Source organism: Rahnella sp. 1L-D-7-B-C2, assembly GCF_057290995.1.
In genome coordinates, this window is the sequence record NZ_JBXAVQ010000003.1 from 345,054 (window position 1) to 402,724 (window position 57,671).

The 57,671-nt window shown below is 48.7% G+C and carries 46 protein-coding genes and 1 pseudogene (2 of these 47 cut by a window edge); 28 read left to right on the forward strand and 19 right to left on the reverse strand.

What is annotated here, in order from left to right:
* Positions 1-460, reverse strand: the 5' portion of a protein-coding gene (locus AC0Z7K_RS07805; RefSeq protein WP_485613735.1) for a LysR substrate-binding domain-containing protein. 467 nt of this gene lie to the left of the window's left edge; only the first 460 of its 927 coding nucleotides appear in the window; its start codon is at positions 458-460; its stop codon lies beyond the left edge, outside the window.
* A gap of 412 nt (positions 461-872) precedes the next feature.
* On the opposite strand from AC0Z7K_RS07805, the gene AC0Z7K_RS07810 reads away from it, so the two are divergent.
* From AC0Z7K_RS07810 to AC0Z7K_RS07880, 15 genes are all read left to right on the forward strand, one after another.
* Entirely contained in the window at positions 873-1,397 is a 525-nt protein-coding gene (locus AC0Z7K_RS07810; RefSeq protein ID WP_485613736.1) for a fimbrial protein, read from the forward strand.
* A gap of 51 nt (positions 1,398-1,448) precedes the next feature.
* The gene (locus AC0Z7K_RS07815; RefSeq protein WP_485613738.1) at positions 1,449-2,141 is read left to right on the forward strand and encodes a fimbrial biogenesis chaperone; all 693 of its coding nucleotides are present in this window, start codon (positions 1,449-1,451) and stop codon (positions 2,139-2,141) included.
* A gap of 36 nt (positions 2,142-2,177) precedes the next feature.
* Complete coding sequence (locus AC0Z7K_RS07820) at positions 2,178-4,826, forward strand: fimbria/pilus outer membrane usher protein (RefSeq protein ID WP_485613740.1); 2,649 nt, start codon at positions 2,178-2,180, stop codon at positions 4,824-4,826.
* A gap of 76 nt (positions 4,827-4,902) precedes the next feature.
* A complete protein-coding gene (locus AC0Z7K_RS07825; RefSeq protein WP_485613741.1) occupies positions 4,903-5,427 on the forward strand; it encodes a fimbrial protein in 525 nt (174 codons plus the stop codon).
* A 23-nt stretch (positions 5,428-5,450) separates the two neighbouring features.
* Positions 5,451-5,978 (forward strand): fimbrial protein, encoded by a 528-nt coding sequence (locus AC0Z7K_RS07830; RefSeq protein ID WP_485613742.1) that lies wholly within the window; start codon positions 5,451-5,453, stop codon positions 5,976-5,978.
* Between the two features lie 249 nt (positions 5,979-6,227).
* Entirely contained in the window at positions 6,228-6,908 is a 681-nt protein-coding gene (locus tag AC0Z7K_RS07835; protein ID WP_485613743.1) for a fimbrial biogenesis chaperone, read from the forward strand.
* On the forward strand, positions 6,865-7,950 hold the full coding sequence (locus AC0Z7K_RS07840; RefSeq protein WP_485613744.1) for a fimbrial protein: 1,086 nt from the start codon (positions 6,865-6,867) through the stop codon (positions 7,948-7,950). Before AC0Z7K_RS07835 ends, AC0Z7K_RS07840 begins: the two co-directional genes overlap by 44 nt.
* A gap of 378 nt (positions 7,951-8,328) precedes the next feature.
* Complete coding sequence (locus AC0Z7K_RS07845; RefSeq protein WP_485613745.1) at positions 8,329-9,273, forward strand: LysR family transcriptional regulator; 945 nt, start codon at positions 8,329-8,331, stop codon at positions 9,271-9,273.
* A gap of 193 nt (positions 9,274-9,466) precedes the next feature.
* Positions 9,467-9,982, forward strand: coding sequence for a fimbrial protein (locus AC0Z7K_RS07850; RefSeq protein ID WP_485613746.1), 516 nt, complete (start codon positions 9,467-9,469; stop codon positions 9,980-9,982).
* 896 nt (positions 9,983-10,878) lie between these two features.
* Positions 10,879-11,406 carry a fimbrial protein gene (locus AC0Z7K_RS07855; protein WP_485613747.1) on the forward strand — a complete coding sequence of 176 codons (528 nt, stop codon included), beginning with the start codon at positions 10,879-10,881 and terminating at the stop codon, positions 11,404-11,406.
* Positions 11,407-11,794: 388 nt separating this feature from the next.
* Positions 11,795-12,733 carry a LysR family transcriptional regulator gene (locus AC0Z7K_RS07860; protein ID WP_485613749.1) on the forward strand — a complete coding sequence of 313 codons (939 nt, stop codon included), beginning with the start codon at positions 11,795-11,797 and terminating at the stop codon, positions 12,731-12,733.
* Positions 12,734-13,073: 340 nt separating this feature from the next.
* Positions 13,074-13,637 (forward strand): fimbrial protein, encoded by a 564-nt coding sequence (locus tag AC0Z7K_RS07865; RefSeq protein ID WP_485613751.1) that lies wholly within the window; start codon positions 13,074-13,076, stop codon positions 13,635-13,637.
* A gap of 63 nt (positions 13,638-13,700) precedes the next feature.
* On the forward strand, positions 13,701-16,253 hold the full coding sequence (locus tag AC0Z7K_RS07870; RefSeq protein WP_485613752.1) for a fimbria/pilus outer membrane usher protein: 2,553 nt from the start codon (positions 13,701-13,703) through the stop codon (positions 16,251-16,253).
* An 11-nt stretch (positions 16,254-16,264) separates the two neighbouring features.
* Positions 16,265-16,987 (forward strand): fimbrial biogenesis chaperone, encoded by a 723-nt coding sequence (locus AC0Z7K_RS07875; protein ID WP_485613754.1) that lies wholly within the window; start codon positions 16,265-16,267, stop codon positions 16,985-16,987.
* Between the two features lie 12 nt (positions 16,988-16,999).
* Positions 17,000-18,169, forward strand: coding sequence for a fimbrial protein (locus AC0Z7K_RS07880; RefSeq protein WP_485613755.1), 1,170 nt, complete (start codon positions 17,000-17,002; stop codon positions 18,167-18,169).
* A gap of 93 nt (positions 18,170-18,262) precedes the next feature.
* Here the strand turns inward: AC0Z7K_RS07880 and AC0Z7K_RS07885 are convergent, their stop codons facing one another.
* Entirely contained in the window at positions 18,263-21,343 is a 3,081-nt protein-coding gene (locus AC0Z7K_RS07885) for an autotransporter family protein (protein WP_485613756.1), read from the reverse strand.
* Positions 21,344-22,090: 747 nt separating this feature from the next.
* Between AC0Z7K_RS07885 and AC0Z7K_RS07890 the strand changes: the two genes are divergently transcribed.
* Positions 22,091-22,735, forward strand: coding sequence for a hypothetical protein (locus AC0Z7K_RS07890; protein WP_485613757.1), 645 nt, complete (start codon positions 22,091-22,093; stop codon positions 22,733-22,735).
* Positions 22,736-22,798: 63 nt separating this feature from the next.
* A complete protein-coding gene (locus tag AC0Z7K_RS07895; protein ID WP_485613758.1) occupies positions 22,799-23,440 on the forward strand; it encodes a hypothetical protein in 642 nt (213 codons plus the stop codon).
* A gap of 145 nt (positions 23,441-23,585) precedes the next feature.
* On the opposite strand, the gene AC0Z7K_RS07900 is transcribed toward AC0Z7K_RS07895, so the two are convergent.
* The gene (locus AC0Z7K_RS07900) at positions 23,586-26,003 is read right to left on the reverse strand and encodes a TonB-dependent receptor domain-containing protein (RefSeq protein ID WP_485613759.1); all 2,418 of its coding nucleotides are present in this window, start codon (positions 26,001-26,003) and stop codon (positions 23,586-23,588) included.
* A gap of 363 nt (positions 26,004-26,366) precedes the next feature.
* Here AC0Z7K_RS07900 and AC0Z7K_RS07905 point away from each other — a divergent pair, with 363 nt between their 5' ends.
* The 3 genes from AC0Z7K_RS07905 (at position 26,367) to AC0Z7K_RS07915 (ending at position 28,320) form a co-directional block, all read left to right on the forward strand.
* Positions 26,367-26,978 carry a TetR/AcrR family transcriptional regulator gene (locus tag AC0Z7K_RS07905; protein WP_485613760.1) on the forward strand — a complete coding sequence of 204 codons (612 nt, stop codon included), beginning with the start codon at positions 26,367-26,369 and terminating at the stop codon, positions 26,976-26,978.
* Positions 26,979-27,046: 68 nt separating this feature from the next.
* Positions 27,047-27,835 (forward strand): siderophore-interacting protein, encoded by a 789-nt coding sequence (locus tag AC0Z7K_RS07910; protein WP_485613761.1) that lies wholly within the window; start codon positions 27,047-27,049, stop codon positions 27,833-27,835.
* Positions 27,836-27,840: 5 nt separating this feature from the next.
* Positions 27,841-28,320 carry a PadR family transcriptional regulator gene (locus tag AC0Z7K_RS07915; protein ID WP_485613763.1) on the forward strand — a complete coding sequence of 160 codons (480 nt, stop codon included), beginning with the start codon at positions 27,841-27,843 and terminating at the stop codon, positions 28,318-28,320.
* Positions 28,321-28,389: 69 nt separating this feature from the next.
* On the opposite strand, the gene map is transcribed toward AC0Z7K_RS07915, so the two are convergent.
* The 5 genes from map to AC0Z7K_RS07940 all read right to left on the reverse strand — a co-directional run bounded on the left by map (position 28,390) and on the right by AC0Z7K_RS07940 (position 31,348).
* Positions 28,390-29,190 carry a type I methionyl aminopeptidase gene (map, locus tag AC0Z7K_RS07920; protein WP_413530741.1) on the reverse strand — a complete coding sequence of 267 codons (801 nt, stop codon included), beginning with the start codon at positions 29,188-29,190 and terminating at the stop codon, positions 28,390-28,392.
* Complete coding sequence (locus tag AC0Z7K_RS07925) at positions 29,183-29,437, reverse strand: ParD-like family protein (RefSeq protein WP_056779560.1); 255 nt, start codon at positions 29,435-29,437, stop codon at positions 29,183-29,185. Before AC0Z7K_RS07925 ends, map begins: the two co-directional genes overlap by 8 nt.
* 145 nt (positions 29,438-29,582) lie before the next feature.
* The gene (locus tag AC0Z7K_RS07930) at positions 29,583-29,855 is read right to left on the reverse strand and encodes a pentapeptide MXKDX repeat protein (RefSeq protein WP_485613765.1); all 273 of its coding nucleotides are present in this window, start codon (positions 29,853-29,855) and stop codon (positions 29,583-29,585) included.
* A gap of 53 nt (positions 29,856-29,908) precedes the next feature.
* Positions 29,909-30,712, reverse strand: coding sequence for a molybdopterin-dependent oxidoreductase (locus AC0Z7K_RS07935; protein WP_413530739.1), 804 nt, complete (start codon positions 30,710-30,712; stop codon positions 29,909-29,911).
* Positions 30,713-30,721: 9 nt separating this feature from the next.
* Positions 30,722-31,348 carry a cytochrome b/b6 domain-containing protein gene (locus AC0Z7K_RS07940; protein WP_485613767.1) on the reverse strand — a complete coding sequence of 209 codons (627 nt, stop codon included), beginning with the start codon at positions 31,346-31,348 and terminating at the stop codon, positions 30,722-30,724.
* 153 nt (positions 31,349-31,501) lie between these two features.
* On the opposite strand from AC0Z7K_RS07940, the gene AC0Z7K_RS07945 reads away from it, so the two are divergent.
* The 3 genes from AC0Z7K_RS07945 to AC0Z7K_RS07955 all read left to right on the forward strand — a co-directional run bounded on the left by AC0Z7K_RS07945 (position 31,502) and on the right by AC0Z7K_RS07955 (position 34,113).
* Positions 31,502-32,224 (forward strand): response regulator transcription factor, encoded by a 723-nt coding sequence (locus AC0Z7K_RS07945; RefSeq protein ID WP_413530737.1) that lies wholly within the window; start codon positions 31,502-31,504, stop codon positions 32,222-32,224.
* A 3-nt stretch (positions 32,225-32,227) separates the two neighbouring features.
* Positions 32,228-33,694: a HAMP domain-containing sensor histidine kinase gene (locus AC0Z7K_RS07950; RefSeq protein WP_485613769.1), complete on the forward strand. Its 1,467-nt coding sequence runs from the start codon at positions 32,228-32,230 to the stop codon at positions 33,692-33,694.
* A gap of 98 nt (positions 33,695-33,792) precedes the next feature.
* A complete protein-coding gene (locus tag AC0Z7K_RS07955) occupies positions 33,793-34,113 on the forward strand; it encodes a DMT family transporter (RefSeq protein ID WP_485613771.1) in 321 nt (106 codons plus the stop codon).
* A gap of 57 nt (positions 34,114-34,170) precedes the next feature.
* Here AC0Z7K_RS07955 and AC0Z7K_RS07960 read toward each other — a convergent pair whose 3' ends face one another.
* From AC0Z7K_RS07960 to AC0Z7K_RS07970, 3 genes are all read right to left on the reverse strand, one after another.
* Positions 34,171-34,356 (reverse strand): helix-turn-helix domain-containing protein, encoded by a 186-nt coding sequence (locus AC0Z7K_RS07960; RefSeq protein WP_485613772.1) that lies wholly within the window; start codon positions 34,354-34,356, stop codon positions 34,171-34,173.
* 117 nt (positions 34,357-34,473) lie between these two features.
* Positions 34,474-34,632 carry a hypothetical protein gene (locus AC0Z7K_RS07965; protein ID WP_485613773.1) on the reverse strand — a complete coding sequence of 53 codons (159 nt, stop codon included), beginning with the start codon at positions 34,630-34,632 and terminating at the stop codon, positions 34,474-34,476.
* A gap of 101 nt (positions 34,633-34,733) precedes the next feature.
* Positions 34,734-43,268, reverse strand: coding sequence for a GH36-type glycosyl hydrolase domain-containing protein (locus tag AC0Z7K_RS07970; protein WP_485613775.1), 8,535 nt, complete (start codon positions 43,266-43,268; stop codon positions 34,734-34,736).
* Positions 43,269-43,524: 256 nt separating this feature from the next.
* On the opposite strand from AC0Z7K_RS07970, the gene lldD reads away from it, so the two are divergent.
* A complete protein-coding gene (lldD, locus tag AC0Z7K_RS07975; RefSeq protein ID WP_485613777.1) occupies positions 43,525-44,673 on the forward strand; it encodes an FMN-dependent L-lactate dehydrogenase LldD in 1,149 nt (382 codons plus the stop codon).
* 54 nt (positions 44,674-44,727) lie between these two features.
* Here the strand turns inward: lldD and AC0Z7K_RS07980 are convergent, their stop codons facing one another.
* The 7 genes and pseudogenes from AC0Z7K_RS07980 to mntP all read right to left on the reverse strand — a co-directional run bounded on the left by AC0Z7K_RS07980 (position 44,728) and on the right by mntP (position 52,429).
* Positions 44,728-45,012 carry a type VI secretion system PAAR protein gene (locus AC0Z7K_RS07980; protein ID WP_485613778.1) on the reverse strand — a complete coding sequence of 95 codons (285 nt, stop codon included), beginning with the start codon at positions 45,010-45,012 and terminating at the stop codon, positions 44,728-44,730.
* Between the two features lie 14 nt (positions 45,013-45,026).
* Positions 45,027-46,025, reverse strand: coding sequence for a hypothetical protein (locus AC0Z7K_RS07985; RefSeq protein ID WP_485613780.1), 999 nt, complete (start codon positions 46,023-46,025; stop codon positions 45,027-45,029).
* 28 nt (positions 46,026-46,053) lie between these two features.
* Positions 46,054-47,055 carry a hypothetical protein gene (locus AC0Z7K_RS07990; protein ID WP_485613782.1) on the reverse strand — a complete coding sequence of 334 codons (1,002 nt, stop codon included), beginning with the start codon at positions 47,053-47,055 and terminating at the stop codon, positions 46,054-46,056.
* Between the two features lie 20 nt (positions 47,056-47,075).
* Positions 47,076-48,677, reverse strand: coding sequence for a hypothetical protein (locus AC0Z7K_RS07995; RefSeq protein ID WP_485613784.1), 1,602 nt, complete (start codon positions 48,675-48,677; stop codon positions 47,076-47,078).
* Between the two features lie 13 nt (positions 48,678-48,690).
* Complete coding sequence (locus AC0Z7K_RS08000) at positions 48,691-49,518, reverse strand: DUF4123 domain-containing protein (RefSeq protein ID WP_485613786.1); 828 nt, start codon at positions 49,516-49,518, stop codon at positions 48,691-48,693.
* 1 nt (position 49,519) lies between these two features.
* Positions 49,520-51,475 (reverse strand): annotated as a pseudogene (gene tssI, locus AC0Z7K_RS08005) (type VI secretion system tip protein TssI/VgrG).
* 381 nt (positions 51,476-51,856) lie between these two features.
* Positions 51,857-52,429: a manganese efflux pump MntP gene (gene mntP / locus AC0Z7K_RS08010; protein ID WP_413530724.1), complete on the reverse strand. Its 573-nt coding sequence runs from the start codon at positions 52,427-52,429 to the stop codon at positions 51,857-51,859.
* Positions 52,430-52,791: 362 nt separating this feature from the next.
* Between mntP and kup the strand changes: the two genes are divergently transcribed.
* Positions 52,792-54,666 (forward strand): low affinity potassium transporter Kup, encoded by a 1,875-nt coding sequence (gene kup, locus AC0Z7K_RS08015; RefSeq protein ID WP_485613787.1) that lies wholly within the window; start codon positions 52,792-52,794, stop codon positions 54,664-54,666.
* 49 nt (positions 54,667-54,715) lie between these two features.
* Here kup and AC0Z7K_RS08020 read toward each other — a convergent pair whose 3' ends face one another.
* Entirely contained in the window at positions 54,716-55,438 is a 723-nt protein-coding gene (locus AC0Z7K_RS08020) for a hypothetical protein (protein WP_485613788.1), read from the reverse strand.
* A gap of 208 nt (positions 55,439-55,646) precedes the next feature.
* Here AC0Z7K_RS08020 and AC0Z7K_RS08025 point away from each other — a divergent pair, with 208 nt between their 5' ends.
* The 3 genes in view from AC0Z7K_RS08025 to AC0Z7K_RS08035 are tightly spaced (at most 43 nt apart) and all read left to right on the forward strand, a layout consistent with a single transcriptional unit that may run on beyond the window.
* Positions 55,647-56,414, forward strand: coding sequence for a basic amino acid ABC transporter substrate-binding protein (locus AC0Z7K_RS08025; RefSeq protein ID WP_485613789.1), 768 nt, complete (start codon positions 55,647-55,649; stop codon positions 56,412-56,414).
* Between the two features lie 43 nt (positions 56,415-56,457).
* The gene (locus AC0Z7K_RS08030) at positions 56,458-57,222 is read left to right on the forward strand and encodes an amino acid ABC transporter permease (RefSeq protein ID WP_485613791.1); all 765 of its coding nucleotides are present in this window, start codon (positions 56,458-56,460) and stop codon (positions 57,220-57,222) included.
* On the forward strand, positions 57,209-57,671 hold the 5' portion of the coding sequence (locus AC0Z7K_RS08035; protein ID WP_413530827.1) for an amino acid ABC transporter ATP-binding protein. It continues 260 nt past the right edge of the window; only the first 463 of its 723 coding nucleotides appear in the window; it begins with the start codon at positions 57,209-57,211; its stop codon lies off the right edge, out of view. The genes AC0Z7K_RS08030 and AC0Z7K_RS08035 overlap by 14 nt, the downstream gene beginning before the upstream one ends.

The window sequence follows — 57,671 nt, forward strand, 5'->3', positions numbered from 1 at the left end:
TGTCCGCTTTTGAGCTATCCAGAAGCAACGTAATAGACTCTATCGTGCTTGGTAGCACCACATGGCTGATCCCTATATCTGAAAGACTCTCATCCTCAGACTTTAACTGCATGATGAGCGGCACTACCTGACTGGTAATATACGGCGTTGAACCAATCGTTATCAAACGCTGCCCTGCCTGGCTAACATTAAGCCTTTCTAATGCCGACCCCACTAATGCCATCCCCGGAGCGACCTTCATGTAAAGTGAATCTGCGAAAGGGGTGGGTAAAAATAACTTGTTTCGTCTTATAAATAATACATCGTCAAAAAAAAACCTGAGTTTACGCAGATGGCTGGATACCATAGACGAGGAAAGCTCAAGTTGTTTGGCTGTCAGGACAATACTTTTATTTTGATATAGTAGGGTAAAGCATCTTAGGAGATTTAAGTCTATCTGCTTGTTGCTGTCCTTTTTCATATAACCTCAATTAAGAATCACTTAACTAATGTGTCGTTGTATTAAGCAAAGAAGAAAATACTGAAAATTAGGGGGGTTACATAATTGTAAGTTAACACGGCAAAGGAGAATTTGTACACGTTATTTAGAGGTTTTATGCAATGAAAATTTGTTTTTAATTATCTTAATTTAACATTAAGCAATACTTCATTAAAATAAATCATTTAAAAACAATAAATTACCACACGGCATTCATTCACCTTCACTTTTGATGTTTTTTTATAGGTGACTTATTTCATAAATCAATTAATATGCCACTCACGATGTAATGCGGCCTGATTTATTACTGTGTTTGATATATGAATGCTGTCGTTTTCATCAAAACAAATATCCAAGTGAATGGATGTTTCATCTATATATTAAGGAAAAAATCATGACTCTGAATAAATCTATCTTGTGTGTTGCTCTTTCTCTTGTGGCTTTCAGTCAGTCTTCTATGGCAAAAGATGGCACAATCAACTTCACGGGTGATATTGTTGAAACCCCTTGTGTTGTTGCAAGTGATAGTCAGTACCAGGATGTTAACTTGGGCCAGGTAAAATCATCTACCTTCGCTAAAGCTAAAGATACTTCAGCCTTTACTAACTTCAACATCAATCTGGAGGAGTGCAACATTTCCACTCTGAAATTTGCGACGGTCACCTTCCGTGGTACATCAGATACACTTGATACTGATTTGCTGGCGATTGGTGGCGAAGCGGGTGCAGCGACCGGCGTTGGTATTGAAATTTCCGATCAGGCTGGGAAAATTGTTTCGATGAACAAAGCCAGTGATGATACTACACTGACTGCGGGTCAAAATATTTTATACTTTAAAGCACGTTATAAAGCAACCGCCATCCCTGTTGTTTCTGGTCATGCTAATGCCCAGGCTGACTTCCAGTTGGCTTATAAATAAATTTATATCAACCGGCATCATTAATGATGCCGGTAACTCAGAGAGATTATTATGAAAAGCAATAAAATCGTAGCTGCTATTTTTCTAATGGCAGCTTCACATTCCGTATTTGCTGCTGGCGGGATTGTTTTAGGTGCCACACGGGTAATCTACAATGCAAGCAGTAAAGAAACTTCCATTAATGTGAATAACAGAAATACGGAGCAGTATTTTCTGGTGCAATCCTGGGTTGATGATAAAAATGGTAATAAGAAAGTGCCTTTCGCTATCACACCGCCGCTGTTTAGATTGAATGCTAAAAATGAAAATATGCTGCGTATCATTAAAACACCCGGTGAGGTGCCTGCCGATCGTGAGTCGGTTTATTGGGTGAATGTTAAGGCTATTCCGCCAGCACCAGCCGAAGGTACTTCCCAGAACGTTCTACAGTTGGCCATAAAGACCCGAATCAAAATGTTTTATCGTCCGGTTGGCTTACAAGGGAAAGTAGAAGACGCGCCTGCACTATTACAGTGGTCGCATCAGGGTAATCAGTTAATTGTTAAAAACCCGTCAGCTTATTCCGTCACCCTCGGTGATGTGAAAATTGCAGGTAAAGAGGTACCGGGAGTCGATTTGGTGTTACCGAAAGATGAAGCCCATTACACCCTGCCAGCAGGAAGTGAAGGTGCAAGTAATCTTACTTACACCACTATTACTGATTTCGGCGGTTTAACAGCCCCATCAACAGCAGCAATTCATTGATATGTGGTAGTTACTGCATAACTGATAGAGAGAAAAATGCAAGCCGTAAAAATATCTAAAAAGAGCGTGCCTGTATTGAAGCGCTCTTTATCAAAGGGACGGAATAGATATTTTAAACTGAGCGCCCTGACACTTATTATTTTATCAACGCATTGCTTTGCTGATTCAAGTTTTAACCCTGCTTTTTTGGAAAATACGGGGGATGGCAGCAATGTGGCTGATCTGTCGGCGTTCTCTTCCGCTTCGGGTGGGCAACTACCAGGAAAATACACTGTTGATATTTATATCAACGGCGAAGAAACCGATCACCGGGAAGTAGAATTTGTTGCAGATAAAAGTGGAGTAGGGGCGAAAACTAATGAACAGACAACGGGACTGATCCCTTGTCTGACATTAGAGGACTTAAAAGGTTATGGCTTGAAAACAGAGGCTATCGACGCGTTCATTAAAGGAACAGGAGATAAAACCACTGCCGTAGCCGAAGAGGCCTCAACAAAAAGTCCAGCAGTAACAGAGAAATGTAGCAATGTTTTACAGTCGATACCTTCAGCTAAAGCTGAATTCGACTTTAACAAGCAGAGGCTAAACCTGAGTATCCCGCAGGCGCTTATTTCTCGGTCGGCCAGAGGTTATGTTGATCCCAAATACTGGGATGAAGGTATTCCCGCCGGGCTGATAGATTATAACTTCACGGGTGCTAACGGAACGAATAAAGGTGGGGGGCAAAGTAGCAACGACGATAGCTATTATCTTAATTTGCGTACCGGATTAAACCTCGGCGCCTGGCGTTTACGCAATTATTCCACCTGGAACGATAATAATGGTGTCCGGGAATGGCAGAACGTTAACACCTATTTACAACGTAGCATTGTGCCGTTGAAATCGCAGTTAACATTAGGCGACAGCTATTCACCATCGGATATTTTTGACAGTTCGCAATTTCGTGGCGTGCAGTTGGCATCTGACGACGATATGTTACCTGATAGCCAGCAAGGTTTTGCGCCTATTATTCGTGGTATTGCTAAAACCAATGCGCAGGTCACTATCAGTCAAAATGGTTATACCATTTATCAGAGTTATGTTTCACCAGGTGCCTTTGAGATCAACGATCTCTATCCGAGTGGCGGGAGCGGTGACTTAACGGTAGTGATAAAAGAACAAGATGGTAGCCAGCAGACCTTTATACAACCGTATGCGTCGGTGCCAATGTTGCAACGTGAAGGGCGCACTAAATACAGTCTGACCGCAGGCCAGTATCGAAACGGCTATAGCGGTTCCACGCCTGAATTTGGCCAGTTTACGTTGATTCACGGTTTCAGCCACGGGGTGACGGCTTATGGCGGTATGCAGGGCAGCGAAAATTATACTGCTGCTGCACTCGGGCTTGGGCAAAACCTCGGTGATTTTGGCGCGGTATCAGTCGATATTACACAAGCCAAAACTAACCTGCCGGAAGGTGTGGTTTCTAAAGGTCAGTCATACCGATTTTTATATTCAAAATCATTTGCTGACAGCGGTACGGATTTTCGTTTACTGGGGTATCGCTATTCAACCAGCGGTTTCTATACTTTACAGGAGTCTGTCGACCTTAATGATGATGCCAATACTCTATCGTTATTTGATATTCGTACCCACAAACGCAGCCGGGTTGAAGGCTCTGTAAACCAGTCACTGCCAGAGAATTGGGGCTCATTCTATTTTTCTGCCAGCGTACAGGATTATTGGGGCGACGATACTAAAGAACAGACTTTGCAATGGGGCTATAGCAATAGCTGGAAGAGTATTTCTTATAACATCGCCGTTAGCGACAGTTATGTAACCGAAGAGGATCGAGATCGCCAGATTTCACTGAATGTCTCTATTCCGTTGGATAAATGGCTGAAGTCTGCGACCGTCAGTTATAACAGTACCCAAAGCAGTGATGGTCGGATTCAGCGCCAAACCAGCTTGAATGGCACGTTACTTGAAGACCATAACCTTAACTATAACGTCAGTGAAGGGTTCGGTAATCAGGGCCAGGGAAATTCCGGGAATACTTCGCTGAACTATCAGGGGAAATACGGTAATTCTAACGTCGGTTACAGCTATACCAGTGATTCTCGTCGGATTAACTATGGCTTGCAGGGCGGGGTCGTTGCCCACAGCGGCGGGGTGACACTTTCGCAGCCACTGGGTGAAACCGTAGCGTTAGTTGCCACGCCGGGCGCGGCGGATACCAAAATTTGGAACAATAATGGTGTCAAAACTGACAGCTCAGGTTTTGCCGTGCTGCCATATATCACGCCATTCCGGCACAACAACGTAGGTCTGGATACAACCAGTCTGGGTAAAAACGTCGAAATCGATGAAAGTGCCAGAGATGTTGTTCCAACCCGTGGGGCTGTGGTTCGCGCTACATTCACCACTCACGTGGGCTATCGCATGATGATGGTCATGATGCGCCCTTCAGGTAAGCCAGTACCCTTCGGTACCACGGTGGCCCTGATGGACGACAAGGCCAATACGAATGCCGGTATTGTAGGTGAACAAGGTGAAGCTTACCTGAGTGGTTTACCGGCCAAAGGCTCACTGAAAGCACAGTGGGGTAAAGAAGCGGATGAACACTGTATTGTGCACTATGAGGTCAATGAAAAGCAGGCTGAGGAAGTCCTGATGGCGTTAGAGGAAAAATGTATGCCAGATTAAGCCCTGGTAACCGGCTTATAAAATTTTGAACACCGTAATTAAAACGTTAATTGATCTCCACACAAGGAATGTACAGATGAAGAAGAAAATTATTATCACAATGACGGCGATTGCCTTGCAAATCTTGATGTCGCAAAGTGTGATGGCTGCAGATTCAAATCTTAATATTACTGGAAAGGTAGTGGCTTCAGCTTGCACTGTCGATACGGGTTCCGTAAACCTGGGTATTCCTCTTGGCGATGTTGACGCCTCGGTTTTAGCAGCGGCAGGTAAGTCTTCACCATGGAGTGCTTTGTATAACATTACCCTGATTAACTGTCCTTCGACAACGACAACAGTCAATGCAACTTTCTCCGGAACCGCAGATACTAATGACACTAATGGATATAAGAATGCTGGCGGTGGTTCTACTGCAGTCAGTGTTGAACTCGCTAAAACGGACGGAACAACCTTCCTGAAAAATGGGACATCATTTGGTGATGTGGCTGTAGCATCTGGAAAGATAACCATGCCGGTAAAAGCCCGTATGTACACTAAGGCCGGTTCAGTTACACCAGGAGCGGTCAGCGCTGCAATTTTGGTTGCTTTTACCTACAAATAAAGACCCTCACAGCAGGAACAGTTATGAACACGAAAAATGCCGTATTCTCTCTGCTCTACACTGCCATTTTATCTGTAGCGACTATTTCGCCGACTGCGTTAGCCAGCAGTGATAGCGCACTGGCTATCACCGGAAATGTGTTGGCATCTCCCTGTATTATTGCACCCGATACGGTCAAGGGAGATGTCGACCTCGGTGAGGTCTTTAGCAATCGCCTGCACAATGCCGGAGATAGTGCAGACTGGGCGGCTTTCTCGCTCAACCTGACAGATTGCCCGGCAACGACAACAAAAGTTGTGGTGCATTTTACCGGAACGCCGGATCCTGACTATCCTGTATTTTTTACCAATACAGGCTCCAGTGAGCATGTGGCGATTGAAGTTGCAGACGCTACTGGTGTTCGGGTAAGCAATAATTCCGTGCGTGATTTATCCGTGAATTCTCAGCATCAGGCAAAAATGGATCTGAAGGGCAGGATGACATCACCGCAGGGTGAAGCTACTTCTGGCACTGTGGCGGGGATACTGGAAGTGTCTTTTGACTTCCAATAGGTAAAGGGGGTATCGAAGGTATCTCCCTTATATCCAATATGATTAAATTTCTTTAGAAATTTAGCGCTGCTTAATTGCTAATGTATTTACGCTTATTTATGAAGTAATTATAGAGTTATCATCAGGATGCATGGGTGATGGAGTGTGACAAAACTAATATCTTCATTCCTGTTATTTTCATGGAATCATTCAGTGCTATAATGATTGAAACAATTATCTTACCACTGTGAATAAATTAAAGCTGGAATCATGAAAAAAATCATCCCTGCGATATTAATTGGTTTACTGTCTTTAGCATCCAGCTCTGTTATGGCGGGTGTAGAGATGGGGGCCACCAGAGTTATTTATAACTTTGATGCAAAAGAAGCTGCATTATCAATAAAAAACACAAGTGTAACGGACACATACTTAGTTCAGTCCTGGGTGGAATCTGATTCCGGCGTGAGGTCTCCGTTCACTGTCATTCCCCCTTTAACTCGTTTAGGCGGTAATGAAGAGCACGCATTGAGAATTATCAAGACGGGAGATAATTTACCCAAAGATCGAGAGTCTCAATTCTGGCTGGATGTTAAACCCATACCGGCTACTGATGACAAAAATACAAAAGACACCTTGCAGTTGATTGTGAAATCGCGATTAAAATTATTCTACCGACCTAAAGATTTAGTGGGCAACGTCGATGAGGCTTATAAAAATATTAAGTTCAATACAGAAGGTGGGAAACTTAAAGTAACAAATCCCACCGCTTACTATATAAGCTTTTACTCATTGCAGGTAGACGAAAGAGAAATTCCTGAAGCTAAAATGGTTCCGCCGAAAAGTTCTGTATTGTTTAACCTGCCTGCGGGAGGAACTACCCCACAAAGAGTGAAATGGCAGGTTATTGATGATTCTGGCAACCCAACAAAGACTGAACAAAAAACACTGTAAACAGGAAGTACACATTTTGAAACTAAAATATTTTATATCAACTGTAGTAATTTTGTTTACGACAATGCTATCCATAAATAATGCAAATGCAGAGGTTGTTTTTCCTGTGGAATGTACTTTTGCCCCTGGATACTCAGTCAGTACATCCACATTAAATCTTCCTGCTGTCGTTAATATACGTGCCGGGACGCCGGTCAAAACTCTCTTATGGGATTCTGGCTGGTTAAATGGTGGTAATACCTCTATAAAGTGTGCTCCAGGATTTACGAGTACCACTAACATCCTGACCTTCCCCGTCTCTGGTGGATATCTTAACAGCGCGACACTTTCTCCAATAGGAGATGGTATTTATAATACTGGAATACCGGGGATCGGTTTGAAAGTATTCTATTCAAATAGCCATGATTTATCTATTCAACAATTCGTACTGACGTCACCGCGAACATCTGTAACAGCTAAATTAACTAGCCTTGATACTATACCCTATTATCCTGCTTCTGAGTACAAAGTTCAATTTTGGAGTACCGGGACTTATGCCAATGGCAGTACAGTATTTCCAAGCCCGCTGGCAAATGTAAAGTATGCTGATTTATTAACAAACCAGGTTTCATTTACCAATACAAAATTTGTCGTTAATCTAGTCGGGTGTACCGTTAGTTCTTCAGTTAATGTTGATCTTGGCAATGTCAGTGCTTCTGCTTTTACTGGTGTGGGGAAAACAAGTGACTTTAAGAATTTTTCTATTCCACTAAGCTGCTATGCGGGTACTAAAATATCCACCACCATTGACGCGACGCAAGACTCTTCAAATGTTGCCGGTGTTATTAAATTGCTTTCTCAAACTAACAGCGCAACCGGATTAGGGGTGCAGCTTTATTATTCGGGCGGTTCGGCCGTAGCGTTTGGCACAAAAACATTATTTAAAAGTTCCTCTTCAACAACTGAAAGTATTAACCTGGCTGCGCGTGTTTACCAGACTCAGAAAGACGTTACAGTGGGCAAGGTCGGTGCGGTAGCTTATCTGACCATGACATACGAATAAAAATTCATTATCAGATAATAATGTTATTTAAAATGCTCTCGTGTCATTACCAGAGCATTTTTAGATGAAATTCAGGTTGTTATACGTTCTGGGTGAATAAGGTATTATTCAGTTGATATTTTAACTCAATGTATAGCTTTGCGTGATTTATATAAAACAACGTGCTGGTTTTTTATTGCAAGTGTTTTTTTGGTTGAGATTTAGTGATAACTTCCTTAATAAAAATAAGGTAAGGAATATGATGTGGGTCTGGCTGGGCTGTGTAGTTGCTAATTATTTATAATAAAAATCACTCATTCGTACCATGATGTATATCCTAGTATTACATCACCCTGAGTGAGCCCACAGTAATGCTCTAAATGTCAACGGATAGTTACAATGAAAGAAAATAATGTCATAGATAATATCGAAAAGTTAAAAGAATTTGATCTTAACCTTCTTGTGGTGTTTGAAACAATATACACCTACAAAAGTGGGATGAGAGCTGCAACTGTATTGGGGGTCAGCCCTTCAGCGGTCAGTCAGTCTTTGCAAAAATTGCGTAACTACTTTTCGGATCCGTTATTTGTACGGGACGGAAAAGGGGTCGCACCTACTTCAGTAGCCAGCAATCTGCATGAGCAGATTGGCCTGGGCTTTGGGCGAATTGTGAATACTTTAAGTGAATTTTCGGGGCAGGAAAACTCGCGAAAATTCATTATCTACTCATCGCCCTATGCGGCGACGCGCATTCTGCCTGACATGGTCAATGTACTACAACGTGAACGGCTAGACTTTGAATTTACCCATATCAGTTCAGACGACATGATTGGCTCTACTGAGGATTTACTAAGTTACCGTAAGGCAGATATTGTTTTTGATACTAACCCTCATTACAGTTTTTCAACGGTAACGCAGGCCTTTATGCAAGATAGTGTGGCCGCTGTCTGCCGTAAAGATCACCCACGGCTGGCTGATATATTAACCACTGAAAGTGCTCAAAGAGAAAAGTCAACATTCCTGACGGTTGACTCAGATATGTTGCATCTGACGCAAACACAAATAAACCAACATTATGGTGACCGTAAGTTTTTATTTAGCAGCAGCTCTGTCATGGCTACGATAGCCATGGTGGAGAAAACGGATTGCATAGGTTATGTTCCAAGGTGGTTTGCTGAAAAGGTTGCTGCAAGTTTTGATATTCGTATTCTTCAGTCGGCTATGGTCACTGAGCCGGTTGTCACCTACATGACTTACAATAAATCATCAATGCGTAATGATAACTTTAACTCCCTGATTAAAGCATTAGAGCAGGCCAGAAAAAGCGAAATTAAAACAGTGTGAATTTAATTTAGATGGTTGTTAAGTTATGATTATTTTGAATGTCATTGCTATTTTTAATCTGTAAGTCTCTCTCAATTAACTGCTCCTCCCTAACTCTGGAAGTAGTGTTCGACGTGGCTAGATTGCCACTTGCTTATACCGTCTATGAGAACATAGACTTCAATTAAAAGGTGAAGGAAATATGAAGTTTTGCATGAAGAAAATATCTGCACAGGTATTACTGTGTTTATCTGTTGCGGCGGTTTGTGCTCCTGCTATGGCAACGGACTCTACGATAAATATTACGGGGAAAGTCGTTGCAACGTCTTGTACAGTCGCGCCTGGACAACTGAACGTTGTCATTCCTGATGTTGATGCAAGTGTATTGGCAGATGCGGCAGGTTTCTCCTCATTCTTAGAATTTGCAATCAGTGTTACTGGTTGCCCAGCAACCACTACCGCGGCAGATGTTAGTTTTAACGGTACTGCATCTCATGCCGATTTTTATAAAAACACTGGTACTGCACAGAATGTGGATGTTGAGCTAACGACAGTTTCCGGGCAAAAAAATATGGGTCCTGGCAAAGTGTTTGGTGCAATTGCATTCAATGCAACAACTCATGACGCCACTATAAATCTTAAGACAAGGATACGTAATGGTGGTGATGGCAAGGCAGCGACACCGGGTACAGTCATATCGGCAGTTCAAATGACGCTTGCTTACCGATAAAAATATTGATTCAAGAGTAAATTGTAAAAGCAACTTCTCGCGCAAAGATTCAGCAGGCGGTGAGATATGTACAATTTTCATTGGTTTTTGCAAAACACGATCCCTGTCAATTATTTATGCTATAGATAGGGATCGAGCTTATAGCTGGTGATGCCTGCAAATGCTTTATACCTTTTTAAACCCCAGCAGCTTTTCTGTACGACTATCAATCCAATCTTTTTGTCAGGTACGTACAGAGCGTTCTATAAACACGTTATGTGTCGGCTTGGCTGGCTTGAGAAATTCCTGCATCATGCTAAGTTCTTCAGACTAATGAACCAGAACCAGTGATTTAAGTTCCCACCCGTTATCCTCCCGCCATATTTCGCCTTGTCCTTTTTATCGCCGGCTTCGGAAATAGCCGCCTAGCGACATGCATCTTCGACGGTGCTGCCAGCTTCGACTGTTTCAGTACGGCGATCATCAAATGCTCAGTGAACGGTATCTTTTACATAGCGATCTCCGCAGTGAATGTAATCTGTATGTCGGCGGGTCCCTAAAATTGAATTGGCTGAATTAAAGTGGCATGTACAAAAACAGTGGAGAGAAAAAAATAAAGCAAGCGGGCATAATTATTTCATAATTTATTGCGTAATATTTTCAGCACTTGTTACTAACTTACTGTTTAATAAGGAAGATGGTTCTAAATGAAGATTGACTTAATTTGAAATTAAGCGTGATGATGTTTTCATAAAAACCAGCTGTGTTAATATCACTTTACAGATTAATTCTATCTTAAATCTGTGCGACGACTTAGTTAACTGTTTAGCCCGTAACTCAGGTATAGAGTGTCAAGTGGCTAGATTGTCACTTATTTATACTATGTATGACAACTTAAATGAAAAGGTAAGGGAAATATGAAATTTTTCATGAAGAAAATATCTGCACAGGTATTACTGTGTTTATCTGTTACGGCTGTGTGCGGTCATGCTATGGCAGCAGACTCTACGATTAACATCACAGGGAACGTTGTCGCAACGCCTTGTACAGTAGCCCCCGCACAACTGAACGTGGTCATCCCTGATGTTAATGCAAGCGCCCTCGCAACAACAGGGTCAGCATCGGATTTCTTGCTTTTTGGTATTAATGTGACGAATTGCCCTGCAACCACTACCGCTGCTGACGTGAGTTTTAATGGTACTGCATCACATACTGACTATTACAAAAATACAGGTACTGCACAAAATGCGGATGTTGAACTGACGACTGATTACGGAACCAAAAATATGGGACCTGGGAAAGCATTTGGTGCAATTGCTATTAATGCCACAACCCATGATGCTTCTATCAGTCTGAAGACAAGGATACGTAATGGCGGTGATGGCAAAGCTGTGACGCCTGGTACGATCATTGCCGCGGTTCAAATGACGCTGGCTTACCGGTAAGAACCGCTTTATGAGTAAATTGTAAAAGCAATATCTCGCGTAAAGATGCAGCAGGCGGTGAGCTATGTACAATTTTCACTGGTTTATTGCAAAATGCGATCTCTCTCCGCTATTTATGATGCAGATGAGAGGTCGCATTTGCGTCCAGCGTACCCGTCAGTGAAGGGACATACTTTTAAACCCCCCCAGCCGTTTTTTCGTACGACTGACCAACTTACAGTGTGACTTGTTTGTTCCATACAGTTTTACTGCCGTAACAGCGAAGAGTGCTGTCACATCCGGTTATTTACCTACTATTGTAATTATCTTTTTCAATAATTTGGCTTTTTCTGATAACTCCACCAATACTTAGGGGCGATGAAACCTTTGTATAAAATAAGGCGGGGTTGTGAAAGACACGAATGTTGTGGAAAATTTACAGAAACTCAAAGATTTCGATTTAAACTTGTTGAAAGTATTTGAAACGGTCTACATCAGCGGTAGTGGTATGCGTGCTGCCGAAATTCTGGGTGTGACTGCTTCGGCGATAAGCCAGTCATTGCAAAAACTCAGGATATTTTTTAATGATCCGCTATTTATCCGTGAAGGGAAAGGGGTCTCCCCGACCAGCGTTGCCGATAAAATACACGAAAGCATCAGCGAGAACATCGGACTGCTTTTTGAACAATTGCTGATTTCTGAACCTTTAGCACTCAGTCAGGTGACGATTTATTGCACGCCATTTACCGCACTTCGGGTCATGCCATCACTCGCATTGGCTTTAAAAGATGCGGGTTTACAGTGTGGTATAAAGCATATTAGTTCTGATGCTATGGTTGATTCGACCGAGGAAATTTTGACCTTCCGTAAAGCCGATTTAGTGTTTGATTCGGCCCCTTATTATAGTTTTTCAACCGTTACTGAGATTTTTGACTCAACTCAGGCCGTTGCTGTTTGTCGCAAAGATCATCCACGTATTGGTGACACACTGATACAGGAAAACATGAAAGATGAAATGTCCACCTTCTTATTGAACGAAACAGATTCCGTAAAAAATATTCAGGTACTGATTGAAGATTTCTTTACAAAAAGGAACTTTGCTTACAGCAGCAGTTCACTTATTACAATTCTTGGTATGACGGAATCTTCTGATTATATCAGCTTTGTTCCTGATTGGTTTGCCGAAAAATTTGTTGAATGCTTTAACTTGAAAATATTAAAATGTGATTTTGTTTTGCCCATAGTTAACACTTACATGACATATCACAAGAATCTAATTAAAAACCCTGAACTTCATCAGGTTGTCAAAGCAATGCAAAATCATATGCGTGATTTTGTTAAAAAATAATAACGTTCGTTTGATATGACTGGGCAGTGCCCAGTCTGATATATAATAAACTTGTTATCTCATTCCGCTGTATATCTTCCCTTGTATTTTCCAAATCACCCCTCACGATGTTGATTCATTTAATTATTGAATGTGTTGTAGGCTTTTCATATTTTCTGAATGTGTTGATTTAATGGAGGTATTTTAGAAACAAACGCCGAGATTAAATTTTTCTAAATTAAGATTTCAGCGTAGCTAAATGTTGATTGATGTCATTTGGATTATACTAATTTCTCTGGAATTATTCTGGTGCACATTACATGGTGTGTCAAATGTATAATGATCAACATTGGACTATATAATGAAACGTTTTGTTCTTAAATCATTACCCGCATTCATTTTTCTGTCTGCTACGGGCTATACCACACTGGCATCAGCTTCAGATGGTGATATTACCTTTAACGGTCAGGTAGTGGCGTCGGCGTGTACTCTTAGCGGCTTCAACGGCGGTACTACTGCTAATGGTGCTGTGATGTCATTAGCCTCAGTAACGCCAACCTCGTTCGCTGCAGCGGGTGGCTATGCGGGTATGAAAGATTTCACTATCGATCTTAAAGATTGTGATACGACTACGGTGAAAAACGCACAGGTATCTTTCAGCGGAACACCAGATACCATCGATAATTCAATCCTGAAGAACAGCCAAACTAACGGTCCTGCATCAGGTGTTGGTATTGCAATTCTGGAAAACGACGGTTCTACGCTGGTAGATATTAACGGGGGTACGCCTTCAAAAGCTCAGGCGCTTTCTACCGGGAATACCTCACTCTTGTTTAAGGTGGCTTATAAAGCCAATACATCTACCCCGGCAGTGACTGCAGGTAATGTTAGCGCCAAAACGTTTGTAGATATTACCTATCAGTAACATTTTTCTTACTGAAAATTTGAGTGGTTTTATTTGTTAAATAACAAAAGCAGACATATTGTGATGAAAATTCATTCTACTTTGTTAATGATTATTGTCATAGGTATGCCTGCTTTTTATTCATTTAATAGTCACGCGCAAGATACTCCTGCACCAAATTCATCTGAGTCTCCTTCCTTCGATGCTGACTTTTTACGCAAAGATACTCAGACAGTTCCTCAACAGTTTTATCATCCAGATCAAACAGAACCTGGCGTGAAAACGGCAGATATAGTTCTCAATGGCCGAACGTTATTTAAAACAAAAGTCGAATTTATTCCTGTAAAAGACCGAGAAGGGGCTGCACCTTGTTTAACCCAAGCTTTACTACATCAAATGGGATTAGATCACCATCTGAATGAACTGGCAAAGAATGGCGATGAAGTTTGCTATGACCTTTCAGCCAAATGGCCGGATGCCAGAATTCAGTATGACGAATCTATGCAGCAGTTAGTTGTCACCGCACCTCAGGCGGCGATGAATGTTTCTACACAAACCGAGATGATTGACCCTACACTTTGGGACAGCGGGGTAAACGCCCTCAAATTAAGTTACTCCGGCTATGTCTATCATACTGAAAATCACGACACGAATACGGATCCGTCCAGCAGTGATACGGCCTATCTGAGCCTTAATTCAGGCGTAAATTTTGGCAACTGGCGTTTCTACAGTTTTGATACTTTCAACAAATCCGAAAGGGGCTGGGAACAAAACCACGATCGTGCATATGCTGAGCGGGATGTCGCCGCGCTGGTTTCCCGTTTTACCGTCGGTGATGTTTACGCCAGTACTTCCAGTGATGTTTTAGGTATTTTGCCCGTACGCGGGATGACACTGGAAACGAATGCCCAAATGCTACCATCAGATACGTTCAGTTATTCGCCTGTTATACGTGGCGTAGCACGCAGCAATGCGCGGATTGTTATCCGCCAGCGTGGCAACATTATTTATAGTAAAACGGTATCACCCGGCAGCTTTGCCATTTCGGACTTAAATAACGGGCAAATCGGCGCTGATTTAGATGTCACGGTTGAAGAGAGCGACGGTAGCCAGCAACATTTTACGGTGCCTTATACGTCGCTGCCCAACATGCTGCGTCCCGGCACCTGGCGTTACAGTGTCAGCGGAGGCCGCTATCGCGACAGTGGCATTGCTTATCAGCCAATGGTTGCTCAGGGAAGTTTACAGTACGGCTGGGATCAATTAACCCTCAGTGATCTGTTGGTCATGGGGGAAGGATATCAGTCCATGGCGCTGAGCGGCGCGTTCAATATGGGCGTGCTGGGGAGTGTATCGCTGGACTGGGCGCTGGAGCAACATCAGTCAACCAGTGATGGAAATCACAGCAACCAGAACTACACTCAGGCTGAGAGCGTGGGAGAAGGCGGACGGGCGTTACGTCTGCTTTATGCGAGGCGGTTCGACAGCTCCGATACCTCACTGCAAGTTATGGGATATCGCTATCAAACCCAGGATTTTATGGATTTCCCCGAATACGCTGGCTGGCGATGGGGGGATGATGAGACGCGGTATCATCGTAAAAATGAAATTCAAACCACGGTAAATCAAGGCTTAGGCAAATTTGGCAGTGGTTATTTCACGTTACAGCAAGACAGTTATTATGACTCAAACGTCAAGGACACGTCCTTAACTATGGGGTATAGCTTCAATGTCCGGGCCGTAAACGTGAACGTAAGCTATAGCTATCAGGCAAATTCCGGGGATGAGTCGTCCGGTGGCAACGGCCCTGACCGCCAGTTGTCATTGAATTTCTCTGTGCCGCTGGATATGGGGGAAAAACGTAGCCGCAATCTTTCCTATAGCACCAACAGCAGTAACCATTCTGGCGGATCGCAGATGGCGACCGTGTCCGGCACTGAGCTGGACAGCGCCCTGAACTATTCACTCTCGGCGCAGCACGACAGCAACGGTTATTCACCAGCGGGTTCACTGGCTTATCGCAACAGCATGGCAAATATGAATGCCAGCGCAAGTGCCAGCCAGGGAAGCAATCAGTATTCAGCCGGGATTTCGGGCGGCGTAGTGGCGTACGGGCAGGGGGTCGTGCTCTCCCAGCAACTGGGAGATACCATTGCCATCATTGAAACGCCAGGGGCGGAGAACATCAGTGTAGAAGGGCAACCGGGAGTATCGACCAATCGCTGGGGACGGGCTGTTGTACCGTCGATATCGGCTTACCGTGATAACTCACTGTCACTTGATACGTGTCACGCGGCGGATAATGTCGAACTGGTTGATGGCGGTGAAAACGTCATCCCAACCCACGGCGCTGTCGTCGTCCGCCGCTTTCAGACCAAAGTCGGGCGCCGGGCAATCGTCATGCTATCGATGCCCGACGGTAAACCAGCACCTTTTGGTGCCAGTGCATGGCAAGGCAAGGAGCAGGTCGGCATGGTGGCCGATAACGGGCTGCTGTATCTCAATGGTGTTTTGGATGACGGAGATTCAGCCCTGCATTTGACAATGGAAAACAACACCCAGTGTCAGTTTATTTTACCTTTATCCAAAGACCAGTCAGAACCCTGGTATCAACAAGTTAATGCGATTTGTCGCTAACAGAGAAATGTATGAAATTGACTAAAATTGCAGTGCCAGTATTAATGAGCCTTCTATTATTAACCAATGTAGCTTCAGCGGCAGTACGACCGGCCCTGACAAGGGTTATCGCATTAGAAAGTGATAAAGAGACCTCAATTAAGTTACTCAACGACGATAAAACCCATGACTATCTTGTTCAGTCCTGGGTTGAGGATCAAAAAGGTAATGATAAGAATCTGCCGGTGATCCTCACACCGCCGTTATTTAAAATCGGCGCGGGGCGCGAAGGTAAATTACGCATGGTCATTGTGCCGGGCAAAGTGCAGCAGGATCGCGAATCCGTTTACTGGCTGTGGATCCAGGAGATTCCGCCGGTAAGCAAAGTTGAGGGTAATCAGTTGCAGGTCGCCGTACGAACGCGTCTGAAAGTCTTTATTCGACCTACCACGCTAAAAGAAAAGCCTGCTGATACCGTTAATAAATTGCAGTGGCAGGTCAGCAGTCAGGATGGAAAAATCTGGCTTATCGCGAAAAATCCGACCGAATATTATGCCAGTTTCTCCGAGTTAAGCGTCACTGCCGGGGGCAAACCAATCCCGTTAGCTGATAAAAACGCAATGGTTCCGGCGAAAGGTGAAACCCGCTATGCACTGCCCGCAGGTGTTGTCGGGAAATCAGGCACATTGAATTACTCTGCGATCAATGATTTTGGTGGCGAAACGCCAGTGTTGCATCAGTCTTTGAAATTTTAACGGGCAGTAAATATGAAAAGAAAGGTTTCGGGATTTAACGTCACTGCTTTTACAGCGGCTTTCATGCTGTTCTGTGTATTTCCAGCCACAACATTTGCTGCGGTTTTGCATTGTGATATTGATTCCGGAGGTGCACAACCTTTCTCGCCTTATACCCGGGAAAACCCGATTGCTGCCGATCAGAACACGCCTGACTACACGGTTGTGCTGTCACTGGATTACGCCCAGTTTTTACCCAATATGCGTCTGACATGCACTTCTGACGGACAAGAGTTTGAAGCACCTGCGGCCTTCAATGGCACGATAAGCCTTAGTCTGAGTGCGGTAAATGATAAGGCACTGAACTGGACCGGTGAGGCAGATACCACAAACAACGGCATCAAGCTTAAGATGTACATTAAGGCAGTTTCAATTAATGAAGAAACACTGCCAAGCAGTTATCCACCTGCGGCAATGGCAGCGGGCAAACGCCTGGGCGTGGAGTACCCTATTGTCAATGGTAAAGATGACACCACGCTCGTGGAGTTCGGTGCACAATATAACGCCGCAAAGACGCTGTATAAATACGATAATAAATATAACTTCGCCGTCGAATCAATGCGCGCGGAGCTGATTAAATTTGGCTGGATGGAATACGGTTCCCAGGCGGTGATCCCGTCGGGGGCACATTTAACCTTCACCATCGACGGGCTCGGCGGCATTGCAACTGTTGATGTCCCTCTTGGTTCTGGTGTCTATATCGCCGCACCTTCCTGCTCCCTGGATAACAAACATCAGGTGGTTGATTTAGGCAGTATCCGCAAAAGTGGCAGTGGGACTTTCCCGCAGGAAGGGCCACTGACCCGTTTTGGGATGGATTTTACCTGTAGCAGTTACACCAGTAATGTAGAATTTACCTTTGACGATGCGAATGCCGTGATTAATGGGAAAGATACTCTGGTAGTTCATGATGCGGCTGACAACAAAGCACTCAGCGGTATTGCCGTCGAGATTTATGACAGTGAGGGAAAGGTGGTCAAAACCGGCGTGAAACAAAATCTGGGGATAGGGCAACAGGGTAAAAATACCGCCTCTTTCCAGGCGGCAATTGTGCAGACAGCCGCCAATGTAACGGATTCCGGGGGGAATAGTTTTACCGGTAAGATCACTGCGAAGGCTAATGTTACTATTACCTATTATTGAACGTTTGATGCTTTTCTAAATGATCTGAAGTGCTTGAATTTATTTAAACAATAAAAAGCCAATCCTATAGGATTGGCTTTTTTAAAATTACACTTAGAAGTTGACATTGACTCCGACAATACCACTGTAACCTTCAAAGGCGTTATCGAAGGATTTTTGATATTGCCCCTCTGCATAGAGTTCACTTTCATTCGTGAATTTGTATGAAATTCCCCCTCCGGCTTGCCAATGATCTTCGCTCATTTGGCTATTCAAGGTTTGATCGGCAATCGTTACATCAGGATTAGTGCCTGTGGAAGTCACAGCATCAAGGGTGATGTAAGGAATAAATACCGGATCATCTCTCATAAGACGTAGGCCGCCCCTTGCTTCAACTGCACTTTGAGAGACTCCAGAAATAGCGCTAATTTCATCACTGAAACTTTCAAGATTAATATACTGATATTTTACTTGTGCCTGGTACTCAATTTTAAATTGGTTGTATAACGTGTAAGGTTTCCCTGCCTCGACAGACCCGACAACCCCGTAACCTTGTTGTTCGGCATCGCTTGCACTGTCGTAATGGTTACGGTAATAGCTAGCCATCGAAACAGTATCAATATATCCGCCGTTTTTTCCCATTATCGTGTAATAGCCACCGAGACTATAAATATCAGAATTGATACTCCCGGTATTAACAGACAGTAAAGGATTCACTCCCCGCGCACTATCTTCAGCATCTGTTTTCTGATTACCAATAGTAACCATTATCCCGGCTTTGTGTTCGGTTTGCTCATTGTCTTTATTATCATAGAGATCTACTCCAAGCTGTGCGAACCAGGTATCAGTAGAATAACTAAAACGGTCCGGGTCATTGCGCTGGTGGCTGGCAGAAGTTCTGCCCCAGACATTGCTGTTGTGTGAAACTCCGTTGCCGGTTCGCTGATGATAGGTACCAATTGAATCGAAACCGTAGCGCTGATTGAGGGCCGGTGCTGCTATATATCCCGCAACTTCTTGCCGCCATGGAATATCAGTGCTACCCGGCGTTGGGTCTGGCGCAGGTGCTGGGTCTGGCACAGATGTTGGGTCCGGTTCAGGCGTTGGGTCTGGTTCAGGCGTTGGGTCTGGTTCAGGCATTGGGTCTGGTTCAGGTGTCGGGTCTGGTTCAGGCGTTGGGTCTGGCACAGGCGTTGGGTCGGGGGTAAATGAAGAACGCAAATACCAGTCATTCGCGTCTGTTGAACTACCCTGATATAAGAGATATTCATAGGAACCCACTGCAACACGATTAGCAAGTTTCACATTGCCTTGTGTCGTTCCATCTACCTGAATAATATCAATGCCGTCACCGGTCGTCAGTGCGCCAGTGCCATCAGTATTATTTACCTTTAGATTGTAATCCCCCTCCATATTACCTGTTACATGCAGAACATCACTCGCTGAGGAATCATCGCCAAGTTGGGTATTTAATATTAGTGTTCCTCCTCCTGTCATGTTACCTGCAACATTGAGTGTTGAAAACTGATTACCATTTGAGAGGAAGTTTAATGTTCCATTTGATGCCAACTGATTGACGGTTGAAGTATTGGTTATATCCCACTGACTTGAGTCATCAACGGTTACGCTATCCACCCATGCGCTACTGCCTTGCCATCGCGAGCTATCGGAAAGCATAATGTTTGTCGTGTTATCGCCGTATTCATCTCGTTGAGTAATGACATCACCTTGCAAATAAGAATTACCACTCGCTGCAAGATTTACTGTACTTGATAGAGGGGATTTATTAACAATACCGGTATTTGCTTCAAGCAAAATGCCATTTCCACCAATGAGTTCAGAACTATCTTGCAGATCAATATTTATTTTTGCACCAACCAAGTCTATTGCACTACTTTTTTCTGTGTTAAAACTAGAGTGAATTATTGCTAATGTTGATGTTGGATCCGATGTACTTGAACCGGTTGAATAGATCCCATAGGCTCTCGTTCCCTGCGTTGAAAATTGACTATTAGAAATTTTTGTCGTGGTACCGTATGAAACTCGTAAACCCGCTGAATCATCACCGGTTGTCACCACGGTTGTACTATCTGCGATAATCTTTGAGCCATACATATTGTATATGCCTGCACTGTTCGCACCCTGTGTTTTAATTTTATTATTATTGAGTGTCAGTGTTCCACCTCTTGCTACCACTGCCGCCGGACTATTTATTCCGAATGTACTTAAATCAAGGTTGTTGGAATTGAGCTGATATGTACTATACAACGCGTATGATTGTTCGCCATATGTTGTAATATCGCTATCCTTAATGTTCATATAACCATAATCTTCTACAGCATGACCTCCTGAACCATTCGTTGATAAAGATATATTTTCAGCATTTAGAGTGGCAGTGGATCCAGATACCCATATTCCAGCATAACCATCACCAGTCGCTGTAAGGGTTGAATCGCTAACAGTCGTTTCGCTATAGGCATTACTGTTGATTAATAATCCGGGCGAACCAGTTCCGTTTCCAGAAATATTACTATTAGAAATATTAACGACTGCCTTTTTTGACGATTTCCCTAATGCACTAATGACATTTTGTGAATAATTACTCGTCTGGTTAATTTGTGAGTTATCAACTGAGACAGTAGATGATTGAGCATTAATAGAAGTTACGCTGGTACTGTCAATTTTACTGTCAGAAAAGTTAACAACTGAGCCATTCATAGCTGTAATAACTGAACTTAAAGACGAATCCGATGTGTCAACAATATTTATTCCGCGACCAGTAATTTTTGAACCATTTCCATCTGCGATGATGGTATCTGTATCACCACCATTAGTCTTTACAGTTACGGTGTTTAAATTAATTGTGCCACCGCTTTTGGCATAGATCGCCTGACCGTTAGCCGAAGTGATTTCACCATCAACGAAACTTATATTGCCGTTGTTTAATGTGTAAAGTGCAACATCGTTCTTGCCTGTAATAGAGAGGTTGCTATTGTTGATAATGGCATTACTATTATAACCGTTTACCTTTACTGCAACCTGACTGGATTGGTCGATAGAAATTGATGCTCCCTCAAAAGTCCCAGTTTCACCGTCAATCAAAGAGATAGGATCCTGAGCAACAGAGTAACTGGCTGGGAACATGAGACCGTATAATATACTGGTTAGCAATTTTTTTCTAAAAGGTTTAATCACGGGGACACTCCTTGTCCAATTGTTAGAGGAACGGCTAAAAGTAACCATAGGAACCATTAAATCAGAAAATGAATTTTTATACATAAGTTGAATGTAAATTAACTTTCTTAATTCAGATTTTTTTATTTATTTAATTTAAAATCATGAGGTTAAGATAATTAATTTTAAGTTAACTTACACTTTACCTATTCTTAATTAATATAAGGTCTTAAACGTAAAAGATATTTTTCTAATGGTATTTTTTTGCCGCCTTAATTCATTGCTGCCGATATCAGCAGCGAATAGCCAGTTATCAGTGGCCCGGACGCGGTATCTACCTGACCGTACATGTAAGGGTAGATGGCCAACGACACCGATTTCGACCTTGCGGTAGAGTGCAGTGAGTGTCCAGATAATGTGCAGGGATGCAAGCCAGCAGTGCTGGTGGTGAGTTATAAGTGAAATCTTAAAAAATGTTCGGATAATGTAAAAGCACGGATTCTTTTAATAAATAACCCCAAAAATACGAAAAGGCATGATCTTATATTCTTATAGTAGTTTTCTAAAAAATGAGTAATATCAATAAATAGCATAATAAATGATGAGATTTTTTATCAAGCTCGTTTATATTCATTTATGTTGATTTCTTTCAACCAGAAATCTTTTATAGGATGATAGTAATCCCATTAATTATTTACCTTTATATTTTAGTAATGCTACTAATAAATAAGGGTTGGGATTGGGTTGTTTATTGTAAAGGGAGATAAAATGTCTATTCAGGAGCTAAGAAGTTTTCGCTGTCGACAGTTTGAATTACAAACTCAGGGCGGGTTTTGTTGTGGGATTAGTGTAGCGCTTGCGACACATCTTCTTGAATGCGGCGAAGGGTTTTCACACCCCCTTAGCCCCCTACAGGTCTTCGATTATGTACAAGAGTATATGGGAGCCGTTCGTGTGTCGGGGAATATTTTGGAAGATACGATCACGCCAGGATTTCAGCATTTTCGTCAAAGGATTTTTAATCTTCAATCACAACATAGGTGTTGTAGACATCCTATGAAGCCATTCGTGAGAGGATGCGGAGTGGTTTTGCTGGCTTTATCTGTGGCGAAAACTCGCGGGCGTGGTAATAATTGTGCTTACCTAAAAAGCCCAGACTATTATCCGAAGAATCACATGGGAATAGCATTTTATGGTACAGGAGATGAAATATTTATTTTCGACCCTAATACGGGAGGAATGATTATCCGCTGGAACGAAGATAGTATTACACCTACGGTGATTCATGCCCTTGATTGTGCGTTGCTGAGAATGTACAAAATGTATGACCGCATGCAAGGTATTCGCACGGCGAATGTCGTGATGCCACAAATGATAGCTGAAAACTATTTACCGTTTGGGGATTATACATAACAGCCATTTCAAATGACTCATGTTTAAGTCTTTAAGGGATGTTTATGATAAAGGGATGTAAAAATGTCTATTCAGGCGCTTAATCGCTTTCGTTGTCGTCAGTATGAATTACAAACTCAGGGTGGGTTTTGTTGTGGGCTCAGTATAGCGTTGGCAGTACATCTCACTGAATGTGCAGAAGGTTTGTCACTCCCACTGACACCGCTTCAGGCGTATAAATATATAAAAGAGTATATGGGCGCGGTTCGTATGTCCGGTAATATTTTGGAAGATACGACTACTCCGGGATTTCAGACTTTCCGTCAAAGAATTTTTAATCTGCACTCCCGATATACCTGCACTATTTTTCCTGAAAAGCCATTTGTGAAAGGGTGCGGTGTAGTATTGCTGGTTTTATCGGTGGGAGATACCTACAAACGTACTGATAATTGTGCATTCTTAAAAAACAGCTTTTATCCAATGAATCATGAGGGGATAGCTTTCTACGGTACCGGGGATGAAATCTTTATTTTTGATCCTAATGCGGGCGGAATGATTATCCGCTGGAACGAGGATTGCTTTACGCCTACGGCGATTCATGCCGTTGATTGTGCGTTGCAGAAAATGTACAAAATGCACGACCGTATGCAAGGTGCTCGCACGGCGAATGTTGTGCGCACGGAAATGATTGCTAAAAATGCTATGCCTTATGGGGATTGTATATAACAGCAATTTCAAATGACGAATATTCAGTTTTTTAGGAAAACCTATACTGCTGGTTGCCCACGAAAACATCGTCATGAGTTGAAAACAAAAAGGGCGCCAGATTCACACCTGCGCCCTTAACGACTTTTATCGGATTAATAACCGGTTAGAAATCGACGTTCACGCCCAGCTGGAAGTTACGGCCTGGCATCACCGCCAGCGCTTTGTTGTAAGCATCCTGATTGGTGGTGTCGGTCAGCGTACGACTGCTCAGATAATCCCAGTATTTACGGTCAGTGATGTTATATACGCCGCCGTTGATTTTCACGTTCTTCGCGACCTGCCAATAGGCGGTGGCGTCGACCATGCCGTAGCCCGGCACGTTCATGTAATCCACATTGGAATCCGCGATTGGCGTACCGCTGTTGGTATAGCTCTGACGACTGGTGGCTTCGGCTTTTTTGCCTTTGACAAAGGTCGCAGTGACGGCGGTGCCGTAAACGCCGGATGGATCATCCCATGCTACGCCCGCGACCAGTTTCATTGGCGGAACGCTGTCGAGATCGACGTACTTGTCGCCCGCATAGCTGGATTTGGATTTACCCTGCGCATAACCCAGTGCGAAGGTCGTGCTCAAACCGTTCACGTCGCTAAACCATGTACCGTAATCGATTTTGGTGCTCAGCTCGCCGCCGTAGATATACGCTTTATCACGGTTTTCAGCCTGATAGATCGTATAAATGTTGGAAGGCACGTTGGTGAACATGTTGCCGTTTTTAGCACGTGTGTAACGGGTATTGGCGATAAAGTTTTTGTAGGTGTTGTAGAACACCGACGTTTTGAAGCTCACGCCTTGCGTCGCTTCACCTTTCACGCCCCACTCGACGTTATTGCTGGTTTCAGTTTTCAGATCGGTATTACCGATCAGCGCGTACTGCGCTGCACCGGCGTAAGAAGAGCCGAGGTTCCATGAGCCGTAAAGCTGGCTGGCATCCGGGAACTGTGCGCCGCGTTTGTACTGCAGGTACGTCATCAATTTTGGCGTCAGATCATAGGTGAAGGCCAGAGACGGCAGAACCTGTGTATCCGAATTGGCTTTACCGTACAGGGTTGAGACGGAGTCTTCTGAAACGACGTTGTTGGAGAGATCGGACAGGTCTTTCGACTTAGTGTTCTGATACGCCACGCGCACCGCCGGGATCACCGAGAAGTTATGGCCGTCGAGGTCAAACTTCATGGTGTCTTGCAGGAAGCCGCCTAACACGTAAGTCCGGCTGTTAGCTTCCGGTTGCATGGTGGTGGTGTAAATGCTCTGCGCAGGCGTTTCGCGGAACGGACGTTCGGTGTCAGACACGCGACCGTTGATCCCGGCGCTCAGTTCGTGACGTCCCAACGTTTTCAGCCAGCTGGTTTCTGCGCCGTAGGTGTCGGTGTCATAGTTAGAATACACGTTCATCATCTGCTTGCTGGCGTTTGGCATGTAGGTGTTGTCGTGCGCCTGCGTGTACTGGTAATAGACTTTCGAAACGACCGCATCGGCGAAATCGTTAAACGGCGTCCATTCGTCTTTCAGGCTCGCGCCCCAGCGACGGGTGTTGCTTTGCTGCTGCGCCGTGCCGAGCACGCTGTTGCCAGCGCTGTCCCAGGCATCGTAATGGGTGTGATTCACTTTCTCGTAGTAATCGAGCGTGCCGGTGAATTTGTGCTCATCATTCGGCTGCCAGATCCCGGAGGTCATGATAGCGGTGGAGTGCCAGTTAGCCGGATACGCATCATGCGTGCCGCTGTTATTGCTGGTTTCCTGACCGTCGCGGCGGCTGATCGCCACTAATCCACGCAACTCCTGATCGCCCGCGGCGGCGGTGATACCGTTATGCCAGGAGCGATCTGAAGAGCTGTAATCCGACTGATAACCGAAGTAAGTTTCTTTGCCCGGACGCAGATAATCGTCTGCGGATTTCGGCAGGAAGGAGACGGCACCGCCGATGGAGGTGTTGGCGCGCTCGGCGGAGGTGGCGCCGGACTCGATATCCACCTGACCGTACATATACGGGTCGATGTAATCACGGCCAATGCCGAAAGTGCCCAGACCCGCGCGGCTTGCATAAGCGCGGCCAGTGGCGCTTGGCTGAGGAATACCATCGACGTCAATGCTGACGCGATTACTTTCCAGACCACGGATGTTATAGCCGGTGTAGCCTGCGCGGTCGAAGCCGCTTTTACCGTTGCCGGAACCGCCGCTGGAACCCGTTGCGCTGATCAGCGGTTCATAACGCATGATCGACCCGAAATCTTTGCCGCCTTTTTTTTGCATATCGGCAGCGGAAATTGTGGTTTTTGAGCCCGGTTTTTTATCCGGTAGCGTCTCAGTCACGGTCATCACTTCTTCGTGGCTCTGCGCCAGATCCTGAGCGGTGCGTACTGGTTTCTTCTTGATCACGTCAGAAGGCTTTGTTTGGTTTTGTGCCAGATCGGTACTTTCTTTAACGGCATCCGCTGCGTTAACGTTAAAGGTGGTGGTGAGAATCGTCCCCATTAAAACGACGTTTTTCACCAAACCCTGCTGTGAAAAGGATTTGAACATGTGTTTTTAGTCCTGCACTAATTTTTAAGTTCTGCTCAACAAAACTGCCCTGCAAATGCTAAGACGCAAGTTAGGATCTCTTCCTGAGAATGCCTTTGTCCTTATAAAATATGGGTTTATTGATACGCGATACCCACTTCGGCTTGGTGCGAATGATAATGATACTGATAATTGTTATCAACTAATGTTAAAGATAAATGCCTTTCTTAACGAAATCTTTGCACTTTGTCGGCGGATTTGCGTTAGGGCACGCATCTTTACAACCACTAAACCCGCCGTTAGAGTGGTTATAAGAACTGTACAGTACAGTTTAGCGCCCGGCAGGCATCTGCTGTCAGGCTTGAAGAGTGAACAGGAGTGAGGATGAAAGTTCGTACCGAAGCCCGACGGGAAGCGATTGTCGAAGCTGCCGCCGCGTTGTTTAAAGAAACGGGCTATGAGCGCGCGTCCATGAACGAGCTGGCCAGACGCCTCGGCGGTTCCAAAGCCACGCTGTACAGTTATTTCCCATCAAAAGAAGCGCTGCTGGTTGCCGTCGTGAAAGCCTGCACCACCGGGCATCTTTCAGAAGCAGTTAACGGCCTCGCTGCGCCGTTCCCGGATCTCGATTTAGAAACCGTACTCACGCGTTTTGGCGAAAGAATGCTGCTGGTGCTGACCAACGACGGCGAAGCGCTGGCGGTATACCGCATGGTGATCGCGGAAGCCGGGCATTCCGATATCGGCATGCTGTTCCACGATTCCGGGCCGGGAGAAGCCATTCAGGCGCTGGCCGGATTTATGGCGATAGCGATGGAAAAGGGGCAACTGGCGAAGGCCGACGCACTTTTGCGCGCGCAACAATTTCTGGCGCTGGTCACGGCACAAACCAATATGCGGCTTTATCAGCAAAACCCCGAGCCGCTGGAGATCGCCGAGATCCGCCAGCTGGTTCTCAACGCCGTCGATATGTTTTTACGCGGTGGCGTGCGCTAAGACGCTTGCTGAAAACATTGCTAAGATATATCTTTCAGGGCAACAGATTCCCTGAAAGAGAAAACAATATGGAACAACCTCGTCAAGATTCCCCTGCTGCAAACTTGCCGGTTCGTGTAAAAAATGAACTGGCTTTTCGCACCCTCACCGTTAAACGCAGCGAAAGCGTGGCGGGTTGTTTTAAACGCATCGTCCTCGGCGGTGAAGACCTCAGGGGCTTCAACTCCCGTGGCTTTGATGATCACATCAAACTGTTTTTCCCAGCCAATGTGGGTGATGTGATCACCGCACCGGTCGCCACCGAAGAGGGCATCGTCTGGGGCGAAGGCCCGCGTCCGCTAAACCGCGAATACACGCCGTTGCATTTTGATGCACAGGCAAATGAGTTAACGCTCGATTTTTATCTCCACGACGGCGGCGTTGCGAGTGAATGGTCGGCTGGCGCAAAACCTGGTGACACCTTGATCATTGGCGGTCCGCGCGGGTCGCTTATCATCCCGACCGACTATCAGTGGCAATTGTATCTGTGCGATGAAACTGGCCTTCCGGCGCTGAAACGTCGTCTCGGTGAACTGGAACAGGCGGCAACTGATGTGAAAATCACCGTGCTGGTGAAAGTGAAAAACGCCGGTTGCGAGGGTTATCTGCAAGAGGGATCCGGCTTTGATATTCAATGGATTATCGGCGAAGACGCGCTGGTGCAAAAGGTGAAAAGCCTGCCGCTGCCGGACAACAATTACTACGTCTGGGCGACCGGCGAAGGCAAACTGGTAAAAGGTCTGAATGATTATTTCACTGTGGATCAGGGGCTCGATCCGGCCTATGTGCGCTGCGTGGCGTACTGGCACGATAAATAATGCTGATGAATAAACAACACCGCCGCGAAAGGATGTTTGAAACCGGAGATATCCGGTTACTGATGCTGCATTTTTTACAGCAGCGCCCGGCACATGGCTATGAGCTAATCAAAGCAATAGAAGAATTAGCCAAAGGTGAATACACGCCGAGCGCCAGTATTATTTATCCGAATCTGACGTTTCTGGAAGAGCAGGCGTTAATCACGTCCAGCCAGGAAGAGGGCGGTAAAAAACAATATGCAATCACGGCGGAAGGCGCAGAATCGCTGGCGGGGCAGGGTGAGTTATTGAAATCAGTGTCAGAGAAACTGCTTTCGCTGGCGATATTATCCAATAACCGCAGTATTCCTGAAATGCAGCGTGCGATAAACAATATCCGCATGGCGTTAAATCTGCGGCTGGCCAAAGGCCCTATCGAGCAGGAGACGCTGTATAAAATTACTGATGCGTTGGATCGCGCGACCAAAGAAATTGAGCGCAGCTGATGTCTTGACCTGTGATAAAAAGAAAAAGCCTCCGGGTAATTTGGAGGCTTTTTGCTTTTCACAGGGGAATTAATTCTCTTCGGGCCACGGTGTCAGGATTTCATATCCGTCTTTAGTCACCGCTACCATATGCTCCCATTGTGCAGACAACGAGTGATCTTTAGTGACTACCGTCCAGCCATCGCCGAGCACTTTATTCTGCTTCTTACCGGCGTTGAGCATTGGCTCAATGGTAAATAACATGCCTTCCTGCAAGACCAGACCACGGCCTTTTTCGCCGTAATGCAGCACCTGCGGATCTTCGTGATAGCCCATGCCGATGCCGTGACCGCAATACTCTTCGACGATAGAAAATCCTTCACGGTGTGCGACGGCGGCAATGGCAAAACCCACATCACCCAGGGTCGCGCCCGGACGCACGACGTCAATCCCGGCCATCATCGCTTCGAGTGTCGTATCCACCAGGCGGCGCGCCATAATGCCCGGCTCACCGGCGTAATACATCCGGCTGGTATCGCCGTACCAGCCGTCTTTGATCAGTGCGACGTCAATATTGACGATATCGCCTTTTTTCAGCGCTTTGTCTGATGGAATACCGTGACAAATCACGTGATTGACAGACGTACAAACGGTTTTTTCGTAGCCGTGATAGCCAATGTTAGCCGGGATCGCCTGCAATTCGTTGACGATATAATCATGGCAAAGGCGGTCCAGCTCATTGGTGGTTACGCCAGGCACGACGTGCGGTGTGATCATGTGCAGCACGCGGGCGGCCAGCTTGCCAGCGATGCGGGCTTTGTCGATGCCTTCCGGCGTTTTGATCATCCGGTTATTGTTCACAAAGTACTTACTGTCTAAACCATTATTCATTACTTGCCTTCCTGTGTGTACCACCCACGTTTAACAGCGTGCGGATACTGCCGGTATTTTCATCAGATTCCAGGCTGCACTGCACCAGCAGGCGCGAAATTTCACTGTGCGTCATATCGGGATGCGTCTCCATCAGCATGCCAATTTTCATCCAGTGTTCAGCCTGCGCATTCATCGAGCGGGTGTAAGCCAGACTGGCGATGCGCAGATTTTCATGCATCAGTTCTGAAATCTTGATGATACCCATTGGGTGACCTCGGCAGTATACGAATCATATATGAACCGTATGCTACGCCGAAAACGGGTGATCCTCAACGTTTGGCTGCCAGGAACAGTAAAACGCCCCCGGCCAGAAAGGACGGAGGCGTTAAAAAAATCAGACTGCGCGAAATTTACTGGCTGGATGTATCTTTTTTCATTGCATCTTTAGACATGGTGTCTTTAGACATACTGTCTTTTTTCATGTGATCTTTCGACATTTTATCTTTCGACATGCAGTCCTTACTCATACTGTTTTTTGCCATGGAATCTTTGCTCATACTGTCCTTTTTCATGCAGTCTTTGGACATGCTGTCTTTTTTCATCATCGCGTCAGCGGCATAGGTGGTGCTCACTGCGCCCATCATCAGACAGGCAGACATCATCATTACGCTTAACTTTTTCATGGTATTTCCTTTATTAGGGTCTTATTGAGGTAACGGTTTTGAGTCCGGAAGGTTTAGCTCCCGCCGAACCAGTTGTAGCCCTGATCTTCCCAGTAGCCACCGGTAAACTTATTGGTAATTTCAATCACTTCGATGTGTTTCGGATTCTTGTAGCCGAGCTTGGTAGGCATTCTCAGCTTCATCGGAAACCCGTATTTACGCGGCAAAATCTGGCCGTCATAGGTCAGCGCCAGCAGAGTTTGCGGGTGCAGGGCGGTCGCCATGTCGATACTGGTGTAATACTCGTCGGCGCATTTGAAACTGACGTATTCAGCGGTTAGGTCAGCACCAATCAGACGGAGAAAATCTCCGAACGGTACGCCGCCCCATTTACCGATGGCGCTCCAGCCTTCGACGCAGATGTGCCGCGTCACCTGGCTGACCTGTGCCATTTTGTACAGTGCTGGCAATGACCACTCGCGCTTATCCAGTGCAAGCCCGGCGATTTTCAGGCGATAAGCGGTGCCGTCAACCTCAGGTGCGTCGTCTTCGGCATAAAAAGCGTTAAACGGGAACGGGCGGGTGATCATCGATTCGGCATATTCCGGCGCGAGGCGCACGGAGCCAAACAGCCAGCCCTGAACACGGTCGTTAAAACCGGAGATTTTACCCAGCGCGGTTTCCACGCTGGCGTTATCGCTGATGTCGCAGCCGGTCAGCATCGCCACGCCGCCGAGCGTCAGCCCGCGTTGCAGGAACAGGCGGCGGGATGGCGCATCCAGCTGACGGATAATCTGTTTCTGCGCTTCCTGTACGATTGCCTCACTGTCGGACGGGCTAAAAATGTGACTGATGCTTTTTTTGATGATGTTTTTCATGTGTTTTCCTTAACGTCCGCGGATCATGGCGATCAGCGTTTTCGGCACCAGCGCCACCATCACCAGATGCAGCACCACGAACCCCACCAGCGACGCCATCGCCAGAAAATGCACGTAGCGCGCGGTGTCGTAACCGCCCATCAGTTCACGCAGCAACGGAAACTGCACCGATTTCCACACCACCAGCCCGGAAAGCACCAGCACGATGCCGTCGAACATCACGAACACATAAGCGGCGCGCTGTACCATGTTGTAGTGGCGCAGATCGTCATGTTGCAGCTTGCCGCGCAATGCCGCCCGCAGATCATTGAAAATGCCGCGCGGCGTCAGCGGCCAGAATTTCTGTTTCATGCGGCCGGTGAAAATGTTCATTAGCAGGTAAAACATGCCGTTAAACCCGAACAGCCACATCCCGGCGGAATGCCACTGAATCGCGCCACCCAGCCAGCCGCCAAGCGTCACTGCGGACGGAAAATCAAAATCAAAAAGCGGCGATGCGTTATAAATCTGCCAGCCGCTGGTCACCATGATCAGCACCGCCAGCGCATTCAGCCAGTGGGTCAGCCGCAGCCATAAAGGGTGAACCGTGGCCGGTTTGCGTGCCGCGACCGGAGGTAATTCTGTGTGCGTCGTCATGATGTCTGCCCGCCATCTGCCCTGTTGATGCAATGAGTATTGGGCAGATTTGTTCCCCAAGACCTCACGCAAAGTTAAATTAAATGTGATAACTCTGCGGCATGCGCTTGTGTAGACTCAGGGAAGGGTTTGGAAGAACGGGCTGAGAATAAAATGGATAAAACGAAGAAGATCCTGATCGTTGAAGACGACGGTGATATTGCCGATTTACTGAGTCTTCATCTGCGCGACGAAGGCTATGAGATCACCCACGCCGCCGACGGCAATCTGGGCGTGGCGTTGCTGGAAAAGGGCGGCTGGGATGCGTTAATTCTTGACCTGATGCTGCCGGGCGTTGACGGACTGGAGATCTGCCGTCGCGCCCGCAACATGACGCGCTACACGCCAATCATTATTATCAGCGCCCGTTCCAGCGAGGTACATCGCGTGCTCGGGCTGGAACTCGGCGCCGACGATTACCTGGCCAAACCGTTCTCCATGCTCGAGCTGGTGGCACGGGTCAAAGCGCTGTTTCGCCGTCAGGAAGCCATGAGCCGCAACATGAAGATGGATGCGGGAACGCTGAGTTTCGCCGGGCTGGCAATCGATCCGATTGCGCGCGAAGTGATGCTCAATCATCAGCCGGTGGAACTGACGCCGCGTGAGTTCGATCTGCTGTATTTCTTTGCCAAAAATCCCGGCAAAGTGTTTTCGCGTCTCAGCCTGCTCAATCAGGTCTGGGGTTACGAACACGAAGGGTATGAGCATACGGTAAACACCCACATCAACCGGCTGCGCATCAAAATAGAAACCAATCCGGCTGAGCCGGAACGTATTCTGACCGTGTGGGGCAAAGGCTATAAATTCGCGTCTTCCCCGGAAGAGGCGCAAGGGTAAATCATGAAAAATCTCACGCTGGCCCAAAGACTGACGCTGGTATTTACGCTGCTGCTGCTCGCCTGCTGCGCACTTTCCGGCTACATGCAGGTGCGTTCGAGCAATCAGTACAGTCAGGCGGTGATCCAGCGTTTGTCGGCCAATCTGGCGACGCAGATCGCGGCCAATAATCCGTTACTCAGCCAGGGTGACTGGGATCCGAAAGCGGTGCATACGCTGTTCAACCAACTGATGGCGGTGAATCCGAGCGTCGAAGTGTATCTGCTCGATAATAACGGCAAGATCGTCGGCAATGCTGCGCCAACGGGCAGATTGCGACAGCAAAAAATCGATCTCAGGCCGGTGACCGCGCTGTTACAGGGCGCGAAAATGCCGGTCTATGGCGATAATCCGCGCGATCCGCAGACCCGCCAGGTCTTCAGCGCCGCGCCGTTACAAGTGGACGGTGTGACTAAAGGCTACGTGTATATCGTCCTGCTCGGCGACGAATACACCGCGCTGACCAGCGATGCGCAATATCAGTCGGCCATTTATCTGGCGCTGCGCTCTATGGGACTGGTCGCCCTGTTTGGTTTGCTGGCCGGTGCGCTGGCTTTCCGCTGGGTGACGCGTCCGGTGCGTAAACTCACCGCGCAAATTGCCCAGCTCGACAGCGGCGGTATGGATGCTATTCAGGCGCTGGCGAAAACAGAGCTGCCCGCCGGTGCACCGCGCGATGAAGTGTCACAGCTGCAACAGGCGTTTGTCGCGCTGGCAAAACGTATCGATCAACAGTGGCAAAGCCTGATGGTTCAGGATCAACAACGCCGTGAGTTTATCGCCAATATTTCTCACGATTTACGCACGCCGCTGACCTCGTTACACGGCTATCTGGAAACGCTGTCGGTGAAATCGGACCATCTTAGCAACGAAGATCGCCAGCGTTACCTGAACATCGCCCTGACGCAGAGTAAAAAAGTCGGGCGTCTGGCACAGGAACTTTTCGAACTGGCGCGGCTGGAGTACGGCGTCGTGAAGCCGCAAAAAGAGCCGTTCTCGCTGTGCGAACTGGTGCAGGACGTGTTTGCGAAATTCGAACTGGCCACTGAAACACGCGGGCAAAAACTGCTGGCAGATATCACTCCCGGCATTCCGCTGGTGAATGCGGATCTGGGCATGATTGAGCGCGTGCTGACCAATCTGCTCGATAACGCCATCCGCCACACACCGGAAGGCGGTACCATCGAAATCAAACTGTGGAAAAGCGAAGGGCAGGTGATGGTGCAACTGAAAGATTCCGGGCCGGGTATCGCCGCGGAGCTAAAAGACAGTTTGTTCGTACGCCCGTCGATCCTCAGTGCCAACAAACATCGTGCTGGTGGCCTCGGGCTGATGATCGTCCGCCGTATTTTACAGCTGCACGGCAGTGATATCCGGCTTATCGAAGAACCGAAACGTGGCGCGTGTTTTCAGTTTTCTGTGCCGGTGTAGCAGACTGCATTATAATCAGCCTTAATTCGCTGACTGGACGACCAGAGATTCGGCATAATTATTCAGGGACGACCCTGGCATTCTAAAAAGGAAACATCATGGCCTGGGTATATCTGTTTTTCGCAGGAATTTTCGAGGTGGTCTGGTCGGTGGCGATGAAAGAGTCTCACGGGTTCAGCCGCCTGATTCCCAGCATCATCACCATCGTTTTCATGTTACTCAGCTTCGCACTGCTCTCCATCGCCATGAAAACGCTGCCGCTCGGCACGTCTTACACCGTCTGGGTGGGTATTGGTGCGATCGGCGCATTTATTCTCGGCGTGACGATGTTTGGCGAGAGTCTTAATCCGCTGCGTGTAATCGCCGCGTTACTGATTTTTGCAGGTGTTGTGCTGCTGAAATTTGCGACCAAGGAATAAGGTCAGGGGTAAATTGCAGGAAGCCGCTCAGGGGAGAGCGGCTTTTTTGTTTAATAATTATTCTTTAAACATAGCAGACAGCATATGACGAGAAGTGGGTACCAGACCGACTTCTAAGCCAAAAGGCTTGAAGACTTTATTGATAATGTCAGAGGTATAGTTACCCTTATCATTTTCTACTTCAGATAATGTCTTACGTGATACGCCGGTCAGTTTGGCAAAAATATCCTGCTTTAGTCCCAATACGTCAACTTCGACGATTCCTCAAATACCGTTACCTTTATTACACATTAATGGATTAATTTTGATTTAGTGCGTGCTATACGACTCAAACCGTTGTTCGGCAGTGAAATGCAGCAATTAGATTTCCACCGCTCCGACAGTTTCAATCAGCCGGAATGCCAGCAGGCTGTCTTTACTACGCCCGAGTGCGTAAACCCGATGGTCACGCGCCAGATCGTGAATAATCGCCAGCCCGATACCGCTGGTTATCGCGGCGACAGGGAGCGTAGTCATCATGTTTTCCTTCGGTTCTTTTGAACCTGACAGCTGATGGCTTAACTTGTGTGGAAAAAGAAAAGCCCCGCAGAACGGGGCTCCATGAGAACTGACGTCTGCCTTTAACTCCCCAACTCCACCTCTACGCGATGTGCCACCCCGTCATCCAGCAACGGGATCCGATCATTTTCCAGCGTATTACCGTCGAAAAGAACGCGGTATTCGCCTTCGCTGCGGCGGACGGTTATTTGGTAATAACTGCTGCCTTGTTGGTAACTGAGCGTGATTTCCGGCCACGCCGCCGGGAGGTGGCTGTGGATGGACAGCGCATCGCCGTGGCGGGTGATGCCAAGCAGGGATTCGGTGATCAGACGGTACGTCCAGCCCGCTGAGCCGGTGTACCAGCTCCATCCGCCCCGACCGCTGTGCGGTTCTACCGAGTAGATATCGGCGGAAATAACATAAGGCTCGGCTTTGTAGCGGCTGATGTCGTCGGCGCTGAGGCTGTGATTGATCGGATTGATCATCGACATCAGCTCCCAGGCACGTTCGATATTGCCCTGTTTGGCGAAGGCCATCACCGCCCAAATTGCGCCGTGGGTGTACTGCCCACCGTTTTCGCGCACGCCCGGCAGATAGCCACGAATGTAGCCGGGGTTCGGGCCGTTGCCGTCAAACGGTGGCGTCAGCAGTTTGATTAACCCTGCGTCATTATCCACCAGCCGCTTATCGACTGAACGCATGGCGCTGGCAGTGCGCTCCGGCGTGCCTGCACCAGAAAGCACTGACCAGCTTTGAGCGATGGCGTCTATCTGACATTCATCATTGAGATGCGAGCCGAGCGTTTCACCACTGTCGAAGTAGCCGCGCAGATACCAGTCGCCGTCCCATGCGTGATCGTTGAGATTTTGTTTGAGCAGCGCGGACTGTTCGCGGCACAGCGCGGCGGTTTCGATATCCTGCCGCTCTTCGGCCAGTGCGCCGTAGCGTTGCAAGACGTCGTACAGGAAGAAGCCCAGCCAGACGCTTTCTCCGCGTCCGCCGAGACCAACCAGATTCATGCCATCATTCCAGTCGCCAGCCCCCATCAGCGGCAGTCCGTGCTCACCCATTTTCAGACCGTGCTTCAGGGCGCGAACACCGTGCTGCCAGAGAGTTTCCTGCGTCGCGCTGACCGCCGGTAACTCGTACACCGATTCTTCACCGGCGGCCAGCAATCGGGCTTCCAGATACGGAACCTGCTGTTCGGCAATCTCATGATCGCCGGTCACCGAGATGTAATGGCTGATGGCCAGCGGCAGCCACAGATAATCATCTGAGCAGCGCGTGCGCACGCCGTTACCGGTTGGCGGATGCCACCAGTGTTGCACGTCGCCCTCAACAAACTGACGTGAAGCACACAAGAGGATTTGCTCGCGCATTCGCTGCGGCGCAGCGTGAGTGAGCGCCAGCGTATCCTGCAACTGGTCGCGGAATCCGAATGCGCCGCCGGACTGGTAATAGCCGCTGCGCGCCAGTATCCGGCTGGCTAAGGTCTGATAAATCAGCCAGCCGTTGGCGAGTAAATTGATGGAAGGATCCGGCGTGGTGACCTGGATTTTATCCAGTACCAGATGCCAGTGCTGATGCACGCGATCCAGTTCGGCCTGCGCTTCGCCTTCCTGTAAGAACTGGCGAATCAGCGTTTCGGCGTCATCGACGTTTTGTCCCAGACCCAGCGCGAAGGTGAAGGTGCGCTGGTCTCCATCGATAAGTGTGGTCGCCGACTGCACTGCGCCGCACGGATCCATCGCCGCGCCGGTTTTATCCGACAGCCGTTGATTTTTTAGCGCAGCAGGTGCCGCCGGTGAACCACCACGGCCGAGGAATTCACGGCGATCGCCGCTGACCGAACAATGCGCGCCCGTCACGGCGAAGAAGGCCGTACGATCAGCGCCGTTGCTGGTGTAGTGATTGGTCGCCAGCACGCCGCAACCCTGAGACACCCGCGCCTGTGAAGTGACGATATGCATGGCGGATTTGGTGCGCAAATCGGCCATCACCCATTCCACATAGCCGGTGACCGAGAGCCTGCGCGGACGGCCAGAGAGGTTGGTCAGGGTCAGCATAATGAGTTTAACCGGCGCATGTTCGGCGACCAGCACCGTCATCTCGCTGGCGATCCCGCGCTCGGTATGTTCGAACACGCTGTAGCCGAAGCCGTGGCGCGTCACGTAGCCGCCCGCGCCGCGAACCGGCAGGGGAGCCGGTGACCAGACGCGTCCGGTCTCTTCGTCGCGCAGATAAAACGCTTCGCCGGAGCTGTCGCTGACCGGATCGTTTTCCCAGGGCGTTAAGCGGTATTCATGTGCGTTTTCGTACCAGGTATACGCCTGACCGCTTTCCGAAATCACGGTACCGAAATCCGCATTCGCCAGCACGTTCGACCACGGCGCAGGCGTGTTTTGCCCGTCGTTGAGCAGGATCTGGTATTCGCGACCATCCGGTGAAAAACCGCCGGTGCCGTTGAAATAGGTCAGATCGCGTGGTTCGGCGGCAACCGGCGTCAGTGGCTCGTCGCTGCGAACCGGCAGCAGTGCGGGCAGGCCGACATGGGGCATCTGCATCCGCTGATTGAGCTGATCCGTGAGCGGGCCGTGACGATCGTCTATCACGACACGCGCCACGCTCATCAGCAGCGTACGGTCATCCTGTGTGATTTGTTCGCCGTTGCGGACAAAAATGCCGCCCGGAATATCGGTCTGGCTGGAGCCTGCGCCCGACGCGACTAATCCAAGGATCTGGTTTTGCAGCGCCTGCTGGTAGCCGCCCGGATCGTTAGAGAGGAGGACCAAATCGACTTTCAGCCCTTTCAGCCGCCAATAGTTGTGGGCGCGGATCAGCAGTTTCACCAGATTGATATTCTCGCTGCTGGAGATGTTCAGCAGCACAATCGGCAGATCGCCGGAGAGCGAAAGCCCCCACAGGCCGGACTGTCCGCGTCGGTTATTGATGATGGTTTGTGCCTCGCCGCGCATTTCCTGACTGGCAAACAGCACCGCACCGGCCAGGCGGTTAAACAGCCCGGCGTCATCTTCGGTGGCGTTGAGCTGGCGCAGAACCACCTGACTGTGGGACCAGGCGATTTCGAATACCCGATCAGCAATATGGTGGTCGCGGTATTTTTCCAACAGCGCCAGGCTTTGCAGCCGGGTATCACCGATGCCGTATACCATGTCGATCACTACCGGTACGCCGGGTTTGAGGCGAATCCGCTGGCGGATAGAGAGCACCGGATCGAGAACAGCACCGGCGCTGTTGCTGAGTTTGCCAGGTTGTTGCAGTGCCTGCGGATGGGCGGCGGTGTTGCCGCGTCCTATAAAGGCGGCGCGATCGGTTTCGAAAGAGGTTTCCCGCTCCACCGGGCCGTGGATCGCCATCATGTGGAACATCCACGGGCACTGTTCATCCGGCTCGCGCGGGCGACGATGGCAGAGAATGCCTTCCTGCGCGGGCACCAGTTCGGTCTGCACAAACAAATTACTGAACGCCGGATGGCTGGCATCGTTGGCCGCTGGCGCCAGAACCACTTCGGCATAGGTGGTGATTTCCAGCGTGCGCGGACGGCGTCCGTGGTGAGTGACCGTCATGCGGCGGATTTCGACGTCGTCTTCCGGTGATACCACAATGTGCGTATTCATCGTCAGCGAGCCCTGTGTGCGGGTAAATTCCGCACCGGAGTCGGTAAGCACCGCGTGATAAGACCCTTTTTGCTTACCTGCCGGTTGCCAGCTGTTGCTGGACACTTCGCCGGTCGCCGGATCGCTGATATAACAGAAGATGCCGCGATTATCGCGCGTCGCATCTTCCCGCCAGCGGGTGAGCGTGAGGTCTTTCCAGCGGCTGACGCTGCCCCCGGCCTGCGTCACCATCAGATGATAATTCGTATTAGAAAGCAGCTGAACTTCAGGCGTCGGGCTGTCCACGTCGATAAATTCACGCAGTTCGACGTTCACTTTTTGCAGTGTGCTGTCGTGAGACTCGAAGTGACGGCGCGGGCTGTAAAGTTCGACCGCATCCGGCACGCGTTCCTGTAATAACAAGCGGGCGGACTGGAAGGCCGCATTGGCCGCAAAGCGCGCGGGCATCGGGGAATCGAGCAACACATTGGCCAGCGCGAGGAATCCCATCCCCTGGTGGTGCGCCATGTAAGAGCGTACGACGATGTAAATCTGTCCCCGAACCAGCCGCGACGGGCTGTAGTCCAGCGCATCGTAGAAGCCGTATTCGCCGCGTGCGCCGCGATTTTCCAGCTCGACCAGGTTGAGACAGGCTTCCTGCGGGCGGATCATCAGCGCCATCATGGTGGCGTAAGGTGCGACCACCATGTCTTCGCCAAGCCCGCGTTTCAGCCCGAGCCCGGGCACGCCAAATGCGTGATACTGATAATTCTGATTGATATCGAATGCGGCATACGCGGACTCCGAAATCCCCCACGGGACATTGTTCTCTTTCCCCCAGGCTATCTGCCGGTCAACGGCGGTTTGGCACATTTGCACCAGCAGCGTGTCCGGATAAGCCGGCATCACCAGTTGCGGCATCAGATACTCAAACATCGACCCGCTCCACGACATCAGCGACGGCTGTTTGTCGATCACGGTGAACAACCGCCCCAGCGCGAACCAGCTTTTTTGCGGCAGTTGGTTGGTCGCAATGGTCACGTAGTTGGTCAGGCGGATTTCAGACGGCAGCAGATCGTACTTTCCGCTGTCCATCTTGTGCGCGTCGCAGTTGTAACCGACAGTCAGCAAATGCGTGGTGTTGTCGTACAGGAAGCGGAAATCCATGTGCGCGTGTTCGTTCAGGCGTTGTTCCAGTTCGCCGATAATATCCAGACGCTGACGCGCCAGCCCGATAGCGCGGGATAAACCCGGCGAGGTCAGCGCGTCCTGCTGCGCCAGCCAGAGCAGCGTTGGCAAGGGTTCGTCATGCGCTTGCGGGGACAACCAGCCGTAAAATTCATTCCACTCGGCAAGCCCTGCATCCAGCTGTAACGCGAGCTGTTGCAGCCAGCCGTCTGCGGATGAAGAGATCAGTGCCCGCATCGCACGCAAACTATCGAAAATGGCTTCGCCTTTTGCTGCAGCCGCCAGCGTCCAGCTCTCGCGGAGTTTGGCCATCGGTGCCGCACCGTATTTATTTTCGGCCATGTAAAGGGTGTCTTCAAGACCGGTCAGCCACTGCGGAATATTCACCGCGGGCTGGCGACGCCACAGGCGCAGGCCGGTGCTCAGGGTCAGCAGATGGCCGGCAAGATTGCCGCTGTCGACGCTGGAAATGTAGCGCGGATTCAGCGGTTCAAGCGTGCGCGTGTCGTACCAGTTATAAAGATGGCCGCGATAATGTTCGAGTTTGTCCAGCGTATCCAGCGTCTGCCCGGTGCGCAGTAACACTTCGCCCTGCGTGAGGTAACCGAAATCCCACGCGGTGATGTTTGCCAGCAGCGAGAGGCCGATATTGGTAGGCGATGTGCGGTGGGCAATTATCGGGTTTGGAATTTCCTGATAATTATCCGGCGGCAGCCAGTTTTCCTTCTCTGTCACAAACGTTTCGAAGAATGACCACGTCTGGCGCGCAGCCTGACGCAGGAATATCCGCTGTTCCGCATCGAGATTGGCTGCCGGAGGTGGGGCGGGTTGGCTCAGCCAGCACATGATGCGCGGGGCGAGGAACCACAACACGCCGAGGGGTAATACTGCCCAGACCAGCGACGGATGAGTCAGCGCAGGCAGCATTACAATCGCGATCCCCGCCAGCGGATTCGCCCACATCCGCAGATAGAAATACTCCGGCGACTGTGCGCGGTTTTTGCTGCTGACCTTCACGCTAGACCATTCGTGCAGGTGCCGGTGGCTGATGCCCAGCCGCCACAGCGTCAGTAATATTGCCTGTAAGGAATAGACCGCTTCGTGCGGCAGCGTCATTAACGTCACAAAAATGCGTGAAAGGCGGCTGAGGGTGGCGGAGGCCACGCTTTTCAGATGCGGGATAAGTTTGCGGCGCGGGCCTTTATTTATTAAATCCAGTACTAGCGCGACCAGCACCGGGAACAGAAGCATCACGGCGATAAATCCAAGCCAGTAGAGCTTGTTCGGCACCAGCCCCACGGTGCAAAAGATGATGATTAAAAACGCAGGCGCAACCAGACTGCGGCGCAGGTTATCGAACAGTTTCCAGCGCGAAAGCGTAGTCAACGGGTTCGGGCAGCGCTGGCCGTCTTCCTGCCGCACAAGAAAACGCAGCCAGTTCAGCAACTGCCAGTCACCGCGGATCCAGCGGGTTTTACGCGCCACATCCGCCAGATAGTGATCGGGATATTGTTCGTACAACACCACATCGCTGAGCATCCCCGAACGTGCGTAACAGCCTTCCAGCAGATCGTGGCTGAGCACCAGATTTTCCGGGCAAGTGTTTTCGTTGGCGCGGATAAACGTATCGACGTCGTAAATGCCTTTACCGACAAATGAGCCTTCGCCGAATAAATCCTGATAAATGTCCGATGACATCGATGAGTACGGATCGTTTCCCGGCACGCTGCTGCACAGGGCGGCATAGCGTCCCTGACCATGTGCAGGGATCTCCTCTGCCAGACGTGGCTGGAGAATCGCGTAGCCGGAGACCACCAGATGGCGCTGCTCGTCGTAGACCGGATGATTGAGCGGGTGCGCCATCGCGGCAACCAGCTGATGCGCTGTCGCGCGCGGCAGCACGGTATCGCTGTCGAGCGTAATGACGTACTTCACTTGCCGCAAATGTGCCTGAGTGCTGCCTTCGATCAGTGAGAAGGGTTCGCCCCGATCGCGCAGCCAGTGATTGAGCGCATTCAGCTTGCCGCGTTTACGCTCGTAACCCATCCAAACGCCCTGCGGCGCATTCATTTCGCTGTCGCGATGTAACAGGGTAAAACGCGCACCTTCGGTGGCAGGATAGCGTCGGTTGAGCAACTGGATTTGCTGCGCGGCATAAGCCAGCAGGGCATCGTTATCCGGATTATCCCGCTCCACGCTGTCGTGAAAATCACTCAGCAATGCGAAATTCAGATGCGGCAGGACGTTGCCGAGATAACACACCTCGAGGCTGTTTATCAGCTCGTCGATATTCTTGCGGCTGCCGAGCAGGCAGGGGATCACCACCAGCGTACTGGCATTTTCGGGAATACCCCCGGCAAACTCCAGACGCGGCAAGGGTTGCGGCATGCGGCTGCGGGTGGTGATTTCACTGAGCAGATTGAGGGCGAACTGGCTGGCGACTAACACCACCGGCACCAGCATCGCCCACCACAGCCAGTTACTGGCCGGATGACCGGTACGGAAAAGCGCATCAGCAGTCACGGCGGTGGTCAGCAACATCAGGCTGCCGAGCCACGAAAGGAGCGGCGTCTGGCTGAGTTTGGCGCGGGCGCGGATCTGCAACGAATAGCGCACCCCGAGATCTTTCTCCAGGGCCGGACGGCCGGGGCCGATCAGATAAAAACCGACGTGCTGCTGCTGATAAGAATCACCGGGCCGTTGCGCCAAAGCCACCGCACGGGCGGCAACGGCGGCTTCGTCATGAGGGGAGTTGCGCGAAAGACGTTCGATCTGATGGCGGTAATTATCGCGCGTGTCGAAGTGCATCGTAGCGTATATACCGGCCGGATCGGTGCGCAGGATTTTCTCCACAACGCTGAGATTCTCGGCGAAATCTGCCCAGTCCATCTCAGTCAGGTGGCGTAATCCCATGATGCTGTTACTGACCGTCAGCTGATTGGCTGCCAGCTGCTGATTAAATTTATCGATGACTTCGCGCTGCGTCAGTCCGACTTCACTGAGGCGTTGTTCTACCCAGGTCAGCGGCAGTGCCAGCATCGATCCATGCCCTTGCAGACGTCGAACCAGTTCAGCGACAAATGCGCTGGTGCGCGGCGGATTGGTTCGCGCCATGTCGGCAATCACGATGATCTGATTGGCCGGATCGTTCTCAGCACTGTCGAGCAATTTATTGACCCAAAAATCCGCCAGATTGCGTTCTTTCTGGGCATTCGCCACTTCAATACTGACGCGACGAAGATTCTCGATCAGCGCCAGGCGCAACATCCCCGGGAACGCCCACAGCTCGCCGAGCGTCAGTGGACGGACGCTCTGATAGGTCGAGAGAAAGCGGGTGAGGGTTTTGATATCCCAAAGGCCGTCGCTGTGGCTGACGACTTCAGTGGCGATATCGTAAATGCGCGGGCAAAAATGCGGTGATCCGAGCGAGGGCAGACCCTTGCCAAAGTTTTTCGGCAGCAGCTGGCGCACGACACGGATTTGTTCTTCGATTAGATAGTAGTTATCCAGCAGCCACTCACCGGCGGGCGTAATCGAGGCTTTTTCACCACTGCTTAAAATCAGGCAGCTGCGGGTTAACACCTTCTCGTTGTCATCGAGGCGTTTCAGTAAATAGTACGGAAGTTTCTTTTTAGATAATTTATGCGAGAGGGCCAGTTTTCCGCCGTAGCGTTCCATCTGGTCAGCCGAAAAAAGTTCGGCGCGGATCGGCGATGACTGTTCAAGCGCGCTGGCGCGGTGACGTCGGGTGGCCGGTGATGCAGGTGGAGCTCCTTTACTTTTGAACCAACTGAAGACAGCATTTTTCACGTCGTCATTCCTTACGCGGACCCGAGAAGGCAGTTGCCTGAGCTGCGATAAGAGTTCACATCATGAGAAAAAGAGGTCAGGGGCAGGGAGGCATTTCGGAATAGACACCTGTAGCGAGCGTCTCTCCACAGCTTAGTCTGTTTATGGAAAGCGCGTTGGTTTAATTTTCATCACTTTGATTTATATAAACTACACTTGCTGGGCATGACCTGCGTCCCTACAACGTTCACCAAAACAACAATAACGAGAAACTACGATGATTATTTCTGCTTCAACGGATTACCGGGCAGCGGCAAAAAGCAAACTTCCGCCGTTTCTGTTTCACTACATCGACGGCGGGGCGTACAACGAACATACCCTCCGGCGCAACACTGCCGATCTGGCCGATATTGCCCTGCGCCAGCGCATTCTGAAAAATATGTCGGATTTGAGCCTCGAAACGGAGCTCTTCGGCGAGAAACTGGCGATGCCTGTTATCCTCGCGCCGGTTGGCCTGACCGGCATGTACGCCCGTCGCGGAGAAGTGCAGGCCGCACGCGCCGCCGCGAAAAAAGGTATTCCTTTCACGTTATCCACGGTGTCGGTTTGCCCGATCGAAGAAGTAGCGCCCGCCATCGACCGGCCGATGTGGTTTCAGCTTTACGTCTTAAAAGATCGCGGATTTATGCGAAATGCGCTGGAACGCGCGCAGGCTGCGGGGGTGAAAACGCTGGTCTTTACCGTCGATATGCCGGTGCCCGGCGCACGTTATCGCGACGCGCATTCCGGCATGAGCGGCCCGAACGCCGCTGCTCGCCGCATGTTGCAGGCAGTGACGCATCCGCAATGGGCCTGGGACGTCGGCCTGAACGGCAAGCCGCACGATCTTGGTAATGTTTCAGCATATCGCGGCAAACCGACGACGCTGGAAGATTATATTGGCTGGCTGGGTGCGAACTTCGACCCGTCTATCTCCTGGAAAGACCTCGAGTGGATCCGTGAGTTCTGGAAAGGCCCGATGATCATCAAAGGCATCCTCGACCCGGAAGATGCCAAAGACGCTGTCCGGTTCGGTGCGGACGGCATTGTGGTCTCCAACCACGGTGGCCGCCAGCTCGACGGCGTGCTATCCACCGCCCACGCCTTACCGGCTATTGCTGACGCGGTGAAAGGCGACATCAAAATTCTCGCCGATTCCGGCATTCGTATCGGTCTGGACGTAGTACGTATGATCGCGCTGGGCGCTGACAGCGTATTGTTAGGCCGTGCATTTGTGTACGCGCTTGCTGCAGCGGGTGAGTCGGGAGTGATTAATTTGCTGACGTTGATAGAAAAAGAAATGCGGGTGGCGATGACGTTGACCGGAGCACGAAGTATCGCGGAGATAGGCGCGGAGTCGCTGGTGTACGGGCGCGGCGTGAGGTGACGGTTCAATAATTAAAGCAGCGGTTTTTGGGCAAACCGCTGCCATGATGTCGCTTCAACCGATATTTACAGTGCCACTTCCGATAAGAACACCACCGCAGTCGATGCTGTCACCGGTTCTTGCCGCCGGTTTCCCATCAATAAACACGGTAGCGGAACCGCTGGCAATCTTACGCGGATGCGAAAGGTGCAGAGGTAAGCTGTGCGGCACAAGCGGATCGCCCATTCGGGCTGCCGGTAAACTGTCGAAAAAGACCGAATTTGAACCTGCGATCACGGGTGTCGCGGGGTACCCTTCATGCTGCGATCCTATATCGTTCACTTTTGCTGCTATTGGCATTATCGGGCTCCGGTTTAGATGACGGGAACAAATTTACCGTTGATCAGGGAGAACATTGGGGCAAAAAAGCTCATCATTTCTTCGCCATCTTCATCAACGTAGTAATAAGTTAATGGAGAATATGTTGGTTTTGATTTGTTATATAATTGTACAATGCGCCCTTTATTCATTACCCTTACTTCATAATCGCTCCAAATGATAGGTTCGATTTTCACTTTTCCAGCCTCAAGTCTATCCTTAGGGTATTGTGAGGCTAAAATATCATCTTCTTTTTCACCTGTTGTCATTGACCATGCTTTTAAGGCGAATTGATCAAACTCCTTCAAAAGTTTACGATCCTTGCTATTAATGATTTTAGCCATTTCACTATATGCACTTCTGAGTTTTTGTAGTTGTTCTTGGTTATTTATATAAGGTGTGGCGTGAATCCAATGCCAATCTGGAATTCCATTTATGATGACTTCTTTTTTAAATTCATAAAGCACCATTCCCTTAGGGAAAAATAAATCATCAAAATAGTCTTTATCAATGTGCCCAGGCTCAGCTTGCTCGGCAATGATTCTTTTTCCAACTAACTTGGTGCCATCCGATGAACCCTCTGGTGCGCCATTATTATCAATTTTAACAGTAATTGATGCAATTGAAATATTCTTAATATCCTTGAAACGTACCAACTCTAACTTACAACTAGAGTTAGGATCGAAGTTACCAAAGTCACCTTTATTGTTTTGCTCTTCGGAAAACCAATCAAGTGACCCTATTTCTACGCTAATTTCATTTATGCCATTTTCTAAAAAAAGCAATGAATTTGTACTAGATATTCCACCACCTGACCCAGAATATGCTGATCTCCTATTATCCATACCGGTTACACCGTTAGTTTTAATATTACAAAATGCAGATTTTATGTTAAAAAAAGATCTAATATTTAATGAAAATCTTTCATTTTCAGCTAATGCTTCGTTAATAGATGAAAGCAAAAAAATTAGTAGTATTAAAAAGTTAACTCTCATGGGGTCATCCATAATTATAGATTACTGATTAAATTACTGGTACGAATTTACCATCGATCAAAGAAAACATTGGTGCAATACTGCCTAAAAAATCATCCCCATCTTCGTCAATAGTATAATAGCTCAAAGGTGAAGATGACGGATTTGATTTGTTATAAAATTGTACAATCCTTCCTTGGTTCATAGTCCGTATGGCATAGTCATCCCAGTCAATAGGATTTATTTTTATTGTGTGACCTTCAAGTTCTTGTTTTGAATATTGTGACTCGAGAATAGAATCTTCACTTTCACCTGTGGTTACCGACCATGCTTTTAAAGCGATACCATCATACTTTTTCAGCTCACTTCGATTTCCAGAATTTATTATCTTTGACATTTCTAAATATGATTCTTTTAATTTATCTATTTGATTTTTAGTGCCATCAAATGGAGTTGCGTTTACCCATTGCCAAATAGGGATGTTGGAAACGTTAACATCTAGAGAGAAATTGTATACTATCATGTTCTTAGGGAAGAATTTTTCATCAAAATACTCAGGATCGAAATGTCCTGGTTCAATCTGCTCTGCCATTTTTTTAATGCGTTTTATTTTTGAACTTACCTCATTTATAATGGTAGGCTCTCCCAAATCATCTATTTTAACATTTATTGATGCTAGGGTTTTTTTAGTTTTATCTTTGAATTGAACTAAATCAATTCTACAATGGGCTTCTGGGCTGAATTTAGCACGTTCGTTATTTTTTAATTTCTCATCCGAAAACCATCCCAAAGCACCAATATCTATACTGATTGTGTTTTTTCCATTCTCAAGAAAAAGTAACGCGTTGGTGCTTGATATACCACCCCCTCTTCCAGAATATGCAGAATTTCGATTGTCAAGCCCCAGAGTTCCATTGGTATATATAGCGCAAAACGAGTTATTTATATTAAATAAAGTGCGGATTTTTATTGGATCATTATATGCTTTAGCATTGGAAAACATAAGCCCACCTGTCAAAAAAAGTAAAGTGATTGATTTTAAATTAACCATTATTTTTCCTTTTCAAGGTATTAATAAATTATATTAGTATTGGTAGTGTTTAACACTCCATCAGTCAGCATTTGCTCCCATGGCCCTAATTTTCGAGGCGGTGTTATCATTGGGATGTCATCATTTCTTTTTATTCCATACAAGTTTATTCTCAATGGTGAGTCTTTTACTCTAAGAGGATCAGCAAGTTGCCATTCTTTCAATTGTTTTTTTTCTATCTTTTTAGGTGTTTTTTTATTATTTCCATTTTTGTAACGTACATCCGCCACAAACTCGAAACACCCATTAATTCCTTCGTGAAATCCAGCCAGATCCAGTCCTTTGTCGTGTTGATCCAGTGCAAAACCGGCGGCTGTCGTAATGGATCCCTTGGCGCCGATATTAATTTCGGCAAAAAAAACTTCTGCTTCGAAGGCTGCGCTGACCACACCCTCGATCCCGAGTTTCAGCAGGTTTCCTTCCGGAATATTAAAATCCCATTTATCATCATTCAGGCTGTAGGCAGCGCCAATATTGATGTTAACTTCTGGTGTGAACTCCAGATAGCATTCTACGCTGGTACCATGTTTTTTTAAATAATCGCGGCATTTACCCACCAGAGAATCAATTTTACAATAGGCACAGATAAATTGGATGATATCGAATTTAAAGGTACCACTTAAAAAGGGTTCACCGGATAACCCAAGAAAATGGCAGGGACCATCTTTTACATCGATATGCTGATAGGCATAAGATACCTCGAGATTTACAGGAGCAATTTCCATACTGAATATAGTGTATTCTCGTGTGCTACCTGAATTTTCAGGATCAGGTGCGAAATATTCATTGATGTTGTTAACCAGCGAATCAATCCGGTTAAGTTGCTCAAGGGACCTGATTTTCTTGGATGACTGTATTTCCCTGGTATATTCTTTCGAGTAGTCTACATCGCAAATCTTCACACCGAACTCTACACTGAGTTCCGTTTTTCGTGTGAGCTCAAATTTATCAGTGTGATATTCCCAGCCACTGCGTAGTTTATTTCTATTTTTAGGTTTTGCGCCCTCCATTGCCTGACGGGATTTAATGTGTTCATCACGTCGCTCTTTGATTGTTCGCTCGCGGACGTTGGAAACAATTTCATAACTTAGACCGGCAGTAAAACGTATCTCAAATGATGGATAAACATCGATAAAAACCTGTGTGCCTTTTTCATAGCAACCTTCTGTTGCTATAACATAATGCGCCGGTTCGTCAAAAATATCTGCAGGGGTGGTGATACTACTCAGGTATTCCCAGGGTGAATGAAGAGCCTCAACGAGTTCTATCTCATCTTTTTGACCTTTGTAGTTCAGGACGACTTGATTTGGTTGCCCGTCAGAGTTTAAAGGGTCTGAAGTGTTATTTTCGATTTCTTTTAATTCAGCTTTCGGACAACCATTTTTACTGCACTTACTGACAATAGTTATACTGCCTTCGCATCCTTCTCCTTCATCTAACAGTGTAAACCTGACCGGTTTTTCCTCAGGCCAGATGTGATTTTCTTCCTCTTTAGGAAAAGTTGCAGTTATTTTATGCAAACAAGGTTCAGGCATGCCGCATTCAGCACACGCTTTTCCAGCCGTTGGTGAAGGTGATGACATAATAGTAGTATCCTTACTCAGGGATATATCCCAGTTCCTGTAAAAGTAGCTTCTCTACCTGATAGTAGATAGACTGAGTTGAATCACTTAATAGTGTTTCCCATTGCTGCGGAATTGCAGCAGTACGCGTGATACCTTTCTTAAGCAGCGCGAGTGTGATACCACGAACAGACCGGCTATCAACGATATTAAAGGCATGGCAGAAAAACAGATAATCTTCTGCTTGCTGATGAAGTACCTCCATTTCCGGATGCAGAAAGTCTTCATCAGCTAAATAATAATCACGAATAAAACAAGCAAGTTTGTTAATGTAATTTTTTTTGGTGAGATTATTTAATTTTTTAAACTGTCGGAAAGATAATGCCAGTGTTTCTGCCGCTGAAGACGTGTTGTGTTTTTCTTCATATACCGGTTCGAAATTCTCCTGATGTGAGTAACCCTCGTAATTAGTCATAATTTTTGAAATCGGCCCGGTAAACGATGAGAGTTCTATAGGGGTTAATACATCCAATATCATCCAGATATTTCGAGGGTCATAAAATCGCAATAACACCGTTTTTTCCTGTTCTGGAATTTTGACCCACAAGTACCTACGCAGATGTTGCAACAGCAGGTGAAGAGGTTTCGCCGAAAATAGAGTGATCCCCCACGGTGTTGTTCTAAATTTTAACCATTCATCTACTTCAGGCGTCATTTGAACCAGATAGGGGGCAAGCTCTACGATTTCAGGCTGAACAGGCGGTGAATATAAGCAGCAATGTGGAAGTGTCTGTGTTGAGAGAAAACTGACTAATTCAGCCTCAACTGCGCCGTCAATGATTGCATACCGAATCTGTTCCATATTATTTATCCTCCAGCGGACAATGCGAGACAAACACAGAACCTTCTCCTGCCGCTGCTTTGAGTATCATCGGTCTCATTGGTAAAATAACTTCGCCGGGCGTTCCACTACCGTTAAGGTTTATTTTGGCCCCTTTGATATCGACGCCAGCAGAGTGGATAACAATGAATGAGCTGCCCACGCGCAGGCTGATCTTGCTCTCGCTTTGTAAAACGATGTCTCCCTGAATGCTAATACCCAAGGCACCCGCAACTTTCTGAGCAAGATCGCCTTTCACTTCGATGTGATGGTTGCCTTCAATCAAGTTCACATAATCTTTCGTGGTTTTATGATCCTGCTTACCTTCAACGGTGATCTTGCGGTCATTCGCCACTACCAGCGACTCGTTATGGCCAATGCTGACTGTTCTGTCGTAATCGACCCGAACGTCCTTACTGTTCAGAACTTTGATCTGCATATCCTTCTGCGCATGCATCGACAGGAGTTCCTGACGGGTTGCGTCCTCGAACATCAGCTCGTTGTAGCCGTTGCCTTTGTACGTCTGCGAGCGGATCGCCATCTGAGTTTTGGTGCCCGGAAGGCTTCCGGGGGAGCGGTTGCTGGCGTGGTAGGTGCGGCCGGTGATGATTGGCTGATCCGGGTCGCCGTTGAGGAAATCGACGATCACTTCCTGCCCGACGCGCGGGATGGCGATGTTGCCAAAGCCGGTGCCCGCCCACGCCTGCGATACGCGGATCCAGCAGGAGCTGTAGTTGTCGGCTTTGTTGTAGCGATCCCACGCGAACTTCACCCGCACGCGACCGTGCGCGTCGCAGAAGATTTCTTCCCCCGACGGGCCGGTGACGATGGCGATTTGCGGGCCGTCGATGCGCGGTTTAGGCTTGGGCGTGGGGCGCCAGGTTTGGGTGGAAGAGATGACTTCAAACTCGGTATTGAGCGTGGTGCCCTGGCCTTCCTGACCAATCAGCGCCTGCGGCTGATCGCCGTGCATCTCGATGGCGACCACCTGCCAGTTGGCGTTCAGTTCTTCACGCGGATGGTCTGTCAGGGCAAAGCGCACGCCGGGATAAAACTGCGGCGAGTTGGTGCTGCCAATCACCACGTCGGCGTTGTTGCGCCAGCCTTCCATCTGATATTTTGCGAAATCGGCGCCGTGCTGCTCGTCTTTGAATCGCCCCGGGTAGTCGAACACGTCATACACCGTGTGCTGGTGAACCATATTTGAGGCTTTTTCCTGATACTGCGCCTGCCAGTTCGGCGCGGTGAAGGTCTAATCCTGCGTGATGACCCTGGAAGGGCGAACCTGCGCGGTGCGGCGGAAGTTGTTGATGCAGTAGGTGGCCGCTTCGGAGGCAGCGTTCGGGTTATACGCAATCGCGCCGATGCTGATCAGTGCGCTGCAGTTGTCTGCGAAGGTGAGCTTCTGATCGTTGGCCTTCAGGAACTCTTCCTCGTAAAAGAAAATCCCCTCTTCGGCCAGCAGCCGCGAAATAAAATCGTAATCGCTTTCCATAAACTGGACGCAAAACTCCCGCCAGTTGTGGCTGGAGCGAAACAGCGTGTCGTGTTTAAGCACGCCCATCTCCCTGAGCAACGGGTCGAGAATGGCGACGATGTTCAGGTTCTGAAAACTGCGGCAGTTTTGCCGCTGGGAGCTGCGCCAGAAATACGGGCGGATGGTCAGTCGGTACTGCGTCTGGTGTTTGCCGGTGTCCCCCTGCTCATAAAAAGTGACAATGCCGCGCACCCGCCGTTTTATCTCATCACCCTGCCAGATGGTGAGCGTCGCCATTTCGTCCAGGACTTTATCGACGCCGACGGCCGGGTCGCTGCTCACCAGCACCACGTTCAGGGTAAAAAGTTCGGAATAACATTGGGAAAGATGAAAGCTGACGACGGCGAAGGTGTCGCGCGTCGCGGTGCCTGCGGTGAAGGTAAAGCGGGTTCCGTTGATCACCATGCTGTGAGTCCCTTAACTGTGCGGCAGAAGCATTTATCAGAAAGTGATATTTCAAGACAATCATAATTGAAATAAATGTATTTATTATCAATTAGATAGGAGGTTATAGGCTCAAAATTATTCTTAATTTTGAAATCTCACCGTGAGGCAGGTCGCAAAAACGTAAATGCGCAAGGTACTGCACTTGAAGCAGGACTGAACCCAGTGAAAGACGGGCTGGATCGGGAACCGCCGCAGATAGCGCAGTGTATTAATGAGACATTCAGGGGGTTACCGGTTTCAGCGGCGAAAAGAGAAGGGGTGAGGACGCAGGGGTAAGACGTGAAAAAGGGAACCTGAGTTCCCTTTTATCGTTCCAGACCTGTCAGTGCCGGGATGTCAGTTCAGTAACCCGAGATGTTCGACGAGGATCGAGGAGCCGATGCCGATGAGCACGACGCCGCCGAGCACTTCAGCCCATTTGCCAATCGCTGCGCCGAGAAAGCGGCCCAGCAGCATGCCTGAGGTGGCCATAATCGTCGTGGCGGCACCGATGGTCAGCGCCATCACAATAATATTCACCTGAAGGAACGCCAGACCGACACCGACGGCCATGGCATCAAGGCTGGTGGCAATGGCCGTCGTCACCAGCAGCCAGAAACCATGGCGGCGGGGCACCTCGATTTCTTCGGCAGTATCCTTTCTGAATCCTTCCCAAATCATGCGTAAACCCAGCACTAAAAGAAGGGTGAACGCCACCCAGTGATCCCAGTCCATGATGAACTGCGACGCTGCGAGGCCGATTGCCCATCCGATCACCGGCGTGATGGCTTCAATGACGCCAAAAATAATCCCGGTGCGTAATGCTTCCTTCAACGGAGGACGGTGCAGGGCTGCGCCCTTGCCGATTGCCGCCGCGAAGGCATCCATTGACATCCCAAACGCCAGAATAATGATCGTATAAAATTGCATAAAACAGGCCAGTCATACCTTACGCAAAGCAAAAGGCGCTTTATTAAAAGAGGCGTGCAGTTTGCCACAAAAGATAAAATAAAAAAACCATAATATTCAATCAGTTATAGTATTGGTTAAAAATGTTAGCACAGGCTATATTTGTATGAAAAGGCTTCAATTTAGAAAGGGTATTAGGGTAAGAGTAAGAAAAAGGTGAGTTAGCATAGGAATTTACCGGCTCTTTGATTTATGCAGGTTGTCTTAATTTTTTGCCTATCCTCAACAAAAGATAGTGAGTGGGTTTAGGGGGAAAGAAGGTAGCAGCATCTATACTCCGTGAATGGGGCGGCACATGCTGCCCTAAAACATGGCGAAGACTCATGAAACAAATACAAAATAAGTCGTCACTGCTCAGTGCGACAGTAGCCTGCATCGGCGTCGTTTATGGGGATATCGGGACCAGCCCGCTCTATACCCTACGGGAATGTCTGACCGGACAGGCGGGCATCACCATGACCCAAAGCTCTTTGTTCGGATTTTTGTCACTAATTTTCTGGCTACTGATGCTGGTGGTGTCAGTCAAGTACATCATCTTCGTGATGCGCGCCGATAACGATGGCGAAGGGGGCATCCTCACCCTGATGTCGCTCGCTGTGCGCAATCTGAGCCCGCGCTGGGTACCGTTGATCATGTTCCTCGGGCTGGTCGGCGGCAGTTTCTTTTACGGGGACGGCGTCATCACGCCCGCTATCTCGGTGCTTTCTGCCATTGAAGGGCTGGAGCTCATCGCGCCTTCGTTCGACCGTTTCATCATTCCAGCTTCGATCGCGGTGCTGACATTGCTGTTTTTCATCCAAAAAAATGGCACCGCCAGCGTGGGGAAAATTTTCGCGCCGGTGATGGTGCTGTGGTTTATCACCTTAGGCGTGTTGGGTATCGGTGGCGTAGTGCGTAATCCTGATGTTCTTCAGGCGCTGAACCCTTACTGGGCGCTGCATTTCTTTGTCGAATTCAAAACCGTGTCATTCTTTGCGCTGGGTATGGTGGTGCTGTCAGTTACCGGCGGCGAGGCGCTTTACGCCGATATGGGGCACTTTGGAAAAAAACCGATCCGTATCGCGTGGTTTGCGTTGGTCGGCCCGTCGCTGGTGATGAACTACTTCGGACAGGGCGCTTTGCTGCTTAGTCATCCCGAAGCCATTCAGAACCCATTTTTCCTGCTCGCACCCGGCTGGGCGCTGATCCCGTTGCTGGTTCTGGCCACGCTGGCGACCGTTATTGCTTCTCAGGCAGTGATTTCCGGCGTCTTCTCCCTGACCCGTCAGGCTGTAAGGTTAGGGTATTTACCCCCGATGCGCATCATCTATACCTCCGATGTCGAATCCGGGCAGATCTACATTCCGGTGGTCAACTGGCTGCTGTACGCCGCAGTGCTGATCGCCATCCTCAGCTTCAAACACTCAAGCAATCTGGCGTCGGCCTACGGGATTGTGGTCACCGGTACGATGGTTATCACCTCTTTGCTGATCGGCATTGTCATGGTGAAAAATTGGGGATGGAAAAGCTGGGTGGGCGGGCTGGTGACGGTGCTGTTGCTGCTGATTGATGTGCCGCTGTTTGCCGCCAATCTGACCAAGCTGTTCTCCGGCGGCTGGCTGCCGGTGGCGATCGGCCTGACCATTCTGGTGATTATGCTGACGTGGAAAACCGAGCGTTCGCGGCTGCTACGCCGTTTGCGTCAGGATCCCGAAGCGCTGGAGTCTCTTATTGTTTCACTCGAAAAAGCGCCGCCTAAACGTGTTCCCGGCACTGCCGTGGTGATGTCCCGGGGTCTGTATGAAGTTCCTCTGGTGCTGTTACACAACCTCAAACACAACAAAATTTTGCATGAAAGAGTGATCCTGCTGACCATGATCACGACGGATGTGCCCTATGTTCATAACGTCCGGCGAGTGACTATCGAGCAGCTCTCACCCACGTTCTGGCGCGTGGTAGCAAGTTATGGCTGGCGTGAAAAACCGAATGTGGAAGATATTCTTTACCGCTGCGGGCTGGAAGGTCTGAAGTGCACGATGAACGAGACATCATTCTTTATGTCGCGCGATACGTTCACCCTCGGCGAACCGCGTCCATGGTATTTAAAAGCCCGTGGCAAGCTGTTCCAGGTTTTACAACGCAACTCCCTGCGTGCGCCGGAGCAATTTCATATTCCGCCGAACAGGGTGATTGAGCTTGGGGCGGTGGTGAAGTTTTGAGCAATATTACCGTGGGTTCATTGTGAACCCACGGTAAGGAGAATGAGAACTACGCCTGCGGATCCTGCGTCAGTTCAGTGACTTCCGGCGTTTTAGACTCCTGCGATGTTTGCGTGGTCTGCGACTGAGTGGTCGGCGTCACTTCAGTGACTTTTGGCGTCGCCGATGTTTCAGTCTGCGTCGGCGGAGTCGTCACGGGGGCTGCGGTCTGCGCCTGCTGAGTAGTTACCGGCGCGGCAGGTGTTGCTGCCTGCGTCGGCTGCGGCGCTTCAGTTGCTACAGGCGTTTCAGCTTGTGTCTGTTCGGCCGCTGCCGGGGTTTCCATTTCAATCTTCGGCAGAGTTGGGATCGGGTCGAGCGGGATGCTTTCTGCCTTAGGTTTCGGGATTGGGGTTTGCGCGCGAACCAGGAACGTCGGTTTGAGATCGGCTACCGAATAAGTCACGTGGCTGATGGCGTCGTTAGAGGTGGTGACGTCAACAGGTGAAATCGTTACGCGGCCAATCAGTGAACGGGCATAGCCGCCAACTTTATGCGAGCCTTCCGGCACACGCACTTCGAGACTTTCGCCGATCCCCAGCGCGCCGGCATCTTTGCCATCGACGGTCACGTAGAGTTTGGTGCCATCATCGGTTTTCGTCGGGATATGCGTTACGGTCACGCGCGTCGAACCGAAATCGAAAGCCGGTGCCTGGTCTGCGGTTTTCGGTTTTGCACATCCTGTCAGTGCAAAAACGGCTGCAACGGCAGCAAGGGTAAAACGATAACGCATAGTTCGGTTTCTTCCTTTGAGGGATTTTTGTGATCTGCGTACCAATATACCCGATCTGGCCTGTGAGATGAATGCAACGGTAGGGAACTCGGAACAATCTTCTTTGCAGCCTTTAACACGCCACACAACTTTAAGTTGAAGCGCTTCGTCAATTTGTGTATTTTTATGCAAATTATATGCATAAAAACACAATCACACAGGAGTGACCATGCTTAAGTCCTTAATTCTCACCGGGTGTCTGCTTTCGTCTTTAATCACATCAGCCTTTGCGACGCAAACCACTTACGTGGTCGGCTCCGGCGGCACTTACCGTCCTTTCGAATACGAAAATAGCCAGAAACAGCTGGAAGGTTTTGATATCGACATTATCAAAGCCATTGCTAAAGCGGAAAATTTTGACATCAAACTGGTCAATACGCCGTGGGAAGGCATCTTTGCGACGCTGAATTCCGGCGATCGCGACATCATCATTTCCGGCATCACCATTACCGACAAGCGTAAAGCGATGGTCGACTTCTCCGCGCCGTATTTCCCGGCTGAGCAGTCCATCGTGGTACCTGAGGCGTCTAAAGTGGATTCCGTGGCAGCGCTGAAAGGCCAGAAAGTTGGCGTGGTGAACTCCAGCACCGGCGACATCGTCGTCTCCGACACGCTCGGCAAAAACAGCACCGACATCAAACGCTTTGATAACACACCGCTGATGTTGCAGGAGCTGGCAGAAGACGGCATCGGCGCGGCAGTCGGCGACGTTGGGGTGGTGAAGTACTACATTAAATCCCATCCTGAGAAAGCCCTGAAACTGGTGCCGGACAGCAAGTTTGAACGTCAGTATTTTGGGATCGCGGTGGCGAAAGACAACACCGAGCTGCTGGGCAAAATCAACGCCGGTCTGAAGAAAATCGTGGCTGACGGTACCTACGCAAAAATCTACGCAACATGGTTCGATAACAACGTTCCAACGCTTCCAGCGCAATAATCATCATGACAAGGGGCTGTAAAGCCCCTGAACAAGGACAGGTATGACCGGATTTCGCTGGGAGATAATCTCAGAATATGCGCCGCTGTTTGTGCAAGGCGCGATCATGACCATTCAGTGCACCATCATTTGCGTGATTTTAGGGACGTCGTGGGGGCTGCTGCTTGGTCTTGGCCGGATGGCGCACGCCGATGATGGCCCGTGGAAACACATTCTGCGTTTTGCCGTGCAGTGGCCGGTGCGGGTTTACGTCAGCGCCTTTCGCGGCACACCGCTGTTTGTGCAGATCATGGTGGTCCACTTCGCGCTGGTGCCGCTGTTTATCAACCCGCGCGACGGTATTCTGGTCACCAACGGCCTGATGTCTTCAGATTTCGTTCGTATGTTGCGATCCGACTACGGCGCATATCTATCCTGCGTCGTCGCCATCACCCTGAATGCCGGGGCGTACGTGTCAGAAATTTTCCGCGCAGGTATTCAGTCGATCGACAACGGTCAGATGGAAGCCGCGCGCGCGCTGGGCATGGGCTGGGGCAAAACGATGCGCAAAGTGATTTTGCCGCAGGCGTTCCGCCGCATTTTGCCACCGCTGGGCAATAACGCCATCGCGATAGTGAAGGATTCCTCGCTGGCCTCGGCAATCGGTCTGGCCGATCTGGCTTACGCCGCGCGTACCGTTTCAGGCGCTTACGCCACCTACTGGGAACCCTACCTGACCATTTCACTGGTGTACTGGGTTCTGACTTTCCTGCTCTCGCTGCTCGTTCAACACATGGAAAAGAGGTTTGGCAAAAGTGATTCACGTTAAGGATTTACAGAAACAGTTCGGTGAAACCCACGTTTTGCGCGGCATTTCGTGTGATATCGCAGAGAAAGAAGTGGTATGCATCATCGGCCCGTCTGGTTCAGGGAAAAGCACTTTCCTGCGCTGCCTGAACGCGCTGGAAAAACCCAACGGCGGCGAAGTGGTGGTTAATGGTTATGCGGTTCACGATCCGAAAACCAATCTGAACACGCTGCGTTCGGGCGTCGGGATGGTATTCCAGCGTTTTAATCTGTTTCCGCACATGACCGTGCTGGAAAACCTGATTATGGCGCCGATGTCGCTGAAAGGATTGTCGAAAGCTGAAGCGGTGTCGCGTGCTGAAAAACTGCTGCAAAAGGTCGGACTTATCGACAAAATCGACGCCTGGCCTTCCAGTCTTTCCGGCGGCCAGCAGCAACGCGTGGCGATTGCCCGTGCGCTGGCGATGGAAC

Excerpts from the sequence above, each read along its gene's own strand:
- AC0Z7K_RS07950 (WP_485613769.1), top strand. The coding sequence starts at position 32,228 with ATGAAAAATCTCACGCTGGCCCAAAGACTGACGCTGGTATTTACGCTG.
- AC0Z7K_RS07935 (WP_413530739.1), bottom strand. The coding sequence starts at position 30,712 with ATGAAAAACATCATCAAAAAAAGCATCAGTCACATTTTTAGCCCGTCC.
- AC0Z7K_RS07990 (WP_485613782.1), bottom strand. The coding sequence starts at position 47,055 with ATGGTTAATTTAAAATCAATCACTTTACTTTTTTTGACAGGTGGGCTT.
- AC0Z7K_RS07895 (WP_485613758.1), top strand. The coding sequence starts at position 22,799 with ATGTCTATTCAGGCGCTTAATCGCTTTCGTTGTCGTCAGTATGAATTA.
- kup (WP_485613787.1), top strand. The coding sequence starts at position 52,792 with ATGAAACAAATACAAAATAAGTCGTCACTGCTCAGTGCGACAGTAGCC.
- map (WP_413530741.1), bottom strand. The coding sequence starts at position 29,190 with ATGAATAATGGTTTAGACAGTAAGTACTTTGTGAACAATAACCGGATG.
- AC0Z7K_RS07850 (WP_485613746.1), top strand. The coding sequence starts at position 9,467 with ATGAAGAAAATATCTGCACAGGTATTACTGTGTTTATCTGTTGCGGCG.
- AC0Z7K_RS08025 (WP_485613789.1), top strand. The coding sequence starts at position 55,647 with ATGCTTAAGTCCTTAATTCTCACCGGGTGTCTGCTTTCGTCTTTAATC.
- AC0Z7K_RS08000 (WP_485613786.1), bottom strand. The coding sequence starts at position 49,518 with ATGGAACAGATTCGGTATGCAATCATTGACGGCGCAGTTGAGGCTGAA.
- AC0Z7K_RS07855 (WP_485613747.1), top strand. The coding sequence starts at position 10,879 with ATGAAATTTTTCATGAAGAAAATATCTGCACAGGTATTACTGTGTTTA.
- AC0Z7K_RS07875 (WP_485613754.1), top strand. The coding sequence starts at position 16,265 with ATGAAATTGACTAAAATTGCAGTGCCAGTATTAATGAGCCTTCTATTA.
- mntP (WP_413530724.1), bottom strand. The coding sequence starts at position 52,429 with ATGCAATTTTATACGATCATTATTCTGGCGTTTGGGATGTCAATGGAT.
- AC0Z7K_RS07820 (WP_485613740.1), top strand. The coding sequence starts at position 2,178 with ATGCAAGCCGTAAAAATATCTAAAAAGAGCGTGCCTGTATTGAAGCGC.
- AC0Z7K_RS07890 (WP_485613757.1), top strand. The coding sequence starts at position 22,091 with ATGTCTATTCAGGAGCTAAGAAGTTTTCGCTGTCGACAGTTTGAATTA.
- AC0Z7K_RS07930 (WP_485613765.1), bottom strand. The coding sequence starts at position 29,855 with ATGAAAAAGTTAAGCGTAATGATGATGTCTGCCTGTCTGATGATGGGC.
- AC0Z7K_RS07940 (WP_485613767.1), bottom strand. The coding sequence starts at position 31,348 with ATGACGACGCACACAGAATTACCTCCGGTCGCGGCACGCAAACCGGCC.
- AC0Z7K_RS07925 (WP_056779560.1), bottom strand. The coding sequence starts at position 29,437 with ATGGGTATCATCAAGATTTCAGAACTGATGCATGAAAATCTGCGCATC.
- AC0Z7K_RS07880 (WP_485613755.1), top strand. The coding sequence starts at position 17,000 with ATGAAAAGAAAGGTTTCGGGATTTAACGTCACTGCTTTTACAGCGGCT.
- AC0Z7K_RS07825 (WP_485613741.1), top strand. The coding sequence starts at position 4,903 with ATGAAGAAGAAAATTATTATCACAATGACGGCGATTGCCTTGCAAATC.
- AC0Z7K_RS07900 (WP_485613759.1), bottom strand. The coding sequence starts at position 26,003 with ATGTTCAAATCCTTTTCACAGCAGGGTTTGGTGAAAAACGTCGTTTTA.
- AC0Z7K_RS07915 (WP_485613763.1), top strand. The coding sequence starts at position 27,841 with ATGAATAAACAACACCGCCGCGAAAGGATGTTTGAAACCGGAGATATC.
- AC0Z7K_RS07905 (WP_485613760.1), top strand. The coding sequence starts at position 26,367 with ATGAAAGTTCGTACCGAAGCCCGACGGGAAGCGATTGTCGAAGCTGCC.
- AC0Z7K_RS07910 (WP_485613761.1), top strand. The coding sequence starts at position 27,047 with ATGGAACAACCTCGTCAAGATTCCCCTGCTGCAAACTTGCCGGTTCGT.
- AC0Z7K_RS07955 (WP_485613771.1), top strand. The coding sequence starts at position 33,793 with ATGGCCTGGGTATATCTGTTTTTCGCAGGAATTTTCGAGGTGGTCTGG.
- AC0Z7K_RS07995 (WP_485613784.1), bottom strand. The coding sequence starts at position 48,677 with ATGTCATCACCTTCACCAACGGCTGGAAAAGCGTGTGCTGAATGCGGC.
- AC0Z7K_RS07870 (WP_485613752.1), top strand. The coding sequence starts at position 13,701 with ATGAAAATTCATTCTACTTTGTTAATGATTATTGTCATAGGTATGCCT.
- AC0Z7K_RS07840 (WP_485613744.1), top strand. The coding sequence starts at position 6,865 with ATGATTCTGGCAACCCAACAAAGACTGAACAAAAAACACTGTAAACAG.
- AC0Z7K_RS07945 (WP_413530737.1), top strand. The coding sequence starts at position 31,502 with ATGGATAAAACGAAGAAGATCCTGATCGTTGAAGACGACGGTGATATT.
- AC0Z7K_RS07815 (WP_485613738.1), top strand. The coding sequence starts at position 1,449 with ATGAAAAGCAATAAAATCGTAGCTGCTATTTTTCTAATGGCAGCTTCA.
- AC0Z7K_RS07865 (WP_485613751.1), top strand. The coding sequence starts at position 13,074 with ATGAAACGTTTTGTTCTTAAATCATTACCCGCATTCATTTTTCTGTCT.
- lldD (WP_485613777.1), top strand. The coding sequence starts at position 43,525 with ATGATTATTTCTGCTTCAACGGATTACCGGGCAGCGGCAAAAAGCAAA.
- AC0Z7K_RS07810 (WP_485613736.1), top strand. The coding sequence starts at position 873 with ATGACTCTGAATAAATCTATCTTGTGTGTTGCTCTTTCTCTTGTGGCT.
- AC0Z7K_RS08020 (WP_485613788.1), bottom strand. The coding sequence starts at position 55,438 with ATGCGTTATCGTTTTACCCTTGCTGCCGTTGCAGCCGTTTTTGCACTG.
- AC0Z7K_RS07835 (WP_485613743.1), top strand. The coding sequence starts at position 6,228 with ATGAAAAAAATCATCCCTGCGATATTAATTGGTTTACTGTCTTTAGCA.
- AC0Z7K_RS07965 (WP_485613773.1), bottom strand. The coding sequence starts at position 34,632 with ATGATGACTACGCTCCCTGTCGCCGCGATAACCAGCGGTATCGGGCTG.
- AC0Z7K_RS07980 (WP_485613778.1), bottom strand. The coding sequence starts at position 45,012 with ATGCCAATAGCAGCAAAAGTGAACGATATAGGATCGCAGCATGAAGGG.
- AC0Z7K_RS07985 (WP_485613780.1), bottom strand. The coding sequence starts at position 46,025 with ATGAGAGTTAACTTTTTAATACTACTAATTTTTTTGCTTTCATCTATT.
- AC0Z7K_RS07845 (WP_485613745.1), top strand. The coding sequence starts at position 8,329 with ATGAAAGAAAATAATGTCATAGATAATATCGAAAAGTTAAAAGAATTT.
- AC0Z7K_RS07830 (WP_485613742.1), top strand. The coding sequence starts at position 5,451 with ATGAACACGAAAAATGCCGTATTCTCTCTGCTCTACACTGCCATTTTA.
- AC0Z7K_RS08030 (WP_485613791.1), top strand. The coding sequence starts at position 56,458 with ATGACCGGATTTCGCTGGGAGATAATCTCAGAATATGCGCCGCTGTTT.